Source organism: Anaerocaecibacter muris (assembly GCF_943192945.1).
Lineage (GTDB): Bacteria > Bacillota > Clostridia > Christensenellales > Pumilibacteraceae > Anaerocaecibacter > Anaerocaecibacter muris.
Genome location: NZ_CALPCE010000006.1, coordinates 1 through 56025, shown reverse-complemented (window position 1 = coordinate 56025; position 56025 = coordinate 1). Strand labels below are relative to the sequence as shown.

The window sequence follows — 56025 nt, the reverse complement described above, 5'->3', positions numbered from 1 at the left end:
TTGCGTTCTTTGTCTATATCGGTTGTCACGCCGCCGAAAATAGCGCCGCCGACCGCGCCGACCAACATTCCGACCGGACCGAAAGCCGCACCCATTACAGCACCCGCTGCCGCGCCGCCGAGAATGCCTTTCGCCATTTGTACTGACTCTTGCACTTTTTCTTGTTCTCGTGCCACGCGCTCTTGTAGTGCGCTGTCGCCCGTCGTCATGCCGATACCGCTTATCGCAAAATTTACGCTTGCCGAAACTTGCCCGAGAACTTGCTGCGACACCGTAATTACAGCTCCCGCAACCGCCAAGCCTTTTGCTCCGGCGAAGTCCTCAATAGAAGATTTTATCGCTCCGACCGGGTTGCTCAACTTTTTGACCTTGTCCTTAACTTCAGATTGAAAATCGTCCTTTTCTTCGGCATCGTCGGCGTTCCCTTTTTTGCTCGAATTCCCCGACGTTTGTTTTACTTCTATGACTAACTTTTTCATAGCCCACCCTTTGGCGCGAATACCGCCGCCATAGTGTTAAATGTAGTATTCATGCTGTTTATTGTGATTGTTTTCGGCAGCACCTTGTAAATATATACTTCTGCGGCCTCGTCCGAACCTATTGTGATGCGCATATAGATCGTTTCATTCAAATCGTTGACGGTTTGATTTTCGGCGTTGCATCGCAAGGCAATAGAGCGTAGTTTTTGGGTAAGCGGTTCGTTAAACTCGTACAGCGAGAGGCTAATGCTGTTGCTCCGCGACACGTTTATAAATCCGCTGTCCGCTTGATTTGCAAGCGGTAGCGCGATTTGGCTCGCGTTGTATACATACGTCCACGAAGTGTACGGCGCGATTAAATAGGTTTCGCCGCCGTCGAACGACATTTCTATTTTGTAATCGTCATAGCTGCTAATGCTCGGGGCAAGCTCCATTTTGACCGATATGCTCAATATTGCCGCTTCGCCGATTTCTGATGCTGATTGAATGCTTTGCGGTTGGAGAACGCCGAACTCAATCAGCATACTGCGCTTGAATTCTCCGATTTCGATCTCGCATACTTCTCCGCAGTACGCCGCGTTGCATTCGTCTATTAGCGCTTCGAGTAGTTTTATTTTAGACGTTTGCAACCATGCCGTGAGCCGCCCCTCAATCGTTAAATGGTCTATATCTCGGCTGTACAGCCTTTGCGCGTTTATAAGCTCGCACAAACAATACGCTTGGTTCAGCGATTTTTCCATACTCTCCAAATAATCGACGGCGGGCTTCACTCTTCGCTTGTATGAATAAAATTCAAAGTTAAGAGCTTGCGTTGCTGTCGCTTTTTCGCCGTCTATATCGGTGTCGAAGTCCGCCGATTTTAACACGCCTTGTATGATATCAAGCAAGACGTCGGCGGTCATTCTTATACGTTTCATTATATCTCCTTTAACTTATACCCGACGCGCCGCGCCCACGCTTTTTGCCGTTCGCGGTACGGCTTTATTGAATGGCTCGGTATGGTATTTTGGCTGTTGAATTCCGGGTTATAATTCATGTTGTCGAGTATTTCGTTTAGAAATTTGAGCTTTTTGCGCGGGTCGTCAAGCTCGGCGATTTGCGCAATACTCGCCGCGCTCGTATATACGCGCCGATTGTCGCGTATGTTTCGCAATAGGCTTGTTGAATTGTTGAACATAGCTTCTAAAACGGTCTTGCAAGCCGTTACAATACGCATAACGCTCGCGCTCGTCTTTCCGGTCACTTCTATGCCGTTTGTCGTTATAGTGCCGTTTAGAAAGCCATTTATTACGCTGCGGCAGCGTGTATATATTTTGTAGTCGCTTATTTCGCCGCGCTCTATGTCTTTGCTGTTAAGCTGCGGCACAATTCCGGCAAGCCGCTTATCGCAAAAGAAATCTTGCATACGAAAAAAATTGTTGTAACGCATTACTTGACCTTTTTAATTTCCAAGTATTGATACGTTTGCACCTTTTTGGGTGTGTATGTGTAGTCTATTTGCGTTTCGCCGTCCACCGTCCACAGCTCGCCGTCTAATACGACCATATCGCCGTTTTCAAATTTCATGAGCGAATTCGTCTTGATTGTAGCATAGCCGTTAGGTACAATAAGCCCGTCTACCGGCTGATACTCGTTTTCGTTTTTTTGCGTTGCGTCTATCCACCGAAACTTGCCAATATAAACATAACGGTTGTCTTGCACCGTTATCTTCTCGCCGTTCCTAATCTCGATCGGCATATCGTTTGTAAGCCGCTTGTACAGCTTCGCCCTTTCGTTCGGCGAGAACATAGGGTATTCATAGGTTTGTGCCATAGCTCGCTCCCTTAATATTCTGATAGCTTCATTTTCCATTCGCCGACCGCGTTCGGGTCGGTAAGGTAATTCGTTTGAAGCCAAAGAAGAACCTCGTCGTCAAGCCAAAAACCCGACGACATATCTACGTCGTTATCGCGCAGCCGTCCGCTCTCTTGGCTGACGGTCATTTTAGGCGCACGTTTCGCGTCGCCGAATTCGTTTATGTACTCGGCTTGTCTAACAAGCATACGCTCGAATTCGAGCCGCCCCTCTCGCGCGGTCTTAACGCGCCCGAATAGGCTCTTGGCGATGCGGTAGCACATAAGATTGTACTTGGTTTGTGCCATTACCCGTATATAGCTGTAAATGTGGTCGGTCGCCGTTCGTATCAGCTTTTGAATGCCGCGCTGCTCGCAGTCTATACCGTAATACTCGATCGCCGCGTCCGTCAAATAATAGCGGTGGTCCTCTTTGTCGTACCGCATTCGCTCGGTATCGCACGGGTATTGTGCGTTGCTCGGTATCGTGTCATAGAACGGTATCACGAGCTTGCTGTTGTCGTTGTCTTGGTACATGGTGTCACTCCTCGCGTGAAATAAGGCGGCTCGTACCGCCCGACCATTTCTCGTTGCTCTCGCGCCCTTTGTAGCCGGGCAGCGTTCGAACTGTAACGTCGCGTTGGCTCGAAACGTCAAGCCCTTGCTGTTGGGCGATTTCGAGCCTTTGGCTGACGTTCTTCGGTTTGATTTTCTTACCGTCGCCGCGCTCTCCGTCCGGCGTGGTAAGGTTATCGGCTTTTTGCTTCCACTTCTCTGTGTCCTCGTCGGTTGTCATTTGTACGACCGCGAGCGTGTTATAGAGCTTGTGGCTTTGGTAGTGTTCTACGGGTACAACTACGACGTCGCCGGTGCGGTATTCTTTGTCGGTTTCGTAGTCGTATAACTTACCGCTCGCGCTGCCGTGTCCGTAGCTGACCGATATAATTCTGCTCGGCATCGCGCCGCACCTCCCGTGTTAGTTTTTGTCTGCGTCGCCGTCGCTGTCGCTGTCCGCGTCGCTGCTGTCGGTGCTTATGCCGTCGAAGTGTTCGCTCCACTTGTTAGCCGCCGCCCAATTCTCGCTTTCGCTCGCCTTGCACTTGGTCTTGATTTCGTCGACGCAAGCCTTTATGTCCTCGCGCTCGGGGTTCGCTTCGGCTATGTATTCCATTTCTTCCAAAATGTATTCCAAGCTATCGCGCGCGCCCGTCGCCACCGACATAGCTCTACCGCATAGGCGGCTCATTCTATTGTCTGCGCTGTGTTCCATTATTACCTCCGAATTATGGTGTAACGAAATCAAAGGGAGCGAGTATGCCCCGCTCCCGTTGTTTCCGTCGTGTAGTTTAGCCGTTACCGCCGCCGCTCACCGGAGCTTCGACGAACTTCTTGGCGATTGCCTTTTGCGTGTTGCGAATACGCCCGCCGCAAACGGTCAGTATCGATATGAGCGTGCTATTGTGAATAATAGCGTCATACGGTACAAGCCCGATAAAGCGCGCCACGTTGATTATGCAAAGCGTCTTGTGGTCGTAGAGAATATACTCGATATTGCTCCAATCCCACAGCGCCTTTTCCTTTTCCCACGCTTCCTTTTTGACGGTGTCGGTGGGTGCGGTTTCGGGAAGTCCGACAAGCGCGCTGTTGTCTTGTCCGAGCGCGTTCGACGTAATCATGGCAATCACATTGTAAACTTTGCCGACCTAAACCTTAACGCCTTTGAAGAAGTGGTCGCAACGGTCGATGTCGGCGCGAGCGTAAACGGCGAGGACGACAGCAAATCGCACACGATCGTTGCGCTTGGCGGCTATACGAAGCAATACCACCGCGTCGTGGCGATAGCTTCCAAGAAGATAAACAGCATCGAACACCGCGACATTATCACCGAAGCCGAAGCGTGGCTGTATAGCTATTGGCTCAAATTCTACGGCAAGTTCAAAACGATACTGATAGACAAAGCCGACTACAAGCTCGTTAGCACTTGGCAAAATCATAGCCGTTGGCGCGGCAAGGTGAGCGTTCTCGGCTGCGTAAAGACCGATAAATGGCTTTGCCCCGACTTGCCGACAAGGGCTTCGATTAAGTGTCAGCTTATGATGCAAAGCAAGCAATACCCGACAAGCTGCACGCCGCCGAGTAGCTTCGCATACAGCGCGCCCTCCGCGTAGCCGCGACAGCCGAGTATCTTCGAATAGTGGTAGAAGCTCCCGACCGGGTAGCTGTTGACAAGCCGCGCCGTTTGCTCGGGTGTCTTGTGCGGGCAGTCGTCTTGTAGGTTGAAATGGTAATAGTGTTCGCTCGGGCGGTCCTCCACCATTTCGTCAAGCTCGATCTTCGGCACGGTGTCGCGGAACATAACCGTCGCGTGGTTTACAAGCTCGGTGTAGAACTCTTGCGTAGGGTTGCCGCCGTTGGTCGTGGTTATCAGCCAACCGGGATATGCCAAACGCTGAACGCGTCCGTATGCCTCGCGTATAACGTCTGGGTGTAGCGCCGACAGCTCGTCAAGCAATATGCCGCCCAAGTCAAGCGACAGTATGTTCTGATAGCTCGCTTTGTTGTCCGCTCCGGCTATGTACACTATTTTCTTGCCGTACTTGCCGTAGATGCAAAAGTGCGAACCGGCAGCGTCCTTGTTGCCGTCGCTGTACTCGCTGCACAGCCCTCTGTGTATGTTGTACAAGCTGTCGGCTTTGTCTACGAAGTTACGCTTGGCGAGTACGCTCGACACGCCTATAATCGCAAATTGGTTGACGTTTGCGGGCGCGTTCATTACTCGGTCGAAGAATGTCAAACCGCCGACGAGCGTCTTACTCGTTCCCATAGCTCCGCACAAGTGAATGACCGGTGCGTCGTCCGCGAATATCGCCCGCATTTTCTCCGTCCATATCACTTGGTCGAATGTCATTTCTTCTTCGCCCCTTTGATAGCCGCCGCCGCTCGGTCGTATGCCGCGCGCTGCTCGTCCTTAATCTCTAAATTGACGGTGGAAGCCGCCGCCTCGCCGCGTATCTCGATTAAGAGCTTGTTCGCTTGCGGGTCGCCGTTCTCGGCTTTTTTCAGTAGCTGAAGCAGTCGGAGCGTTTGGCGCGTTCGCATATCTTCGGGTATGCCGAGCGCCGCCATAATCTCGTTGTTGCCGTCCTTTACCGCGAGGCTGTCGAGCATCTCCACTATCTCGCGCGAAGTCTTGGCTTGCGCTCGCACTTCGGCACTCTTCTTCCCGCCTTTGCGTCCGTTCTTCACGGCTTCCTCACGGCTTGACGGCGGCTTTTCCTTGCCGAAGCGTTTTAGATTTTTCTCGTTTGCCATTGGTCCCTCCCATTAGAACAGCCCCCACTCGGCAAACTTTTCAAAGCCGCCGATATCGTTTATGTAGCTTCTCGCTATCTCTACGATTTCGGCGTAGGGCTTTCCGTCTATTGTTGTATCGCCTATCGCGCACGACAGCTCTACGGGTCGCCCCGTTTCTTGTGCTTTAAGGAATGCGTATATATTCACGCTGACGTCGGCTTTCGATAGGTCTTTGCCGTGTAAGCCGCCGCCCGTTACCGAATGCCCCATATCGCTGCCGAGCTTTCGGTTGGTTGCTCCCGTGTCTACGTTCAAACCGCCGAGCCAATCTCCGAGCGGGTTTACTGTGATTTTACCGCCGCTGCCTTTGGCGAGATTTTGCCGTAGCTCGTTCGTGTTCGCGTGGCTTTGGCATACGATTATTTTCTCGCCGTCCACTATGTAATTGCCGTCGCTCTGATATTCGTCGTATAAGGCTCTTGCAAGCCAAGACGCGCGGTGTTCTTCTTCCGTTAGCGGAATTCCCTTGAATATTCCGTTGTCGCCACAGCGTAGCTCACATCGCTGATTTTCGGCAAGCGCCGCGTCTTGGTTGTGTCTTACATAGTCGACCGCAATCGTTCCCGCTATTCGCCACACCGCCTTGTGTATTTCGTCCGTGCGTAGCACCACCGAGCTTTCAGCTATTATGTGGGCTTTGCCGTGTCCGATTAGGACCTCGACCGCTATCTTCGGGTTTCGGTCTTTCATGTACGCCATATCGACGAGCGCGCCCGCTATGCGGTCGGCTATCTTGTCGGGGTGGTTCGGGTTTACTTTTTCGATCATTGTATCTTAACCGCCTTTTGACCGGTCAGCTTCTCCCACCGGTCGATTATTACGTCGCAGTAGCGCGGGTCAAACTCTATCGTGGTGCATACTCTCCCGAGCTGCTCGCAAGCTATCAACACGCTTCCGCTGCCGCCGAACGGATCGAGTACGCTCTCGCCCGGTCGGGTGCTGTTTCTTATCAATCTTGCAAGCAGTTTAACGGGCTTCATTGTAGGGTGTTCGGCGTTCTGCGCGGGTTTGTCCTCGTTTATAACGGACGTGCTTTGTTTGTCCGAGAATATGTCTTGCAAGAGCTTGATTGCTTCGTCTTTCTTGAGCTTTTTTAGATTGATGCCTTTGTCCTCGTACACCGTCGCTTGTGTCCGGTCGTCAATGAAGTAATGAGCCGCGCCGTCTTTCCAACCGTACAAGCAAGGCTCGTGTTTCCATTGGTAGTCTTGCCGACCCATAACTATGGTGTTCTTATTCCATACAAGGCATTGTCTTACTTTGCCCAACTGTTCGCGCGCCGCCTTGCGGAAGTTTTCGCCCTCGATGTCGGCGTGGAATATATACCAAACGCCGCCCGGCTTTAATGCTTCGGCGGCGTTTCGGAACGCGTCACTCAAAAACTCGAAAAACGACGCGTCGTCCTTTTTGTCGTTCTCGATTTTCAGCTTGTCTTTCGTTTTGCCCTCGTAATCTACGTTATACGGCGGGTCGGTCAACAAAAGGTCAAAGAGCGCCCCCCCCCCCCCCCGAGATTTGTATAGCTCAATGCGCTTGTTGCATCTCCGCATAGCAGCGTATGCGCGCCGAGCTTATACATATCGCCGAGCTTCGCTTTCGGTTCTTCGGGTGGTTCGGGTTCGTAATTATCTTCGTAGGCTTCGCCGGGTAGCGTGGTATCGAAGCCGAAGTCGGTCATATCGAGCTGTATGTCGCTCAACTCTAACTGCAGCAGCTCGAAATCCCAATCGGCAAGCTCGGCGGTCTTATTGTCCGCAAGCCTAAACGCTTTGATTTGGTCGGGCGTTAGATCGTCCGCTATTATGCACGGTACCTCTTTAAGCCCGAGCTTCTTCGCGGCTTTGAACCGCGTGTGTCCGGCTATGATTTCGCCGTCCGTGTCTATCACGATCGGAACTTTGAAGCCGAACTCTTTTATGCTCGCCGCGACCGCGTCGACCGCTCCGTCGTTCTTGCGCGGGTTGCGCTTGTACGGCTTCAAGTCCTCTATCTTGTAGTTAATTACTTGCATAAACAAGCTCTCCCTCTACGTCCACGAAGTGTATCTCGTCGCCCTTTTCTTGCGTGCCGACACAAAACGCTCTATCGTCCACAATCAGTATGTAGGTCACGCATTCCCAATCGAGCCACGCCACCTCTTCCGTATATAGATAGTAAAGCCGTGCGTCGTCCGCTTTGTCGGGGTCTACTTCGTCGCGTATATCAAAAAGAGCAAGCTCGATTATAGCTCGCTCTTTGTCGCTGACGTCGGGTTCGGTCGGCGCGGTCTTATTCGTACAAGCAAAAAGCAGCGCCGAAAGCGCCGCTATCGCTATCACTAAAAGTATTCGCTTCACGCTTGCAAAGCTCCTTGTGAAATTTTCAACGATACTATTATATCACATAAAATCGGCTATTTACACGCAGCCTTTGTGTGTAACTCATAAAAGATTAAATTTCCGCGCCCATTTTAACGCGTACTCAAGCCAACGGTCACGCCAACGATAGAATGTCGTTTCCCATAGTCCGTCGCACAATAGCTCTTTGAGCGGTCGCCCTTTTATGTACAGCTCGACCATAACTTTATGCTCCGGCTCGAATTGAAAAGCTATAAAGGTATTGCGGACGACTGTTGCCCACGTTCGCTCCGTATCAAGCTTCAACAGCCGAAGCCCTTTGCTTTCGGTCGGATTGCTTATGTTGCCACCCCCGCCGCCTACGCCGCTATAATTGGCTGTCAGTCCCGCGTCTACTATATCGCGCACCCGGTCCTCGTATAGTGCCGCGTCCGCTTGGTAGTTTTTGAAGTGCCATTCTATTTGTTTACGAATTCGTTTCGTCAGCATCGAGTAATTCCTCCGTCAACTCTGTTATTTTGGTATTGTAGTCAAGCGATAGCAATACGCCAAGTATAGCCATAAGGCAAGCCGTTACTATGCTATCGCCCGCAAGGTGGTATTGGCTCGAGTCCGATTGGCGCTTTGCTACCGCTTCGTAATCTTCGCGCTTAACGCCCATTAAACGGAAGCACTCGCGCGGTGTTAGTTTGCGTATTCGGCAGTTAGGCTTTTGCGGTTCGGGGTAGTCGTCGTGTTCGCCTACTATCATTTCGCCCGTCTTTGCGTCCACAAAGCAGCCCAAGTCGTTATTCCATACCACGCTTTCTTCGTCGTCCGTTACAACGGGCAGTATCGCGGTTTTGAAGCCGTCCGGTCGGGTTGTGATTGTAGGGCTTACGCCGTCTTTATTGACTCGCTTGTTGTATGCGTCTATCGTGTCGCCCGGCTCGCAATCGTTCTCTTGTAGGGTTTCGATCGCTTGTTGATAAAAGCGATAATCGGAAAGCTCGATAATGCCTTGACCGTTCCTTTTTAGGTCAGCCCCGACATTTCGGGTAATCGTTCCGCATACGCTGCTATCGGCGCGTACTTGCTGATTGAAGCCGTCCCGCACGAGCGGCTCTATAATTCGGTTGTTGTGCTTCGGGCTGCTTCCGTCCGTCGTCAACGTGCCGACCGTTCCGTCTGTCCGCAAGCGCCCGTTTTGTTCGTCATACGCCATAGGCTCGACCACCACTTGTTGCACGTCGCTCGTTGTGAGTGTTTGAGCTACGCCGTGACCGACGCGTCCGCGTCGCGTTTTGCTGTTCGGAAATGCTGTATTTATACTGTCGCCATAAGTGGCTACGTCGTAGCCCTTTTTTGTGGCTTCGGGGACGATTATTTTCAATTCTTGCGCCCCCCCCCCCGCCGTGTGTATCGTGGGCGACAAGCCGTTTATTCCGTAGACACGGCGGCTTATGTCATGTAGCTTTTCCCACTTGTCGCCGGTCAGCTTTCCTATTTGTTTGCATCTTGGTTCGTGCATAATATCACCCCATTCGTTCCGTTTGTGTCAATCGTGCGGCTTATGTCCGGGAGTGGACCTCTTTGAAATGCTGCCGATTTTCCGACAGTTATTCCGAAGCTGCCCCCCCCCCCCGCGTTCCATGACCGCGTTCATTGCTTGGTTTCCGAAGCCCTTGCGGTCCCTCGCACATATCGTCGACGCGACCGTCGTCGTCCGTTCGAGCTTCGTTCCCTTGTTCGATAATAAAATTGTCGTCCGTTCTTCCTCCGGCTCGGGTGCTGATTGTTTTAGCGTACCCCCCCCCCGTCAGTCGGATCAAACTTGAAACCGTTACCTTTCGCTTGTTGCTTCGCCGTGTGCTTCTCGAACATTTCTATCTTCGCATCGGTAAGGTAATACTTTTCGTCAACGTGCCGATCGAGAAAATCTTTCAATAGATACTTTAATTCTCGCGTTTTCGGAAATGTATAGTAGTAGTCGCCGAGTATGCTTATCATAAAGCAACGGTTGCGGTTCTGCGGTATTCCGAAGTCTTTTGCATTCATTAGTCGGTGGTAATTCTTGTAACCCAACCGCTCCAAAAACTCGCGCCATTGTACAAAGTCCGCTATCGCGCCGCCGCCCACAACTTGCGGTACGTTCTCCATAAGTAGCACTTGCGGCAGCTCGTGGCACTCGCTCAAAAGCCTTTCGACCTCCCATAATAGCCCGCTGCGCGTTCCGCTGCCTTTACTCATTCCGGCGCCGTTGCCCGCCGTGCTTAAGTCTTGGCAAGGGAACGAATACGTCATTATATAAAGGAATTGGTCGGTATCGAAAATCGCCAAGTCACTTGCGGTGGCTTGCGTTATGCTGCCGATATTCCGCGTCGCTCGCATATTGTTATAAATAGAACGTGCGACCTTTTCGCTAAACCGTTTGATTTGCTCTTCGGTAGCCGGCGCGTTGTAGTCAATCGATATTTTACCGACGAGCCACGCCTTTATTTCGTCGACCGTCAATTCTTCTGAATAATCGGTGTGGTCGGCGGTGGCGTGAATGTCTTTGTATGCTTGTATAGATTTCGTCGCCCACTCGCTTATGCGGTGATGCTCGAACGGTACACCGAGATATTTCAGCGCGAGTGCTTGGCTTCCGTACCCGGCGAATAGCTCTATAAGGCGTATTGGCTTATTGTTGCGGAACGGCTGCGTACCGTCAAAAAAGCTGATTTGGTTCATAGTTTAATAAATTCCTTTCCGTAAATCTCGTTTAGTGTGTCGATGCAATGTCGCATTCCCAACCCGTCCTTTGTGGGCTTCCACAGCCCGTCGGTGTCGTATGCCCCGCCGCCCATACAGTAATCGTATTGTCGCGGGTGGGTGCGCTTTAATCGTTGGAAGCGGTTCTCGCCCTTTTCGAGATGCGCACCAAAGCCGCAAAATATACAGCCCGTCCTATCACAACCGGTAGTACAAAGTTTATCGCCGCATTCGCACAAGGTTTCTTTATATGTAAATCCGTCTTGGCTATTCTGAACGACGATATCTCCGTAAACGCTCGCGGTCGGTAGCTTGTACTTTTTTATATAAAGCAGTATGTCCTGCTCCGTCCAAAAGCTCATTGGGTTGCTTGTCGGGTGTTTCATGTTGAAACCGTTGCACCCGTTTTGTAACCACTTTTGCATTCGCAGTTTGCTTTCGCTCGCCATTTGCGCGGTCATTTGTACTTTTCCGGTTTGTTTGCAGTAGGCTCGAATTGGCGTCTTTTTCATTACGTTACAGCACTTGTTGTCGACGTTAAAATCGACGTGCAGCAGCGGCTTGTATTTCTCATAATTGAATAAACTTTTATTGCCGTTTTTGTCGACGTGCGTTCCGTCTAACTGCCGCAGTCGCTGAATGTATTTGCCACATTGTAGGGCTTTTTTTGCTTGAGCTACGCATTCCGTAACTTCCTTGCTTATAAACGGGTAGCCGTATTTTCGTATCACTTCGTCAAACCGCATCTTCGGGCGCAGTATCGTTACGTTGTCGAACCCCTTTACGAATGATTGTATTTCGGGGTATTCAAGCCCGGTGTTTACGAAAACGGCTTCGATCTCGGGGTACATTTGGCGCGTTATGTGTAATAGCACCGTGCTGTCTTTGCCGCCCGAAAACGATACAAACACGCCGCCTACGCCGTAATAATCGACCCATTCTCTTATACGTAGCCGCGTCTTTTGAATTTTCATATCAAGCGGGTACGCTTGGAATAATCGCAATTCGTCTTTCGTAGGCATCACGCGCTCTCCGTTCCGTCGTGTATATTGCCGATAACTTCAAACCATTTAATTCTCTGCTTTTCGTAGATTTCAAAGCCGATCGGACGGTACATTGCTATTCCCTCGCAGTCGGTTTCAAAACAGAACGTGCCGTTTTTGAATACAACTTTTTCTATAAGCTCGAACTCGCCCTCGTAGTGTTTACCGCTTGGGCTGCACCGCTTGTCAAGATATACCACTCGGCAAATATCGCCCTCGAATACCCTTTTGCCGTTCTTGTCTTGCAAGCCCGTATATTGCCCGACCGTTTCGGGTATAACTTCGGCTTGCAAGTGTTGGTTCGGCAAGCCCCAATCGGTCATACGCGAAAAAACGATCGTGTGATGCGTGTTCTCGGGGTGGCGGTCGCAGTCCTCTTTGAAGCAATATGTTGTATCGTCATACCGCCTATATGCTCCCTCGTACCACTTGCCATCGTCCTTGTCTTTGCCGCGAAAAATAATATCTCTCATATTATGCTCTCCCGTTCCAAAGCTCGATCGCTTTGTTTTTGGCTTCCTCGCTCGCCGTGTAAACATTCTTGTCCGCCTTACTGCTTGCCGTGCCACCTCTCGCGTGGCACTTATTACACCGAACCGTCGCGCTATGTGTTCCCGTGTCGCTCCATTGCCCGTTGTGCTTGCTTTCGATTTTCAGCGATGTGCTTCCGCAAAACGGACACGGCTTCAATTCGCACTCGCTCATTTCTTTGCCTCCAAAAGCTCGCGGTTGTCGTATATGTTGCCGATTACCTCAATAAACGCTCCGCTTTCTTCCATATCTACCCAATGCAATATATCTACTCGAGGGATTCGCATTGTTGCGAACGGCGTTTTACAAAGCGGAACTAACTGAAAGCCCCAATTATACTGTGCGTTAGGGTTGCCAAACTCAACTCGCGCATAATATGTCGCGTCAACGATTTTGTCGGTTATTTTTACAACATCGCCCTCGAAAATCTTTGTACCGTTTGTATCGCTTAAGCCCGTGTATTCGCAAACGGTTTCGCGGTCAACGTCTATACCGCTTACGCCGTCAGTATTCGTCATTTCGGTAAAGTGAGTGTCGTGGTATTCGCGGTCGCTGCTTATCAACCCATAAACCCAATCGCCGTTTTTATAGTCCGTGCGATATTGCATTCGGAGGTCGCGGTTACCTAACCTAACCTGTGTTTCCGTTTCGTTTCCAACTTGTATACAAGGTGTTTCCACACACTCGGTGTAGGTCTTGTTTTTGTCAAAACCGAGCCGCGCTCGCTCGTCAACGTATATCGTTTCTTTGAAGCGGTCTTTTTGAATAATGTTGTGTACTCGCCAATGCCGAATTACCGTTATGCCGTCCTCGAACACGATCACGAAGCGCTTTACGATTAGTAGCTTGAAGTCATCCTCGCTCGCACCTATCATAGAGCGCACGCGCTTTGCGTTTCCAAGGAAGCCCTCGTCGTCCGCTCGCATTGAAAGGTGGAAGTATAGTGCTTGTGCCGAAAGCGGCATATCGAGAAACGCATCGCTGTCGATTATTGATTTTGCGAACATTCGCCTTTCTGCCATTACTCGATCCCTCCGTTAAAACGGTAAGTCGTCGTTGTCTACGGGCTGCATATCGTTTCGCGGCGGTTCGGGGTAATCGTTATCGTTTCGCGGTGCTGTGTTGCTTTTAGGCGTAAGAAATTCCACCTCGTCGGCTACAACGTCGAATGACGTCCTTTTTATGCCGTCGCGGTCCTCGTACTGCCTACGCTGCACCGAGCCGTTAATTCCGACCTTGCTTCCCTTGAATAGGTACTTCGCACACCTATCGGCGAGCTGTCGCCAAGTGATAACGTCGAAGTAGTCCGCTACGCGCTCGCCCGCCGAATTCGTAAACGGTCGGTTGACTGCGATTTGAAAGCGGGTAAACTGTACGCCACCGTTCGTCGTGCTTGTTTCGGGGTCTTTTGTGAGATTTCCTATCAAAATAATTTTGTTCATGATTGCTCCTTTTTGTAAATTCTGTCGGCGTCCGAAAAGTCCGGATACCATAAGTCAAGGTGTTCTTTTACGCGCTTAAGCAAGCTGTCGCGCGCCGTCGTGTTGTCCATTAGATCGTGGCATGGGCGGCATAGCGTAACGATATTTTGCTCTATACCAAGCCCGCCCTTACTTCGCGGTATGTAATGCGCTTCGGGCAAGCCGGGCTTGCCGCAAAGCACGCATTGTCCGCGATCGCGTTTGTATACTACGTCTTTGGTCGCTTTGCTTATTGCACACGCCTTTGTTCGCTCGTTCACGGTTGGGCCTCCCAAGTGGCGATTAGGTTCGCCAACTCTTCGGGCGTTCTCGTTTCGATACCAAGCTCTTTGGCTTCGTACACGACGCCGTCTATAAGCCGTTTCATTTCCGTTTTGTCGAGCGTGTGCGTGTGTTTATAAAGCACGTATTGGCTGTAAGGCTTTCCGTTTTTCGCGGTGAAATCGGCGATCCATTTTGCGTATTTGTGGTACTTTGCTATGTCCGCGCTTTTAGGTAAAGCCGCAATTACAACGTCGCCACCCTCCGTCGCTATCGTGCCGTATTCAAGCACCATTTGTACTTTTGCTTCGTCCGCACCGAGCTGCATCGCTTCGGCTATCTTATCAACCAAAACGTGGAAGTACGCGTTTGCGTTCAAGCTCCGCTTTTCTTTGTACCACTCAACAGCCACCGTGAGCCGTTCTTTGCCGTTTGCAAGCCCCGTGCGTATCGTTGCGGCTGCTTGCTTGGCGGGGTACGCTTCGTCCTTTGCGACGCGTAACGAAAGCACAAGCGAGCCGTCCGCGTCCGTCAAGCAGTTTTCGAACGTACAGTTAAATTTGCCGATTTCCTTTGCCAACTTACGCCTCCCGAATTGTTATCTTGACCGTGCCTTTTACTTGCGATATAGTCGTGTATTTTTCCGCAATTTCGCGGTGTTCTGCTCTTAAACGCTTGCCGTCGATGCCTTGCTTTACATACGGATCAACTCGTGTAATTTGCATCGATTTGTCGAGCGTTTCCCACGTCTTAATGCCTTGCGCGGTCATAAATTCGTAAAGTTTCTGACGGTAACCGTCCGATACTTCTTTCGCTTTCTTTTGCACTGCTTCCGCTATTTTAAGCTCGCGTTCCGCTGCTTCCACGCACGCTATTAGGTCGCCCTCGACCACAAGACCCGGTTCGTGATAAATCTCACCGTTGCGCTCACATTCGAGCAGTTTGTCAATTTCGGCGTCGGGTATGCGCTCGATTTCGATAATCTTTGACGCTTCTTCTCGCAAGTGGAATATGAACATTCTGTCGAACTTTACGCCCGCAAGCCGTTCGTACAGCGAGAGCTGCCAAGCGCAAGAACGCACGTCCACTCTTTGCGTGGTTTTAATGTCGACAAGCGTCGAGCCGCAAATGCTCGTGCCGATTAGGTCAGCCGTTCCCGCTATGATATACTTGTCGATTTCGGTGTCGGGTATGTCGCCGCTCGGTAATACGATTTCGCTTTCTTGGGGCGCGAATTGTATCTCGTCCACAAGGTCGAGATAGCCCATAAATTCGGGCGTAAATCCGACCGCTCCGTTCTTGATATACTCTTCGATTTCGCTGTGAACAGCTGTACCCTTTTTCGCGGCTTTTTCCAAAACGTCCGGGTTTACCGCTGAATAATCGGTAGACAGCCCGTGTTTCTTCAAAAGGCGCGTAACGCTTATAAGCCGTTTATCGCCGAGCCAATAGGTATGCTGTTCTTCGTTGAATACTACTCTCATTGTGCATTTCCCTCCGTATTTTCGATTTGCTGTTGTGCTGCTTGTTGTGCTGCTTGTTGTGCTGCTTTCTTCGCTTCCACTTTTGCGATAGCGGCTTTTTGCATCGCGATAGCTTCCGCGACCTCTTCTTTGCTGATTTCGTCGACGCTCTTTTTGAAATGCGCGGCGATATTGTTTAAGTCCATTTTAAGGGCTTGAACCTCTTTCAGCTGCTCGGGCGTAGGCTTCTCAAACGGCTTGTCCGCTTTTTGCTTGCCGCTGCCGTTCTCGCTGTTGCCGGTGCCGCCGTCCAATATATCGCTCTCCGCGATATCGAACATAGCCATATACAAATAACGGCGCTGATACGTTTCGACCGCTCCGAGATTTTGCATATCGTTGCAGCCCGTCACTTTCACTTCGCGCATCGGGCTTGTGATCGTGAATGTTTGCTCGCTGTCGAAGTCGTATGCCGTAAGCGTCGCTTCGGTGGCTGTGAAATTGACAATCGCCGTAAATCTCTCGGCGAGCATTAGCTCGTTGAGCTGCGGGGTAAAGTCAGCTAACTCAAGGTACGGCTTGCTTTCGCGTCCGTTCATTTTGCCGCTTTTTTTAACTTCCGTTTTTTGCAGCCCCACGCGAACGCATTGTATCTTTTCGAACAGCGTTTTTTTGCGCGGCGGCTGTGCTTTTGCGTCCGACTTTTCGGTCGCCGGTTTCTTGGTGGCGGTGGGTTTCTTTACCTCTTCCGCAGCTTGCTTTTCTTTTTCCATGTGCTTGTCCTCCTATTTGACAAATGGGTTTACTTGTGATAGAATGACACCGGGTCGGCATTGTGATATACCTTGTTTCGGCTGCTCCGTGTGCCTTGTTGCGTAAGGCTGCGGGGCTTTTTTGTTTGCCGTTTCGTATTGGCTTTTGAGCTGCATCACGCAATAGATCACCCATTCGTTAATGCTTTTGAACCCGCATTGCTGCAGCACTTCTCTCGTCAATACCTTGCGGCAGTCGTTGTTGAGCCGTACCGTCATTTTGTATTCGGTCGTTTCTCTGATTGCCTTTGCCCCGCCGGTCGCTTCCGTCGCGGTGTTCACGCTCGGTATAAGTCGGACCTCTTCGGGGGTGTAAATGTCGGTCGGCAAGCATTGTAACGCTTCGGTTATGCGCTCGAAGTCGCCCGGTATCGGTAAAGCCCGATAATTCTCGAACCGCGAGTACATTGTTGCGTCGATGCTCGCCGCATCTGCCACTTGCTTGGCTTGCAAGCCTTTTCTTTCGCGTAGCTCTCTATATTTCGGCATAATCACCTCCCTCGTAATTTTTTTGCTACGCTTTTGCCAAGCCGTCGATAATGAGCTTTCTTACGATTGCGCTCACGCTCGTTTGCTCTTGCTTGGCGCGCTCGCTCAACTTGTCGAACGTGTCTTTCGGAACGCACAGCGTAAAGCGCTTCTCTTTGCTCAACGTGCTTCCCTTGCCCATAAATAGCTTTACCTCCTTGTAGTATTCGGGTTGCCCCGAACGCCGCGCCGAGCGCGGTCGTTTCGTCTTAATTTTCAAAGACTCGTCAGCGGGGTTATTCGAGTACAAACTCAACCGTGTACTCTTTGTAATTCTCAACTATGTATTTTTTGGTATCGTCCACCATTTCGTTCCGACCGAGCGCCATTCTCACAATGTCCTTTATGCGGTGGCATATTTCGCCGCGATCGTTTTTGATTAAAGCTGTTATGTGTTTTTGTTTGCGGTGCATCTTCATATCGTCTATCCCCCCCCCAATTAACTGCCGTAAACCATTCGATACGCCTCTTCGGGGTCAACGTGTTCTTCTTCGGTTAAGTATCGATAATAGTTTTCATTATAAGCTGCCGCTTCGTCAGCGTTTGCTCTCGCGTCATCGTAATCGTCATTTGTGTACCAAGACATTTGTGTACCCTCCAAAAATAAAAATAGGCTCGTAGCATTTGCTACGAACCTATCAAAAAAGGCTTGTAACGAATGTTACAAACCTATTCTAAATCAACATTTTTGCACCGTACCGCATTTTTAATCTGCTTTTAATTATGTGTTAAGACAGAATACGCACCGTGAAAACTGCGCAAAACGCGCTCGGGCGCACGTCGCCGCCTCGTTCAACCTACGCCCGCAACAAAAAACCGACCGTAAAAACGGAATAAATTATATAATGCGTTCCCACTTAATGCTTTCCGATCGGCTTTTGTTAATGTAAAATTGTTTGACGCACTCGATTGCCTGTTCCAACGTTATAATGTAATGCGCTTCGGTGGCTCGCAGTTTTTTGAAACGCCCCGCCAAAAATTTAACGGACTTATCGTATTTGCCGCGCGAAAACCACGACGGGAAATAGAAGTTGTCGTTATAATACATATCGGCTTTAACATCGTCGTCCGCGTCGTCGTCTGCGCAGTCGTCAAATTCTTCGATACATTCGCCGACTGCGCCGTCATACATGACAAAAGCCAAATCGCCGTTTATTTTAATTTGCATTTGAGGATATTTCTTATTGTTTAACACGATATTCGCAAATCCTTTCCCCGCGCTTTCCCTTATAAGTTTTTCCGCGTCCTCAAAGCTGTCGCAATCTACAACGTTCCCGTGTTTAGTATCGCCGTAAAAAACATTGAGTTTCATAAGTTTTAACCTCATAAATATTATTTTAATTGCACGATATGCAAAAAGAGCGCAAGACGCGCCCTTTCAAGCAGATGGTGGAGATGACCGGAATCGAACCGGTTTCCGACGCGGGTTTGCGGGGACTTCTACAAGTTTAGTTTATCGCTCGGTGTCCGCGCGCAAACCGCGATATACAGAGGTTTGTGCGCGCAAGGTCTTGTTACTCGGTTCGGTTCGACCGCAACCGCGCCGAGGAGCCTACCGTTGAATTACGCTCGCCGCACCGCCGATAGGTAGCGGGGACGAACGCCGCAACTAAATTAAGCTGCGAATGCCATTGCCGGAGCCGCGACGGGAGCCGCGAACTTCATGACTTTGGCGTTTTCGTTTTTGTTGGCAATTATAGCCTTTTGCGTTTTTTAGGTAGACGACCCTACCACTTGCTTTCCGTCGCTACGCCGCGCCGTCGAAGCCTGTACATCCCCATGTACTTTTATTATACACCGTTTTAATCGGATTTGCAACCGTTTGCGCCTTTTGCTTTTTTTCGACCGTTCGCGCCGCGCTCTCGACGCTTTTCGACTTATTTCGACAACCCCCTCACCTCTCCCGAATATTTGCGCAAACTTTTATCACCTTTTTCGACCGTTTGTTCAATCTTTTCTGTCGTTCCGTCGCCGCCTTGTCTACAACATGACAATACCGCTCAACAGTCTTGCCGTTAGCGCCGCCATTGTTTTGGCGGGGGTTTGGCAGTCGTTTTTCATCCACTCGCGCATGATCGACGCTATGCCTGCGGCGGCGAATTTCAAATAGTAATCGCCAAGCATGGGGTCGAACGACGCGGAATTGTGCAATGTTTCCGCCAGCTCGATTTCGACGAACTCCCTTATTTTTTCGGTGATAAACACGTACAAGTCGGGGTCGAAAAATATCAAAGCGAACTCGCGCGTGCACAGTATATAGTCGTACCAATACTGATATATTTTGCGCGCGCCCGACGTCTTAAAGTCGTACTTTTGCATAAACTCGTAAAACACCTGATCGACCAGTCGCTCGACTACCGACGTTTTGGAATCGAAATTCCTATAAAACGTTTTGCGCGCAACGCCCGCTTTTGCGCAAATATCCGTCACCGATATATGCGCGTACGATCGTGTTTCCAAAAGCTCGAACACGGCGGTCGTTATCAAATCCATAGACCGCGCTCTGCCCGCGTTGATTTTGTGTTCGTTCGCGTTCACTTTGCCCCTCCTCCGACGGGCAACACATCGCCCGCCTTATAGCGCCGAATTAAGATTTTGCAATTCGGTTTATATCGAATACAATCAAACATTGTCGCGCCGAGTTTTACCGACAGCACACTCGACAGTCGCATTTTATCTTTACTAATCAAGTGATATTATCACACCAGCCCCGCGTTGCGCAACGTCTTAACAAGTTCGCGCGGGTCGTCGATTATATAGTCGGGATTGAGCGCCGCGAGCGCGGTTCTGTCGCGAAACCCCCAAGAAACAGCCACAACGGGCATGCCGCAATTCTTTGCCGTAGCAATATCGGTTTCGCCGTCGCCGACGTACACCGCGCGCGACTTGTCCGCGTGCAACTCCTCCAACGCCATACAAACCCCGTCGGGCGCGGGTTTGGGACGCACACCCTCGCGCGCGCCGACGACAACATCCACGCTCCCGAAAAACCTGCGTTTAAGAATTTGCGCCGCGCCGTCGTACTTATTCGTTACAATCGCGGATTTAAGTCCGCACGCCGCGACCGCTTGCAACATTTCCGCAACGCCGTCGTAAGGCTTTGTCATATCCGCATTGTGCTTGTCGTAATATTCGGTGAACACCGCAAGACAGGCGTGCGCGAGCGACCTGTCGTCAAACGCGTCCGCCTCGGTCGGGTCTGCGCCCGTCTGCGAAAAATACAGCGCGCGATCAATCAGTTTAGGCACGCCGTTGCCGACATACCGCCTTACCCGTTCTATCGCGAGCGGCGCAAAGCCGAACGCGCCGAGCGCATGATTAACCGCCGCCGTCAAGTCGTCGAGCGTATTCAATAGCGTTCCGTCCAAGTCGAAAATGACCGTGTCAATCTTACACATTATATTCCCGTCGCCGCTCATATTCAGTCCGCCAAAGCCAAAATTTCCGCCGCGTGCGCCGCCGCGCCGCCGTCCGCCCACAGCCCGCGAATACCGAACCGCTCCGCGCCGCGCACGTCGTTTTGCATGTCGTCGCCTATCATAACCGCGTCGCGCTTGTCCAAATCGAACTTATCGAACAGCATTTCGTAAAACGCGGGATCGGGCTTTCTGCACCCGCAGTCCGAACTCAACAGCACGCCGTCCAGCTTGTCCGCCAGCCCGACTTCGGCTATTTCGCCGACGGTGAACGCCGCTTGCGCGTTGCTCAAAAGATAGACCTTTGCGCCGCGCGCGTGCAGACCGTCCAACAACTCCGTCGTACCGTCGAACAGTCGTAACCGCTCTATCGATCCTTTGCGCATAAGGCGCAGGGCGTGCGCCGCGTCCTCGCGCGACAGCTTGCCGCCCACGCTCCGCGCAATGCTCTCGAACTGCGTAACGCAGTCACATTCGGGATACAAAAACTTGTGCTCCGCCGCCTCGCGTTCGTTAAACAACTTCCAATATCTGTCGAATTCGGCGCACAACCGTTTCCAGTCGGTCTTTATGCGCTTGGTCGCAAAAAACTCAACGACGGGCGTCCACGCTTTTTCGCAATGCTCGTCCGTGCGAGTATCGATCAGTGTATTGTAAAGGTCGAATATAAAAGTTTTCATGCCACTATTATATACTCTTTGTAACATTTTTGCAATAGGTTCTTTAATTTTTGTCAAATTCCCGCGTTAATCAACATAATTTAATACCGCCGACGGCGGCTTGCAACGGCTGAATTTCGCACTTTTTCTACTGCGCTTGACAAATTGCGCATTGTGATATATAATGTAAATTAGCTGTTAACTAATCACACAGCTAAACGACATCTATATAAAACATTTAAATAAATAAGGAGAAAGAAAAATGTATTGCACTAAATGCGGCGCGCAAGTGCGTGACGGCGACAAATTTTGTCCGTCGTGTGGCGCGGCTTTAAATTCGTCGCCCGCCTATATCGACCCGTTCGAGCCTCAAACGAATTACAATCCGCCGCCCGTTCAGCAACCGCAAAACCAATGGCAACAGACCGCGCCGACGGAAGAAAATTCCATGGCGATAATCGGATTTATATTTGCGTTCATATTCCCGATAGTCGGTTTAATTCTTTCTATTATGGGACTTAAAAAACGTCAGTACCACGGCTTGGCTGTCGCGGGCGTGGTTATAAGCATCATATCGATTATTATTTACGTTATTGCTGTTATAGTAATAATTGCGACATGGGATCCATACGTATATTATCCGTATTATTAAGCATAATCGGTTAAACAAATAACTCCGTCGGCATCTCTTTCGACGGAGTTTTTTTATGCTTTAAGTTTGAGCGAATTTAAATACGCTTTTGATTCGGGCGACACTCTGTAACTCTCGCGCGCTTTTTGTATTGCCTTATTGTGCACGAAGCGCGGGAACACGGGCGTTTGAAAAAGCGGCAAAGTTTTATCGTAAAACTTAACAAGGCACTCGGCGAGCAACCATGCCGCCGCCATATCGACGTAATAGTCGCCGTACCGCACCGCTTTTAGCGTATTTATGACGAAATCGATACGGTCGGCTGTCAAACAGTCGAACAGGAAAATTATGTATGACCGCACTTCATACTGACCATTGCAATCGAGCAGATACGCAAAGTCGCGCAAAAACTCGTCCTTATCGACCCAGTTTAAACTCGGGATAACGCAGTCGGGGTGCGCCCACGACCCGAACAGCGGAATAATGCGTTTAAGATAATCGCGCGTTTGGGCATAGTCGCCCTTGCCCGCGCAAACAATGCCGCACAGCATTATATCCTCATACGTCTTGTCCGGGTCGGCGAAAAATCCGTTCATAACGTCGTTGCGCTTATCGGCGGGAACAGACTTTGCCAATTTTCTGATTAGCGGAATACGCACGCCGATAGTGCGTTGTTCGCTGTTTACTATTTTAGCATTGAATTCGTTATACTGTTCGTCCGAAGCGGCGTAAAGCTCGGCTTTGAGTTTTAGATAATATTCGTTCATCATAATTTCTCCGTCGTCTTATCATGTTATCGCGCGCGGTGATTTTCGGCGCGAATCGGCTTATGCTTTTTTAAAAAGATTTACGGGCATTATGTTGCGCCTGCCGACGAACACAAGCAAAAAAAACGGAATTTTGCTTAAAGCGTTATCGGGGCAAGTAAACCTCAATCCGTCCGTCCTGTCGAACACGCGTTTGGTCTTTGCCGCGCTCACCGCCGCAAGAACGGCGAATAACGGGATTGTAACGACAATGACGACCGCAGCGATACACACGTCATACACGCGCCGCGCGCCCTCGTCGTACAGATACAGCGTAAGCCCTATTACGACCGCCGCGACGACCAATATCCTCAACCACAAATTTTCCATAACGTTCTCCGCCCGCCGCGGTTATTCTTCCTCTGCCTCGCCGACGGTTATTTTGACTTCCGCCACGCGTTTGGGCGTGGAACGGGTTACGGTGATATGCAGGTTGTGATAATCGAAACTCTCGCCCGCGACGGGGATTTTTTCCATTTGCTCCGTGACCCAGCCGCCGACCGACGCGGACTCGAATTCCTCTTTTACATCCGAACCGATATAGTCGAACACGTCCAACAGCGGCGCGTTGCCCTTGACGACAAACACGTTGTCGTCGGTCTTTTTGATAAACTCCTCGACCTCGTCGTGCTCGTCGTAAATTTCGCCGACAAGCTCTTCGAGTATGTCCTCCATGGTTATAATGCCGCTCGTGCCGCCGTACTCGTCCACGACGACCGCCATGTGGATTTTGCCCTTTTGCATCATGCGCAACGCCGCCGATATTTTCATGTTTTCGGACAGACACACGGTGTTCTGTATGCACGAACGGAAGTTATCCGCGCCGTCGAGCGTGGCTATAAGAAAATCCTTTTCGTGCACAATGCCGACAATCGTGTCGATAGTGCCGCTGTACACGGGCATGCGCGAATAGCTGTTTTCGCGGAACTTTTTGGCAACGACGTCCATGCCGTCCTCGTCCGACACCGCCACCACGCCCACGCGGTGGATCATGATGTCGCCGACGTCCATATCCTCGAACTCAATCGCCGAACGGATAAGTTCGGACTCGTGCTCGTCGATACCGCCCTCGCTGTGCGCCGCCTCGACGTAGGTCAACAGTTCGTCTTCCGTAATGCCCGGGGTCTTTTTGAACTTGAAGATTTTAAGCAACAGTTTTTTCCACTGCGAAAAAATCCACGTGAGCGGAAAGAAAATAACTTCCAAGCCCCAGAGCAAGCCGCTGAACATGCGCGCAAAGCCTTCGGGGTGTTCCTTCGCTATGGTTTTGGGCGTGATTTCGCCGAAAATCAAAACGGCAAGCGTCATTACCACCGTCGAAACGGTGACGCCTTTCGATCCGCCTATAAGTCCCACAAAGAATATAGTCGCAAGCGACGACGCTACGATGTTGACGATGTTGTTGCCGATAAGAATAGTCGTTATCAGCTTGTCGTAACCGTCAACCATCTTGCCGACGCGTTTAGCCCATTTTACTCCGTCGGCTTCGAGCGTGTGAAGCCGAACCCTGTTTACGCTCGTGAAAGCTGTTTCCGACGACGAAAAGAACGCCGAAAGAATTACAAGTACGATTAAAGCCGCTAATATACCTATTTGAGATGGGTCCATGAGGGACTGATTGTTTTCTCCTGAATATTTATTTTTTATCCGTTTATCGCAACGCACGCCGCAGGTATGTAAATATGTAAAGCGTTCGTTTTCCGATAAATGCGCGAGCGTTACGGGGATGTTTACCCGTTTCCGCCGCTTATTGATGATAATTATAACACGGCGATGCGCGTTTGTCAAGACTTTACGCATGCTCTCAATCTATGCACTGCGGCGTGTTTAGGTCGCCCCCCCCCCCCTGATTTTCGCGCTGTTCAGCTCGAACCAGAAAACGGAGCCTTTACCCTGCTCGGACAGCACGCCGAATTGAGCGTCGTGCGCGGCGAGTATGTTTTTGCATATCGACAGACCGAGTCCCGACCCGACGGCGGCGCGCGCCGCGTGCGCGGTGCGGTAATACCTGTCCCAAACCGCATCGATCTCTTGCGGGCTTATGCCCTTGCCGTGATCTTCCACTTCGACGCGCACTTTGTTTTGCGCGTCCGTAACGCGCACGATAATAGTCTTATCGTCGCCGCAATAGTTAATTGCGTTAATGATAAGGTTATACAAAACTTGTTCTATACGCGGTTTGTCGCAGTTGACAATGGCTTTTCTATCGATCTCGCTCAAAAACTTTATACCGTCGCGTTCGCTGTAAATATCGAATTGCATCAGTACGGAACGCGCTATCTGCGAAATGTCGCACGGCTCGAACTTAAACTCGACAACGCCCGATTGAAGTTTGGAATAGTTGAGCATGTCGGCGGTAAGCGCGTCAAGCCGCTCGGTTTCGGAAATTATTACGCCCGCGGTTTTTTTGCGCTTGTCATCGTCAACAGGCATGTCGCGCAACATTTCGGCATACGCGCGGATCATGGTAAGCGGCGTTCTTATATCGTGCGAAACGTTGGCTATAATGTCGCGTTGCAGTTTTTCGGACTTTTCGTACTTGTCCGTCGCGGCATTGAGCGCGGTTGCCAAGCTCTCGAACTCCTCGTACCCGCTTCCCGAAAACATGACGTTTATTTCGCCGTCGGCGAGGCGCTTGGCTTTTTGCGAAAAATCTTTTAGCTGTTTTGTTTGGAACCGCGACACGAAATAGGAAAACACGCACGTAAACACAAGCACGATAAACGTGCACAGGATTAGCATGTACAGTATTTTATTTGTTTGCGGATTGATCACGTCGTAATGCTTTAAAACAAGCATGTACATTATTCCGCCGCTTCCGTCGGCATGTTTTACCTCGTGCCGACTGCCGAAGCATAGGAACACGCCGAGCGAAGTATCCACCTTTTGCGCTTTGCTGTTTTTGGCGAACGTCGCGTTAAAATTGACCGCAATCATAACGGCGTCGAAAACGTCGCTCGATTCGTCGACACCGTTTCCCATGTTGTCCACCGTGATTTCGACTTCCGCATCGCCGTTCTCGTTGAGCGTGAACACCGTAACCGTTACCGAATTGTCGCGCGCGATCTCGGGCAATCGATGCTTGTAAAACAACTGCATGCCGTTGCTGTCCGACTGTTTGGGAAACGCCGACGCGGCTATATGCCCCACGTCCTCTATATCGTGTTTGAGTATAGTGTCGTAAAACCCGTACAGCATGATAAAAAACGCTATCCACAGCACGGCGAGCAGAATAAGCGAAAAAACTATATAGTTAAGGGTCGTGCGGCGCGAAACCGTGTTGATTATTCTTCGGCGCGGTTTTCGGGGCTTGTTACCGCACGCCGCGTCCGCGCTTTGACATGCGGCAACGCCGCTGTCGGCGCAGTCCGAAACGTCCGCGCTTTGCGTTTGTTCCGCAATCGCGGCTTGTCCGTCCGTCGCTGTGTCGCACGCGGTCGAATCGCAGTCGCTATTATCGTTTCGCTCCGAGTTTTTCATGATACATATTAAGTATATCAAATCCGCGCGCGGCTTGTCAACAGTACGGCGTAAAGCCGCGCGACAGCTTGCGCTCGCTGATTTTTTCGCAAAAAAACAGAGCCTGTCGAACAAGCTCTGTTGCGTTTGACTATATATTATCAGTTGCGATTGCCGTTGCGCATAGCGGCGCGCTGTGCTTTATGCGCCTTTCTGCATTCGGGGCAACGCGTCGGTTCGTGCTCGAAGCCTTTTTCGGCATAAAACTCTTGTTCGCCAGCGGTGAACGTAAATTCCTTGCCGCAATCTCTGCACGTCAATACCTTGTCTGTCATAGAGAGCTCACTCCTTTAAAGATTCAACTTTCAAAAACGACAGACAAATGAATTAGGCAACGAGATATGGGGATTATAGACCACAATCGTTTTGTATGCTATTTTCAAAACTTGTACGTATATGATAACACAATAACACGCGCTTGTCAACAGTATTTTCACAATTCACACGCCGCCAAATTCGCTACATTTTGCGCCGAATTTATCTTGCCGCGCATGCCGTGCGCATATCTATAACTCACTCTTGCCCGTCCGCTTCGTCCGCGCCGCCGCCGTCCTCGCTACGCGAAGAACACCGCGCGGGCATGCCCGAACACTGCGCGCAACACCCGCCGCAATGCGATTTATCGGTTTTGCCGTCGCGCTCGGCGCAGTCGCAACAATCGCAACAGCCCTTGCCCTTTACCTTATTATATATAACCGCGGCAACGGCGACCGCAAACGCCGCGCAAAGCGCGACAAGCAAAGCTATTTCCCAACCGCTCACTTCGTTTCGCCTCCGTCGTTTTTAACTTTGCGCCGAGGCAGTTTTATCTTGCCTTTATTGAACAACGCTATTATCGTCACAGCGGCAGCGACGGCGGCGAGCCAAATAAACAGCGTCCACCACCACGCGCCTACGGTGTACACAGCCGCGCTCACCGTGTAGCTCGTGACTATCCAAAACAGCAACGTCATGCGGAACGTGCCCTTTTTAAGCTCGGCTTTTGCCGTTGCGCACGCCGCAAAGCAAGGCACGGTAAGCATGTTGAACGCGATAAAAGCTATCAGCGCGGGCGCGGAAATTCCCGTCGCGGTTATCATTGCAACGGCGGAAGTTATGCCCTCCTCGTCGCCGAGTAACATGTCGCCCGTCGCACCGCCTACGTTCGCGCCCAACGCGATAAGGCACGCGCCCAGCGTTCCGAACGTCGCTATTACGTTTTCTTTGGCGATAAGCCCCGTGAGCGCCGCCACCGCGAACACCCAGCCGTATTCGCCTATCTGCGAGCCGAAGCCGAGCGGCGTAAACAGCGGTTGAACAAGTTTGCCTATCGACGCCAAAATCGACTCGTTCATTTTTTCGTCGGGCAGGTATTGCCACGCGAAGTCGATGTGCGACAACAGCCAAATTACGACCGTCGAAACGAATATGACGGTAAACGCTTTTTTAATAAAGTGCTTTGCCTTATCCCAAAGGTGGAGCATGAGGCTTTTGAACCTCGGACGGCGGTATGCGGGCAATTCCATTATGAACGGCGGAATACTGCCGTGCATGGTCGTGTGCCGCATTAACAGCACCGAAACGATCGCCACGCACACGCCCAAAAGGTACATGCCGTAAGTGATAAACTCCGCGTTGCCCACTCCGAAATATTGACTTATTCCGCCCGCTATAGCCGTGAGTATGGGTAACTTCGCGCCGCACGAAAAGAAGGGGATTACGCGTATCGTCGCAATGCGTTCGTTCTCGTCGGACAGCGTGCGCGTGTTTATCATGGCGGGCACACTGCACCCGAATCCCATGATCATGGGCATGAACGACCGCCCCGACAGTCCGAACCGCCTGAAAATTCTGTCGAGTACAAACGCTATGCGCGCCATATACCCGGTGTCTTCGAGGACGGAAAACCACATAAACAACATAAGTATTTGCGGCAGAAAACCGAGCACGGCAAACAGTCCGCCCAGCACGCCGTCCGCGACCAACCCCGACAGCCATTGCGCGCCTATCGCGCCGCCAATTGCGTCCTGAATCGTAGAGAACAACGTGTCGAACATGTTAAACAGAATTACACCCGGCGAGAACACCGCGCCGTCATAGAATATTCCGACAAAAGTTTGCAGCCCCTCGTTCAGCCCCAGTTTGGACACGGCGGGCAGTCCGCCGCCCAAACTCGCCCACGCGCCTATGTACAAAAAATCCTCGGCAAACGTCACGTGGAACACGGCAAACAATATTACCGCAAAAATGGGCAACGCCCAAATTCGGTGCGTTAACACCCTGTCTATTTTGTCCGAGCGCGAAAACTTTTCCTTTTTTCCGCGCGTGCGCGCGACGGCGAGCTTTGCCACTATGTACTTATATCGCTCGTCCACGACAGCCGCCTCGGTGTCCTCGCCCGCGCCTATCTTTTGCGCAGCCTCTTTCGCGCCCGCGCGCGCAAGCTCCGTTTCGTCGTTTTCAAGTAGCTTGACCGCGTGGAACAGCGGGGATTTTACGCCCTCGCTTTTGTAGAATTCGAGCGCGACGTCCAGCTTGTCGGACAATGCTTTGCCGAGCACCGTAACGCCCGACCGCTCGCGCGGCGCGGACAGCGCGCGCTCCATCATTTTGTCCACGCCCGCGCCTTTAAGCGCGCTTATCGGCACGACAGGCACGCCCAGTTCGGACTCCAACTTACCCGCGTCTATTACGTCGCCGTCGCGCTCGACCACGTCCGTCATGTTAAGCGCGACAAGCACGGGCACGTCCGCTTCGAGTACCTGCGTCGTAAGATATAAGTTGCGTTCCAAATTGGTCGCGTCCACAATATTGATTACCAGATCGGGTTGCCCGTCTATCATAAAATTGCGCGATACCACCTCCTCGGGCGTATACGGCGAAAGCGAATACACCCCCGGGAGATCGACTATTTCGACTTTTTCGGCGGCGCGACTTTTGGTCTTGTACACGCCCTCGCGCTTTTCGACCGTCACCCCCGGCCAGTTGCCCACGTGCGCGGTGCTACCCGTCAACCTGTTAAACAGCGTGGTCTTGCCGCAGTTGGGATTTCCTATCAACGCTATTTTCATTGCTTGCTCCTTTTGATTTTTTAGTCTTGCGGCTTACCGATCACCGCTCGTTTACAGTCATAACGACGCACTCCGCCTCGCTCTTGCGCAATGTCAGTTCGTATCCGCGGACGTTGACTTCTATCGGGTCGCCGAGCGGCGCGACCTTGCGCATGACTATATGCGCCGACGGCGTTATGCCCATGTCGAACAGCCGCCGACGAATTCGCCCCTCGCCCGCAACCGATTTAACGTCGCCTTCGTCGCCCGCTTTAAACTCGGACAGCTTTTTATCCATATGCTTGCCTCCCTGAATATTTATTGCAAACCGCGCGGTTCGCACCCGCTAATTTCAGTTAGCAACAGCTAACCGCACGGCAAATAAAAACGCCCGAAAAAGCGCGCCCGTTATTACAGGGCGAACGCGGGGCGTTTGGTAACGGTGATAGTGCGCGCAAGCTCGTCGTTGACGGCGATACGCGCGTCGTGCACGCGAACAATCATATTGCCCTCGGCAAAGGACAGCGGCGTAAGCTCCGCGCCCGTAGTAATTCCGAGGTCCTGCAAGCGGCGACGGATACTTCCGTCCGCACTCACTCTTACGACCAACACGGATTCGCCCATTGCGGCTTGTGTCAAAGACATAATTACACGCTCCTCATACAGTGTATTTATCGGTTGTTCGCAATATGCAACTTTGGTTAGCAATGAGCAACCGACGCGTTTATTATAGATCTTACTTCTACGCTTTGTCAAGCGAATAGACAAAGATTTTTAAAAAACAATCAAGCAAAAAAACGCCGCACCGAAAAACCGCGCGCACGGTATAGCGCAACGCGGTTTAATAGTTATATTAGGTATCGTCGGACGATTATAAGCAACTGTCAATCGCTATAAGTTACTGCGCCGTTTCGCCCTCGGACTGTTCGTATTCCCGCAATTCCTTTTTATAACGCCGCACTATGAGCACAGCCGTGCGCGCAGTCATGGCGGCAAAGTAAACAAGCGCGCCGACAAGCGAAACCGCCATGCCGACCAGGAAGAAGCCCGAAAACAACGCGACTGTCGCGGACATGAACGCGGCGACATGCGAATACGATCCGACCGCTTTTGCGCTGTCCGAAAACGTGCGGCAAAGCTCGATATTAAGCCGACGGCACACTATCCAACAGATAACGATATTAAGTACAATGACAAGTTCCGCCAACAGTACGGTTAAAATCCAGTCCGCAAAATCGGAAAATATTCGCGCGGTCATGCCGACGAAGTAGCCGTTTTTTATAAACCCGTCCACTTGCGACTGCTTCGCCGCGCGCGACAGAGTTGCGCTCGATTCCACTACGGTATTACCGTCGTAATAAAACCCTATCGTCACGCGCTTGCCGACGTTTGTGACAAACGCGACGGTCGTCATGTCGCCGAATATACACAGGTATTTTTCGCTGTCCGCGACAAACGCGTAGTAGTAGCCGCCCAGCGTGGGAACTTGCTCGCCCGTCGCGCTTTTAATGCCGGGATAGTAATGCTCGACGTACAACGCCCACAGCGCGTTGCGGTAATCGTCAACCGCCGCCGAGCCTTTGCTTTCCTCTATTTTCGCAAGCTCGTCTTTGGCTTTGTCCGTCGCCTTTAAAAATTCAAGATATTCGTCGGCTTGCGCTTGGTCAATCGTTTTGGGCTTGCCGCCGTATCTAACCGCAAACTTATACTGTTTTTTGTCCGCATCCGACAACTCGCGGTACGCCTTGTAGGTTATTTCCGAGCCGTCGCTTTTGCTTACGCAGTACGCGGTAAAATCGTCGTATGCGGACGACGGCGCGGGATCGACAATCAGACCGTAACCGTTTGCGCCGTACTTTTCTTTATCCGCCGCGTTCGCATAGGTGTTGACCGCAACCCGTTCCCCGCCGACGGTGACGACCGCCGCGCCCGTACCGTCGGCGCGCAACGCAATATCGCCGTCTATACACGCGCGGTAAGCAAATTCGCGGAACTGCGCCGCGCTTTTATAGTCCGCGCCGAACAGATAATATCGCCCGACAAACGCGCCGACAAACAGCAAAACCGCGGCAAGCATGCTCGTGATAAGCAGATTGCCTATGCCGTACTCGGTGCTTTCGGCGACGTACTTGTCCGAAAACATCGACAGAAAAAAGCGTTTCAATCGATTTTTCATTGCCGTCCTTATTGTCTTTTGCTATTATCGCGTAGCGGGTGGCGGGTGGTCGCCTTGCCCGACGTCTTTCCGTCACGCAACGGTGATAACGCCGTTTTTAATTATTATAGTCGCTTCCAGTCGAATATCGCGCGACGACGACCCTATAAGTATGCGGAACGCGCCGTCGTTTACGCGCCAACCGTCGTCCGCCGTCGAGTAGTACGAAAACGCGCGACTGTCGAGCTTGATTTCGATTGTTGACGTTTCGCCCGATTTTATTTCCGTTTTTACAAATCCTTTAAGCTCTTTGACGGGGCGGTACACTACGGGCGTAAGCTCGGAAACATACAACTGCGCGACTTCCTTGCCGTCCGTGCCCGACGCATTTTTAACGGAAAACCGCACCGTCGCGTTAAGTCCTTTCGCCTCGATTTTCAGTCCCGAATACTCGAAACTCGAATACGACAGCCCGTGCCCGAACGGGAACGCTATGTTCTGCGGACGGCGGTCGTAATATCTGTAACCCACGTCCAAACCCTCCGCATAGCGCGTAACCGCACAGTCGATATATCCGTCGGCGACGGGAGTAGCTTCGAACCCGACGGGCAACGTTTCGGACAGCTTGCCGCTGGGATTGATATTGCCGCACAGCACGTCGCACAATGCGTCAATGCCGCGCTCGCCGCAAAATCCTACATACACAATGGCTTTTACCTTGTCCGCCCACGCGCTGACGTCTATAGCCGAACCCGCGAACAGCGCGACGACCGTATCGGGATTGACCGCCGCAAGATCGAGAATAGCGCGTTCCTGCGCAACGGGTAGCTTCATTGTAGGGCGGTCAAACGATTCGTACTCGAACGGCGCGCCCGTGCCGACGCAAATAACGCTCGCGTCCGCAATCGCGGCGTTAATTTTGCCAACGTTCGGCTTTGCCGCAAACGCCGCGCCGCTGTTGGAACCGAGAACCTTGTCGTAATGGAACATCGTTTCAAAGCTGACCTCGCCGCCCAGCCGAGCTTTCAACAGCTCCGCCAAGTCCGCCTTTTCGGACAGCGAAACGACGTGCGAGCTTCCGTCGCCCGCTATCATCTTGCGCTCGGGTTTTGCATAGCACCCGCTCACCGCGACCCGCGCGCCGCGTTTTAACGGCAGCAGTCCGTCCTCGTTTTTCAAAAGCACAATGCTTTCCGCCGCGACCTGACGCGCGACGTCCAAACGCTCGTCTACGGTGCGCTTGACGCCCTTGCCCTTTTGCATGTCCTTACAGCGATACGCAAGATTGACGACGCGCGCCGCGCAAGCGTCAATTTGTTCGTCGGATATTGCGCCCGCGTCGTAATCGCTTAACAGTTTTTCATAGTTGTCGCCGTTGTACGGGAATTCTATATCGCAACCCGCTATGGCGGAGGTCGCCCTGTCGCGCACAGCTTCCCAGTCCGAATACATGACGCCGTCAAACCCGAACTCGTCGCGCAAAACGTCGAAGCCCTTTTTGTACTCGCTGGCATACTTGCCGTTAATGCGGTTGTATGCGCTCATCATGGACACGGGCTTGGCTTTACAACCCAGTTCAAACGGCACGTAATATATTTCGCGCAAGGTGCGCTCGTCCACTTCGCTCGACTGCTCGAAACGGTTGTATTCGAGGTTGTTGCAACAAAAATGTTTTAGGCACGCGCCTATGCCGCGCGACTGCACGCCCGCTATGTAACTGCGCGCCATTTCGCCCGCGAGCAACGGGTCTTCCGAAAAATACTCGAAGTTGCGCCCGTTAAGCGGGTGACGTTTTACGTTAGCCGCAGGACCGAGCAAAATATCCGCCTGCCGTTCGTAACAGTCGTCGGCAAGACACTCGCCGACAAGCCGCGCACAATCGACGTTCCACGTGTTGGCGAGCGACTGCGCCGACGGGTACGCGATTGACGGCAATGTCGTCATTTCGCCCTTGTCGTTTTTTACTTCCTTGCGCACGCCGACAGGTCCGTCAGTCACCGCGACGACGGGGATTTTGCCGTCGCAAGAATACGTATACCACAGTCCGTCGGCGCAAATCAAGCGCATTTTTTCGCGCGCGGACAAGTCTTTAATCGTTTTTTTCATGTTCCGTCCTTTTGCTGTTTTGAGTATAACTATACTTAATAATTATACCTGCCGCGCCGTCGATAGTCAATACACGCCGCGCTACCAAAATTCTGTAATTTGCGCGCCTATGAGTTCCACATATTAAAACCGAAAACCGCGCCGTTACGCGCGGCGCGGGTGCTTACCAAAACAATAAAATGAAATTCGGTCAGTCAACCAGCTTTACGTCGAACATCTTTTTGACTTTTTCTTCCGAATCTATTTCGCCTTGAATTTTTTGTATAAGCATGGAGCACGAATAATTGACAATCGCGTCGAGGTCGTATTCGACGCTCTTGATTTTTCTGATAAGCGGATAATACTTGTGCAGATTGTCGTACCCGCACACAACCACTTTATCGGCAAGCCCGTGTTCTTCGAGGTACAGCAACAGCAACAGTCCGAACGAATCGGAAAAACAGAAAACAAAATCTATGCCGTCCGCGGCTATCTTTTCGCAGGCGAGGTGTCCCATTTCCTTGGGGTCCTCGCACGGCATAAAGTCGAAACTCTTGCCCGCGCGACTTAACGCCTCGGCAAACCCGCGCATACGCCTGTCGCTCGTTTCGGACACGCTGTCCGACGCGAACAGCGCGTTTTTAAACCCGCCGCGCAAAAAGAATTCGCCCACAAGCTCACCGCCCGCGCGGTCGTCGGTGTACACGCAGTCCACGCCGTCAATATCGACGTTTATGCCCACAAGCACGAACGGAATTTTCTTTTCGCGCAAGAACGCCGCCGCTTCCTCGGTCGGCTCGACAAACGACACTATTCCGCAATACTTATTGACCATAAGCGACTTTACGTCGTTCAAGTTCATTAAAAACTCGTCGCAAAAAAACAGTTGACTCTGATACGACGTTTTTTTGATAGCGGTAAAAACCTTGTAGCACGCTACCGAAAAATAGGGGTTGTGAAAACTGTTGAAAACTACCGCAATGGTGTTGGTCTTGCGGCTTTTAAAGTTGACCGCCAAAATATTGGGGATATACCCGAGCTCGTCCGCTTTTTGCTTAACGCGGCGTTTTGTTTCGTCCGAAATATCGTTGCAGTTACGCAACGCCTTTGACACCGCCATTTTAGTAATGCCGAGTTCGTCCGCTATATCCTGATATGTAATAAATTTGGATTCGCCGTTGTCCGCCATATTTAGCTCCGATAGTATGCAGATATGTATTATAATATACGGTTTACACTATAATAACATATCTTAACTACATTTTCAACAGATTTACCCCCCCCCCCCCCCATTTTAAAAATTTTTTACGTTTTAATACTCGAACTCGTCCATTTGCACGCGTTCCAAGCCCGCAGGCTCGTTGGGCGCGTGATAAACAAGATAGTTTTTTCCACCGTCGCACAGCACCATGCCGTGCCCGCCGTTGTTTTTGTTTATAGGCTTTTCGGCATGCGTCCACGGTCCGAACAGCGATTTGCTTTCGCACAGCCCCATAGCGTAACCGCTTTCGGCAAAGCTCGACCACAGCATTTTATACCCGTCCTCGCCCTTTAATATAAACGGTCCGTCGGTGATGTAGCTGTTGCCCGTGAGCGGACGCGTCCACGGCGCGGACGACGCAGAAAACAGTTTAATCGGTTCGCCCGCCGCGCGTTTAAGATCGGGCGTGAGTTGCATGATGTACATTTCGCCGTCCGTTATTTCCAGCCACTCGCGGCAAAACACTATATACGGCACGCCGTTTTCCACGTACAGCGTGCCGTCGAGGCACTCCCAGCCCTGCGGCGTTACGGGCGCGTCGGTGAGCGGCGTGAACTCGCCGTCCGGTCTGTCGGATACGAAAATCTGCGTTCCGCGCGGCGACTTGTCGCTTTTGAGCGACGCGAATAAGTAATATTTACCGTTGTACGCGTGCAGTTCGGGCGCCCAAAAATCCTTGGTAGCCCAAAACCCGTCGCCCGCTTTGAACACGGTAACAGGGTCGAGAAAAGTCCGCATGTCCGAGCTTTTGTAGCACACAAACCCGTCGCCGTCTTTGCTCGCCGCATATAAGTAATACGTTCCGTTTTCCGAATAGACAAACGGATCGCGCACGTTTAAATCTTTAAGCCGTATCATGTTGCCTCACTTTTCGCGTTAAAAAGTCACGTTTTGTTTAAGCAGTTCGACGTATACTTTGTAGCCGTCCGCGGACGGGTGAATATTGTCGGCGCTTACGTATTTGTTGGGGTTGGAGTTGAAAACCGACGGCGAGTCGAGGTAAGTAAACAGCGCGTCGTCCGTGCGGTATTCCGCTTTTATCTTTTCGGTGACGGCAAGGCTGTAATGATTTTTGCCGCCGGCGCTGCCGTTTCGGTTTTCTATGCCGAAGTAATAAACGGGCGTATCGGGAAACTCATCCCGCACCATGTCGAGAAACGTTGTAATCTTTTTATAGTACCCGTCAACAGTCAGATTTATCGACGTATCGTTGATGTCGTTCGTGCCGATATGAATAACTATATTCTTGGGCGCAAACGCCGTTATAAGCCGAGTTTTGGCAATGTACCAATCGCTCGTCTGCGATCCCGAAATGCCGACCGAAAAACAGCCCTGTCCTTTAAAATCCTCGTAGAACGTCGTCCAGCAATTACGCTCGTCAAAAAAGCTGTCGCCCACGAACAGCGTGGGATTTTTAACGCTGTTCGCATAGTTTTTATAGTCCTCCTCGCGCGTGAGCACGACGGGATTGTATTTGTACGCGACCGCCTCGTGAATAGTGACCTCGAACTTGACCTCTTGCCCGTTGAGCGTTTGCGCGTATACTTCGGTCGATCCCGCCTTTAACCCGTTGACGTAGCCGTTTTGAATTTCGCACACGCTTTTGTCTATTATATCGAAGTACAGATCAAGCCCGTCGGCGGGTTTACCGTCCATTTTTGTTTCGATTTTTACGGGGCTGTATCCGAAATACTGAAACACGTCGGAAACGGTGAGCACGCCTTCCGTCGTGCCTGCGGGCGGATCGTCGGGCTTGCCGTTGTCGCCCGTCTTGCCGCCGCACGCGGCGAGCGTAATCACAGAAAACGCGCACAGCGCAGCCAGCATTGCCGATAAAGTTTTTTTCATGTCAACACTCCTCCAATATAATAAGATAGGTCGTAAATTCGTCCAGCCATACGGACAGGTTTATGCCGACCTGCATATAATACGCGCCGTCGTACACCCTGCCGTCGAGCGTGTTTTTGTACCGCTTGCGCTCGTCCAGTCCCGCGAGCTTGATAAACCTGTAACGGTTGTTTTCTTTTAACAGATTGGCAAACAGCACGACCGCTTTGCTCTTGTCCTTGGACACGCTCATCATCGCGGCATAATTGCCCTCGAACGGCGAACACAGTCTGTAAAAATCGCCGTTGGCTATAACGTCGTTGTGGTACTCTTTGTATATTCGGTTTATTTCCAGCACCTCGGCGATTTGCCCGTCGTCGAGCGTGCAAGGATTCATTTCTATGCCGTAAGTTCCGAACAGCGCGATACGCCCTTTGTCCGTGTACGACATGATTTTGTTTTTGGAAATGTGCGCGCCCATGCACGACGGCGGATAGCCGTAAGACGTGCCGTACTGTATAAACAGGCGTTGCACGGGATCGGTTTCGTCGCTCGTCCAAATCTGCGGGCAGTAGTACAGCATGCCCAGATCGAACCTGCCGCCGCCCGACGCGCAACCCTCGAACAATATATCGGGATATTTGCCTTGCAGTCTGTCGAGAAGTTTGTACGTGCCGAGAATAATTTTGTGGTACGTTTCGCCGTAAGCGGTCGCGCCCGCAATCTCGCCTATGTTGCGGTTGTGATCCCACTTGACGTAATCTATTTCGTACTCGTCGAGTATGCCCGACATCATGTCGAACAGCACGTCGATAACGTCGTCGCGCGAGGTGTCTATAACAAGCTGATGCCGCGACAGCGTGCGCTCTTTATCCCTGTCGCCCAAAGCGAAATCGGCGTGCCGCCTGTAAAGATCGCTGTCGGGGTTTATCATTTCCGGCTCGAACCATATGCCGAACTTCATGCCGAGCGCGTGGCACTTGTCGATGATACGGCGCAGATCGATTTTACGCGCGTTCACATACCAATCGCCCAAAGACGCTTGGTCGGTGTCGCGCTTGCCGAACCACCCGTCGTCCAGCACAAACAGTTCCGCTCCCGTCTTTTTCGCGCTGTCGATATATTCGAGTATGGATTGAGTGTCGAAGTCCAGATAACACCCCTCCCACGAATTGAACAGCACAGGGCGCGCCGCCTTTGCGTTTTTGTACGTGATAATGTTGTCGCGCACGAAGTCGTGCATTGCGTGGGATATGCCGTCCAGCCCGCCGTCCGAATAGACCGTTACGCCCTCGGGCGCCTCGAACTCGGCGCGCGGCGGCAACAAATAATCAAAGTCCTCGTCGTTAATGCCCATCAACACGCGCGTCCTGCGCCATTTGTCCACGTAAGCCGACAGCGTGAAATTGCCGCTGTACACAAGCGAAAACGCAAACGCCTCGCCCGCGCGTTCGGTCGTGTGCCTGTCGCACAGTATGCCGAACGGGTTGTGCTCGTGCGAGCTTCTGCCGAAGTTGGACGATATTTCGACGCGCCCGTTGATAAGCGGCGCGCGTTCCAAAAACCGTTCCAAGCACCAATCGCCGTAAAAGTGAATAAAGTCGTCGCCGCTTTGGGGCAAGTCCAGTTCCGTCGAGTACGCGCGCTTTAAAACAATGTCGGTCGCGCCGACGTTTTGAACAAGCGAGTTGCGCAACAGCACGTCGGAGTTTTTTATAACCGTGTACGACAGTATGAGCCGCGCGCCGCCAAAGCGATCGTCGAGCGTAAGTTCCAACGTCTGCGCCTCGTCCGCGTGCGCGCACGGCATGGTTTTAAGTTTGGGTTTGCCGTCGTAAATTCGGTGCGACTTATAAATAAATTCGGTCGCAGTCGCACCGTTCTTTTCTATCACGAACGCCGCGCCCGACTTATCCATAAGCCCGTGCGACGCGACTTCCGCAAGCGATTTATCGTTGTAGTAATTGTCCGAATAGTTGCGCTCCGCGCTGTCGCAATCGAGATAGGTATGCGACCACTCGAAGCCCAAATCGGTTGCCGACCGCGCGTCGAAAACGCCGAGCCGCTTGCCGAAATAAAGGTGCTGTAAAACGCCCTTGTCGGTAATGCGAAACATGTAAGTATAACTCTTGCCGTTTAGCGCGAATATTTTAAGTTTTCGGTCGTATCGTATCATTTTAATATTGTAAAAAGCAGAGCGATACGGAATTTGTAATATAGCCGCTCTGCCGCCGCGCGCGACGGCAGAGCAATCTATACTACCATATTTTTCCGTATGGAGGGGGCTGATTGATTAAACGCGATTAAGCAACTGTGATATTGCTGATAACGGCGTTGCAGTTTTGTGCGCCGAAGCACATAAAGTAGTCGCTGGTCTGATAGCTTTCGTCCCACGCCCAAGTGGCAAAGAATTCGCCGAACGTCATTTTAAAACCGGCAGTAGTTCTTTCCACTTTAACCGTGTATTTGGTATTGACGGTCAAGGCTTCGGGGAACGTAAAGCCCTCGCCGGGTAAGACAGCTATATCGCTACCCTGATTGCCGTCAATACCCCAACCCGTCATGCCGAACGCGTTTTGCTTAACCAAGAACGACCGCGCCTGCTTGACATTATTCCAGCATTTAAGGTACATGCCGACGAGCGCGTTTTCGTTTATGGTCTTGAACTCGATGTCGAACGTGACGGTTGTGTCTTTGCCCTTTTCGATCTTCGCCTTATCGCCGATGGAAATTGCGGAGTTGTCCTTGATGTTATCGAACGGCCAAGATCCGTTGTTGTTTTTAAACTCGATCGTGCCCGCGGCTTCGTCTATCGCAACGTTGTTGGGATAAAGCGCGAAGTATTTGCGGTTGGTTTCCGCGGCGGCGAGCTTATCGTCGATATAGGACTGTTCCGCCGTGGCAAACATTGCCGTCACTATCGCTTCCGCAACGTTTACGCGAATAGCGGGCGAAGTATCCTTGCCGTCGAATTTGGTATCGACGTCCTCGTACCACGTCAATTTGTCGTTGACAAAGTAGTAGAAGCAGTTGCCGTTGCGCAACAAACCGAGTTTTATATTATTGTTGTCAAGGCTTGTAAGCGCAGAGCTGTTCCACATCTGCGAACGGTCGGTCGTGTCGCCCCAATCCTGTATACCCTCTTTCATTACGATAGGACGGTTGGTTGTGTTTTGTACCGATAGAAGCATGCCGCGCACGGACGAAGTCGCGTCTATATTGAGCAACGATATACCCGTCCACACGTCGCCTTCCGCGGCGGTGATTTTAAACGTCGCTTCGGCATAGTATTTTTGACCTATAACGTTTTTGAATACCGCGATTTGATCCGCATTGCCTTTGGCGGTGATACTCGCATCGCTCTTGGGGAGGTTGGTGTAATCCCAGTGTCCGTCGTCACGCGAGAGATCGATAACAACGTCGTTGACTTTAAGCGTAATCGTGTCGGTGAGGTTGCGCGCTTCGCACGTCGCGGTGATTGTAACCGTGCCCACGCCGACCGCCGTAATCACGCCGTCGCTGCTCACCGTCGCAATCTTTTCGTCCGAGGACGAATAAGTTATCGTGTGGTCGCACGGATAAGAGAATTGAGTGTCGAGCGTGAGTTTGCCCGTGAGCCACATTTCGGTTTCGGTGTTTTTGATTTCCATGGACAGCGGCGGAACAATGTTAAACTGTTTGGTCGCCGTGACCGTGTTATCTTCCTTGCACGTGACGGTTATAATAACCGCGCCCTCTTTTACGGGCGTGATCACGCCGTCGTTGCCCACCGTCGCAATCTTTTCGTCGGAGGACGAATAGGACACGGTATGGCTGTCTTGGTCGAACGAGAAGCGGTGCGTGACCTTTAAGGTCGTGCCCGTTTCAATATAGGTTTGAGTATTGGTTATCTGAACGCGAAGCGTCGTATACACGGCGAGCGTGATTTGCGCTTTTACGTTTTCGTTGACCGAGTCATGAACGGTAATCGTGACGTTGCCGTCCGATACGGGCGTAACCACGCCGTCGGCGGACACCGTAGCAACCGCATTGTCGGACGACTTAAACACAAACGTATGCGCCGAGGGTTTGGACAGTTCGTATTTTATTTGCAGTCTGTCGGTCGGCCACAGCTCGGTTTCGGTGTTGGTTATGGTAACGACGGGAGGCTCGACAACCGTGATTGTTTTGCACGCCTTGACGACGTATTCGCCCGCCGTGACGGTTGCGGTTATAACGACTTTGCCCGCGCCTTTGGCGGTGACTTTGCCGTCGGCGGCGATCGCAGCGACGCTGTCGTCGCTCGAAGCGAACGTCGCGTTCGCGCCCGAACAGACAAGACCGAGCACATCGCCGATTTCCAGTTCGTCCTTATCGCCCGTGAGCGTTATTGCCGCGGGGAAGGTCGAGGCATCCGCGCCCGAATCGAACGTGAAGTTCGTCACCTTAAAGGTGGTGTACTCGCCCGCTACCCAAATAAGGTACGACCCGATATAGTTGACCGTCGCGCCCGTGCCGCCGTCGTTGTTGATTACGAACGGCTGTTCCACGCCGTCTATAAACAGGCGGAACGTCGAAGTTTGCGTCGCTTCGTCTATGGTGCGCGTAATTCTTACCTTGTGTTTTTCTTGCTCGCCGAGCGTGACGGGCGCGGTTTCGCTCCAACCGCGCAGTTTGCTGGACTCCATGCCCTCGGGGTAGTTCCACGCAAAGAATCTGCCCACGGGCGACGTGCCGTTAGCCGCTATCTGATTGGACGGACCGAAGCCCATCGTTTCCACACTGTCCGCCGTGTCGTAACGCGACAGGTTGACCGTAACGCCTTTAAACCGTTGCGCGCCCGTGCCGAAGTTTATGTCGGACATTTCAAACTCGATAGAGAAGTCGCGCATGACCATGGCTTTGTCGCCTATGGAGCGCACTTCGCGATCTTTTGCAAAGCCCATTTCATCGAACGAGAATTTTGCGTCGTTGACATAGGTAACGCCGTCGCGCGCCCAGAACGATTTGGAGCACTCCTCGCTTTCGAGCTTTTCGTTCAACAGCGTTTCGTCGGTCACGAGCGAGAAGTCCGTAACTTTGACGGGCATGTCGTAAGTGACGACCGTCGGATACGTCGCCTTGCCGTCGTACTTCAACGTGTAGTCGAAGTAGAACAGCGCGCCGTTAAGGAAGTAATAGTAATCGTTGCCGTCGCGCAGCATGCCGATTGTTACCGCATCGCCCTGCTTGATAGCGTCCAGCCCGCGACCGCCCCACGTCTGCGAACGCGTGGTAAGCGCGCCCCACGAAATAGGTTCGTCGCGCACGATAACTTTGTTAAAGTTGTTGGAGGTTTGTTTGGAGCTGTGCGGGGAGAACGTAAAGAAGCGCATATCGCTGTCCGAAAGTCCCGTGCCCAGACCAAAGCCTTGCCAATCCCAAGTATGTTCGGTTTCTTCCCACGCGGTGAAAGTAACTTCGGTATAGAACCGCGTGCCCGTAAAGCCCGCGAAGTACGCGGGGCGGAAACCTTTGGAATCGTCCGCGTTGTCCGCTTTAATCTGGATATACGGCTCGGTATCGGAGTCCTGCATGGACATGTCCCAAGTTTCCGCGCTCTTGCTCGCAATGAACACGCCTTTGCGAACGGTATAAGTAACGCTGTCCGTCTTTGTCGCGTCGGCTTTGGACGTGGCGGTGACGGTGACTGTGCCTTTGGACTTGAACGTAACAAGCCCGCTGTCGGACACTTCCGCAACGTCGGTCGCGGACGAAGTCCACTCGACGGCTTCGCTCGCTTCCGCAGGCTCGACCGCGATTGCAAGCTGTTCGGTTTCGCCCACCCAGCCCGTAAGGTCTTGCGCCGCGCCCGATATGGCAATGCTTGTCGGCGCGACGGCGGGTTCGACGGTTATCTTGATAGTCGCCGTGCAGTTGGGGTCGATATTGAGCGTCGCTTTAATCGTAGCTTCGCCCGCGCTCACGCCCGTAACGACGCCGCGGTCTGTGACCGTTGCGATATTCTCGTTGAGAGACGACCACGTAACGTCTTTTTGGCTTGTGCCCACTACCGTGGTGCGGAGAGTGACCGTTTTGGACACTTTGATTGTTGTAGAGCCGACTGCCGTTATAGACACCGTGTAGTCGCTTGTTGCGGGCGGTTTTTGCTGTCCACCACCCTTGTCCCCGCACGCCGCCGCAAAACATGCGACGAACAGCGCCGTAAGAACCAAAACTATGGCTCTGATTTTTTTCCTCATTTTGACCTCCTTATTATTTGCCGGATTGCTTATCATCCGGTGATGTACCGTTGTCGCGCGCGTCCGCGCTATACAGAATATTGCGCTCGCTCACTTCGTCGAACAAGTGAATATGCGCAAGATCCAACTTTACGTCGAGCGGCTTGTGCGGCTCGATCGCGGTCTGCGATTTTATTACGAGCGAACCTATCGCGCCGCGCGCGTACACTATAAACTCCGAACCCAAAATTTCGACGATGTCCGAATTGACCTTTACGGTGTCCTTGCCGCTCTTTTCGGTTATAACTATGTTTTCGGGGCGCACGCCCAGCTTCATGGGGTGCTTGCCGCCAAGCGCCGCTTCGTACTTTTGAAGCATGTCTTTTAGCTTGACGATATAATCGTCCTTGCTCTCTGTCGGCGTTTTTTTCTTTTTGACAAACTTGTTTTTGATCCGTTCCAAAAATCCGACCTTGCGCGGCTTTTCGACCGCCGCCGCTTTTTTGTCCTGCTCGCCCTTGTACGCGCCGAGCGGCAACACGTAATTTTTGAGTTCCGCAAGGCTCGCTTCGTCCGCGCGGGCGATAAGCTCCGCCACCTCGCGTTTGCGCTCGCTCATAAACTCGTCGTGAGCGCGCTTGTACTCTTTGGGCAAAGTCACCGTCAGCCCGTCGGCGAGCGTGACGACGCCGTTGTCGTATTCGCAATCGAGCACGTTCATGGGCGGCGTGCCTATAAACGTAGCGACAAACAGCGTCGCGGGATTGCGGTAAATTTCGAGCGGCGATCCCGCTTGCTGTACAAACCCCTTGTTCATGACGACTATTTTGTTAGCCATGGTCATGGCTTCGGTCTGATCGTGCGTGACGTAAATGGTCGTCGCGCCCACTTCCTCGTGTATGCGCACTATTTCGCTGCGCATTTGAACGCGCAGTTTTGCGTCGAGGTTGGACAGCGGTTCGTCCATTAAGAACAGCTTGGCTTTTCTTACTATCGCCCTGCCCAGCGCGACGCGTTGCATTTGTCCGCCCGACAGCTGTTTGGGCTTGCGGTCGAGGTACGGTCCCAAATCGAGTATGTCCGCCGCCTCGAACACACGTTTTTCGATTTCCTTTTTGTCGGTCTTGCGGATTTTAAGCCCGAACGCGATATTGTCGTAAACGTTGAGTTGCGGATACAGCGCGTAATTTTGAAACACCATAGCTATATCCCTGTCCTTGCTCGGCAAGTAGTTGGACAGCACGCCGTCTATATACAGCTTGCCCGCCGTAATTTCTTCCAGCCCCGCTATCATGCGGAGCGTAGTGGACTTGCCGCACCCGCTCGGTCCGACAAGCGCGACAAAATCGTGCTTGTTTACTTCGAGATTAAAGTCGAACACCGCCTGAACGTTGTTTTGATAAACCTTGTCGATATTGCGCAGGCTGATAAAACTGCCAACGCTCTCGTCCGTTATTTTGCCGCCGTTCTCTTTGTACAGTCGGCGCGCGTCCGCCACGGACATTGCGTCGGCGGGCGCGGAATTATTTTCGGACGCGCCTTGTTGCGCGGTTTCCGTCGCGGATTGTGCCCGTATGTCCGCGCGCGTTTGCGCTTGTTCCTGTTCCGCCGCGGGCGCGGTTTCCGTTTCCGTACCGTTCGGCGTTACGCTTGCCGCGTCGGGCGTTACCGCTTTGTTTTCGGGTTCGGTTGTTTGTGTTTTTCTCATAAATCCTCCGCGCTACCTTTTAATGCCCGTGTTCGCCACGCCCTCGATTATTTTGGACTGCGCGACAAGATACACGATAAATATGGGAATCATTGCTATGACCGCGCTTGCAAACGCCAAGGTCATGGACTCGGCGGACTCGGCGTTGTCCGAAATTACTTTCAGTCCGTAAGCGAGCGTCCACGTCGTGCGCGGCGCGCCGCCTATAATAAGTTGTGCCCACTGCACGTCGTTCCATGCGCCCATAAACCCGAACAGCCCCTGCACGAACAGCGCGGACTTGCCGAGCGGCAACACCACTTTGAAAAATATACTCAAATTGCTCGCGCCGTCCATAGACGCGTTTTCGATGAGGTCTTTGGGTATGCCTATAAAAAACTGTCGTATAAGATACACGCCGTACACGCCGCCGAGCGACGGGGCGATAAGTCCGACCAGCGATTTGTAAAACCCGAGCATGTTCATGTTTATAAGCTGCGGCGCGGTGGACACAATCCCGGGTATAACCATTGTGCCGATAAGAAAATAGAATATTTTGTTGCTGTACTTAAAGTCCAAAAACACAAACGCGTATGCCGCGAACGCCGCTATTATCAAATACAACAGCGTGCCGCCGAGCGCGACTATGAGCGAGTTGAACAGCCAGTTCCAAATGGGAAAATACTCGTTGGCGTTGGTGCTTACGTACTTCGTGCGCGAAAATAACTCTCTGTACCCGTCCCATGTAAACGCCGAAAACGACGTCGGGAATATGGACGAAGCGTTGCCGGACAGGTCGTTGTACGTGCGCACCGACCCGAACACGCCGTATATAAGCGGCAACAGAAACAGCAGACTGATTGCGAGCAGAACGACGAACGCGATAATTTTACCGAGATTCTTTCCAATCCAAGAACGCCCTGACATGTTTATCGCCTCCTTTTCGTTCTTTCGTGACGGTCATTTGCACCGCCGTGATAGCCGCGATTATCGCGCCTAAAATTATGCCCATAGCCGCCGCGTAGCCGTAAGGCTTACTGCCGCCTATCAGCATATTCTGTATTCGGAACACCGCGGTCATAACTGCGTCCTGATCGGGCGTGTTGGACAGCAAGATGTAATTTTGTCCGTAGAGATTCATGTACCCGCACAGCGACGTGAATATGCACATGATTAGTTGCGGCTTGATGGCGGGGAGCGTGACGTACCTGAATTTTTCCCAGCGCGACGCGCCGTCCATGCCCGAAGCCTCGTACAAGCCTTTATCGACGTTTTCCAACCCCGCGCACAGGATAATAAAATTGCCGCCTATTCCGCCCCAAATGCAGAACAGCCCGACCATAAACCATGCCGTGCCCGTATTGCCGAACCAATCGACGGAGATATTGAAAAACGAATTTATAAACCCGTTGTGGTATGAGAACATGCGTAGCAGTATCAAGCCCGTGGACGTCAACGGGAAAATCCCCGGCAGATATATGCACGCCCTGAAAATCTTGTAGCACGGCGGCTTGATGTTTATAAGCAGAGCAAGCCCGAGCGGAATAAGTATGCACAGAGGCACGATTATAAGCGCGAACCGTATCGTATACCACACGCTCGACCAAAAGTCTTTTATCATCACCCTGTTGGTGAACACGGTTTTAAAGTTGTCAAACCACACGAATTCGGACGGGAACATTGATTTTCCGTCGAACTTGGACATAGACATGACAACGCCCAAAACAAGCGGAAAAACAAAAAACAGACAAAAGCAAAAGAAGTACGGTCCGAAGAAGAACAACAGCGATCCCGTTTTACGAATTTTGCTATTCCGTTTTTCCCTGTTGAAGGCATAGCCTTCCAAAGTGACCTTTTTCATAACGGCGTACTCTCCCGCAGTACGTTGCGGGCTTGTCGGGACGGGAACGGTTGCGCCCGTCCCGACTGCCCGTCGGTTTCGGTTTAGGTTTACGCGTACAAATCGATATAATCGACGCAGTCTTCGTACTCTTCGTTCATAATGCTCTTTACGGACGAATTTTTGAACTGCGTGGACATGGCTTTTTGCACGCAGTGCTTAAAGTACATATCGACGTAAGAATAATGTTGGGTCGGTTGGATTACGATATAGTCGTCGCAACTTCCCCAGTTTTTGATATAAGCGTCGTAAGCGGGGTCGCTGCGGTATTCGCTCGAATTTTCCACCGATTTGAGCGACGGCAAGTGTCCGCGTTTCGCCCACTCGACCGACGAATTGTTTACCATCCAGTCGGCAAACACCATCGCCGCGCACTGTTTGGTTCTGGACGTGACGGTGGACATAAGCATAAACGCGTGCCCCTCGCCTTTTACCTTGGACGCGTATTCTTTGGACGAATCCTTGGCAAACAGGTTGCTCATGGACATGGTTTGTATGTTGGACGATCCGCCGTCCGCCGCCATAAGACTTTCGTACTCGGCGAGGTCGCGGGGATATTCCCACGGTCCGAGCAGTTTGAATATCGCGTCGCCGCGGCGCAACGGCGTGTTGCCCACGTCGTATTCCGATCCGTAAGCCTTGGTCAACGGGTACTTGTTTTCCGAGGTTTCGGACGGCATGACAAAGTCTTTGAGCACCTGCAATCCGTTGGCGACTTCGTTGGTGTTCCACCCCGGCTTGCCGTCGGACGCGACAAACTGTCCGCCGTTCTGCGCCGCCGCGGTGTAGCCCAAAAATTCGTGCACCCACATATCGCCGTAAGCTATGGGGAACGGATTATCCCAGCCCGTCGTGGGCGCTTTGCGCCAGTCGGTAGCCTTGTAGCCCGCGCTGTTTTCGCCGCGCACCCACAAATTGCCCGCTTTTGCAAGGTCGATAGCCGATTCGCACACTTCCACAAGTTCTTGATAGTTAGTCGGAACGTCCAGTCCGTTCTTTTCGAGAATATCGGCGCGGTACACCACCATTGCCGAGTGAACGTCCTGCGGCAAGCCGTAAATATGCCCGTCTACCGTCGTCGCATCGAGCAACGATTCGACATAGTCGGTCCTGTCGATTACAAGCGACGCTTTGTCCATGTACGGCTCTATGGGCAACAGCCAGTCTTTTTCGACATACTCCGCCGCGCGACTGCCGTGCGAAAAGAACAGGTCGGGCGCACTGCCTCTGTCAAACTGCATGGTCGTATCCAGCAACGGTTCCAGTTCGTAACGGCTGATGTGCTCGGTAGTAACCTTGATCATGCCGTTGTAAGTTTCGTTGAACCGCGCGATAATGTCGTCCTGCGTTTTCGCGTCGTCGCCGGTAGTGACCGACCACATTTTAAGCTGAACGTTTTCGTACACGATTTGATTGTTGGGGTCGAATTTCAAGTCGCCGTCGTCCACCGGCCCGACGGGTCGGCGTCCGTCGTCGCCGCCGCCTCCGCAGCCTATCGCCACCGCCGAAAGAACTCCCGCCATTGCGCAACAAAGCGCTCTTTTGAATTTCATAAACTTACCTCCTGTTCCGAAATTCGTTTACCGATTTTGTATTGATTTTTTGGTGATTTTTGAGATGTTTTTCCGCCCAACCGCCGATTTTTCGACAATTTTCGCAACGGAACAATAGGCTTATCATTGCCTTTTGCGACGAAGTAGCCGATAGTATTAGCGTCTGCCTATGCGCGCGGTCTTATGTAATACTCCGCGCCGCGGCGTTATTTCTTGTAGACCTTGGGTCCGAGCTTTTCGGTTAGCGACGGAACCTTGCCCTCCACGTATGGCATGCCCGTGTTTTCGTCCCACAAGAGCTTATCTATAAACAGCGAGCGTTCGTCCGAATTTTCGCCCAAGCCGTAAAACCCGTGATACACAAGCCACCAATCTCCGTTTAAGTCCCGAATAACCGCATTGTGTCCCGTGCCCGCAACGGTTTCGCTCGGTCCGACTACCAAATCGCCGTTACTCTCTGTCGCAAGCTCCTTGCCCGCGCTGTCGAGGTACGGTCCGAACAGACTTTCGGACTTGCCCACCTTTACGTTATAAGTGGAGTTCATGCCGTCAAGACAGGTACCCTGCGACCCGAAAAAGTAATAATAGCCGTCGCGCTTGATGATGTACGACCCCTCGTAATTGATGTCGATATTCATACCGCCGCCGCCCGTGTTGTCGGCTATTATATAAGTCAAATGATTTTTAAGCTCGCTCCCCGCGTAAAACGGTTCTATGCCGTCGTCGGTGAGCTGTATGCAGGCAATGCCGAAAAACGATCCCCAAACCATATAAACTTTATCGTCGTCTATAAGCACTTTGGGATCTATGCCGTTGCGCACGCCCGAATCCTTTTGATCCACTACCTTGCCGTAATGCGTCCACGGCCCGTTGGGCGAATCGCCGACAGCCACGCCGATCCCCGGGTTTTGATCGCCCCACGACGACAGTGAATAATAATAATTGTACTTGTCGCCTATTTTGACAATGGACGGCGCCCATACGCCCGCGTCCTTCGCGCCCCAGTTGCCCGCGTCGGGGTGTCCGTCGAATACGCTGCCGCACCACGTCCACTCCGTCATGTTCGAGCTTTTAAAAATAGGTCCGCGGTCGAACATCATGCCTTTTTCGCCCATTTCGCACAGGCAGTTGGTCGGGTACATGTAAAAGAACCCGTCGTCGCCCAAAATTATGTCGGGGTCGGCGGTCGTTACAAAATACTCCGTTCCGTCCTGTTTGAGGATTTTAAGCGGGTTGGTATAATTTTTTTGTTCGTACTCGACGACGGGCGGATTGGGATCGATAGGTTCGATCGGTTTTTCTCCGTTGTCCGGCTTTACGTCCGAGCAACCCGTTATTGCAAACGTTGCGGACATTGCGGCTAACAGCCATGCGGCTTTTTTCATAACGTGTAAATTCTCCTTGTAAAGGGTTGCAAAGCGCAAAGCGTTTGCCGTTTGAGCCGTGAAACAGGTCGGTCACAACGACCCGCCGCCGTCTTACTGTTCGAGCGCGTTTATATACGGTCCGTGTTTGATTTCGTGGTTGGACGCATGTTTGTCCTCCACTTCGGGCAGACCGTTTTCGCCCCATATCAGCTTGTCGAGGTACAGCACGCGCCACTCTTTGTTTTTGTCCGCTTGCGTGTCGTACCCGTGGTAAAGCATCCAAATATCTCCTATATCGTCCTCTATAAGGCACATGTGCCCGACGCCCATCGCGCCCGCCATGGACGGCGCAACCACATAGTCGCCGCGGTTGGGTCCGAACATGTCGCGCCCCTTGGAATCCTTGTACGGCCCCGTTATGCTGTCGGAAGTAGCCACAACAACGCGGTATGTGGATTTTAACCCGCTCAACGTCGTGCCCGTCGAAAGAAAAAGATAATACTTGCCGTCGCGTTCGAGAATTATGGAAGCCTCGTAATTCTCCATCGCGTAAGTTTCAAACCCGGCAAGCGCAACTTTGTTCTCGCGCTGATTGTCAAGCCCGCCTTTGAGCGACAGCCCGTCGGCTTCCAGCTCCACAAGCGTTATAAGCCCGCCGTAAGAACCGAACACCATATACAGCTTGCCGTTGTCGTAAAGCACGTGCGGGTCAATCGAATTGACAACGCCTATTTCGCCCGAATTAAACAGCTTGCCGTAATGCGTCCACGGTCCGTAAGGCGTTTGCGACCGCGCCACGCCTATGCCTATTTCGGGGTTGTCGTAATTGCCGCCCGAATAAGAATAGTAGTAATTGTAGTAGTCGCCCACTTTCAACACGGTCGGCGCCCATACCCCCGCGCCCTCCGCGCCCCAGTCGGGCGTGTAGCTTTGGAATACGTCCGCTTTGTATGTCCAGTTGACGCAATCGTCGGACACGAATATAGGACCGCGTTTAAACGTCGGCGCAAGCGCGCTGTCGTCAGTGTACGTTTCGGTCTGCGTGCAATACATGTAAAACTTGCCGTCGTCGCCCCTTATCGCATAAGGATCGGCGGTGTATAACGGCTTTTTCTCCCCGTTGTGCAACGGGTAAATAGGATTCATATAATCGTTGTTTACGGCAACTTTGGGCGGGTCGGGCGGAACGTCGGGTTTCCCGCTGTTCGGCTTTTCGCCGCACGCACAAAAAGCAAGACAGCCGCCTATCGCAACGACTACCGCCGACAATATTCCCGCAACGCTTTTCGGCGTGCATTTTTTGTCAGTCTTCATCATTACCTCCGTTGTACGAACGCCGTAAAAACTTACTTTACCCGTAAAGTAAGCATATATTACCATACTTTACGGGTAAAGTCAATAGGTTTTTTGAAAATTTTAGGAAAATTTGCAAGAATTTCGGCTAAACAATCGCCCGCCGCACAAGCTGTCGAAACAGACAATCGAGCATAGTATGCGCTTAATCGATTAAGCAAATTCAAGCGGCGGCACGCGACGAACTGACGCTCGAAAACGCGAAACGAACAAACGGACGGCACGCGAAATATCAATAAAAAAGCGCGGACGGCTTATAAAAGCCATGCCGCGCGCCGCGCAAACACTGTGCAAAAAGTATGGGAAAAATAAAAACGAAAAAATTTAAAAAATTTTCAAAAAACATCGCCAAAACGCATGACTTAAAACGTCTATATATACGGAGGGGGAAATTTACTTATGATTACGGGAGTTTTTTTCTATGACTGATTCCAATGACTTCGTCAAAATCGTGCGCTTCGCTCAAGCTATTTTACAGCGTTGCTCCGTTCCCACCAACCTCGACGGCTTTACTTACATTTCAGAAGCCGTTGCTTTTCAGCTCTTATACAATCCAAAACGCTGGCATATCCTGTACGACTTGGTTGCCGAAAAGCACGACATTCCTCGCCACTGCGTCAATCGCGCTATCAATTACTTGATTCACACCCATTGCGAGGACGTCAAAGTCAACTTCGGCTTGACCGACAAAACCATGTCGCCCTCCGGCATTATTTCTTCCATTGCTCTCTACATAGAGCACAACTATTTAAATCCAGTCGACATTTCGCTCGACTCCGACACTGACGTTGACGTCGCCGCCGATGTCGCCGCGACAAAAGACGACGCGTCATTAAACTAATATCTGTTTATGTCATACCGTCACTATTCAAATCACTTATATGAGTTTGCGGAAATAATGTTGTTCGCGCTCGACGTGCGCCTCACCTACAAGGCTTTCTTTTCCTTGCGGAAGCCGTCGCGATCCGCGCCAAGGACGAGTGTTCGAGGCTTCAAACAATTTATTCCCGCATCGCCGCTACTTACGGCATTTCAAGAAAAACCGTTAGCAGCGCAATGTCCTATGCCATTTTCTACTCGCCCGATGTGCTTTGCGCCACCTTGCGCACCACTCGCGGCGAACTGTTTATCGGCAAGGTCATTTCGTCCCTTGCCCTCTTTATAAACTGTTTCGTGCTCGATCCAACTAAACCGACATAAAACAATATATGCAAACAGCTATTTTTTAATAACTTCTATCGACAGCCGAGTAATGCCGTCTTTACCCGTTTGACCTGTTCCGACGATATACATACCGTCCTCTATTTCCAACAAAATTTCGCCGTTCGCAATAACATTCTCGATCTTGCCGTCTATTTCTATATGCAATAAAGTATTGTCGCTTTCGTCGGCGATGGTCACGGCACCTTCATTATAGTCTGCGGTTATAAAAAACTGCATGCTTTCATGACGCAATACCGTCATATCGTCGTTTATCTTGACTGCCAAAATTTTTTCTTCGGCGCGTTTGGCGTAAATCTCGCCCGCGATTTCTATTCCATTATCGGTTATCTTTACGGACTGACCGTTCAACGTCCATTGCCCGTCAATGTATTTCAATTCTTGATGTTCGTAATTGACCGAAGTCCTTTCGCTTGATATTTCTATCAAATTTTTCGCGTTGTAATATGTGCCGTAAATGTTTTCGACTATTTCCAGCGTTACGGAAATAATCTGCGGCAAGTACCCGTCCTTAATCACGACCGCTTCTACTACATACTTCCCAACTTCTTTATAATGCGGCGTATCGTCGGTATATTCGTCCTGAATATTATACAAAAGTTGCGCGCCGTCGGAACAAACGTCGTGATACTCGCCGTCGTACACAACAAGGCTGTATTTATCCGACTCGTTATTTTCCTCGCGCTCGGTTAAAACTATATCCGTATCTTGACTAATCGTCATCACAACATTACAAGTCGAATAATCGGCAAGCGCAAACCCTTCCGCAAAGTTTACGTTCGGCTCGGTCGTTATTATTTTGCCCAAGCTCGATATTTCCGCGCCGCCGTCTTTAAACTCTATTTTCACTTCCGCGCCCGTTTTGTTTCCCTTAAAGTACGCCGCACGACCGTTGACGTTCAGCCTGTATATCTTTTCGCTTTCCGCCAACTTTTCATATTGCTTTCCGTCGAGCGTCAAGGTGTTGCCCTCGACCTTGAATTCCGTTTCCCCAATCATGCCCGCGCCGGAAATTCCGTAAGTCATATTCAGTTCCGCACCGTCAATAATAGCCGACCTCACGGTCAATATTATCCCGCCGTTTTCGGAATTGACGTATTCGCCCTGAATTTTCGGCAGTATCGTAAGTTTGCACTCGTCTTTATATTCGCCATACGCCCGCGACACAGTGTAATAAATTATGTACTCGCCGACCGCGCTTTCACCCGCGCTCGAATATGTAATTTCGTCGCCGACCTCCGTACCTTTGACGGTTATTCCGTGTTTGTTCCCGTCGTAAATGAACGTCGCGTCGGCGGCGCTTATTCCGCTCAATACCGCTTTCGTAATGAGTACAACAGCACTCCCCTCGTAAGTCTTATACCCGCTTCTCTCCACTCTGAAATAAACTTTGTATTCGTCAGGCAAAGTGAACTGCATGTTCTCCGTGCTCCATGTTACCTTGTCCAAAGAGTAATAAATGACGTCGCCGCTTTGCGTATTGAGCACCTGTATGCCGTGCGCCGCGCCGTCGTACTGCGTTTCCACGCCCTCCGCATAAATGCCCGTTATTTCAGGCGGAGCGACGGTTTTATCGTCATCACTGCATGCGACCGCCGCCAAACCCAAAACAAAAATCAAAACCAATTTCAATAAAACCGACACGGTCTTTTTCATTAGCAGTAACCTCTCAATGTATTTTTAATATTATACTTAATTATAACGCTCGCCGTCAATAAATTTAAATGCTTTTTGTATTTTTTTGTTTTCGATATTAAATAAATTAAAATAAACGAAATAAAAAAGCAAAAACATACGCCGCAATAAAACAAATGCAAATCGAGCAACCGCATAAAATTGCTTGACAACTATAAAATATCGTGATAAAATTAAATACGCGCTGTGGGTGACGAGCGTCGTTATTCGCAGTGTCAATGGGTTTCAAGCGAACCCGACGGGCAATTAACTCAGCGGGAGAGTGCTACCTTCACATGGTAGAAGTCGAGGGTTCGAACCCCCCATTGCCCACCAAATGGGTGCAACGGCGTTCCCCCAAACAGCCCGACAACCCACTATGGGGATATAGCTCAGTTGGTAGAGCGATGCGTTCGCAACGCATAGGTCATGGGTTCGAGTCCCACTATCTCCACCAAAACGGAACCTTATAAAACTATAAGGTTCCGTTTTAATATAAAATGATTCGAGGATAAAATGTCGGAATATTCGTTAGAAGATAAATACGATTTAATCAAGAAAGCTGTCGTCAAATGCGATTGCGAAAAGAATCCCGTCGCTATCGCGTTGAAAATCATGCAAAACGACTTTGTTAATATTCACGGTCCCGAACATCATTTTCTTGACGGCGCAGCGTTTTTAACCGCGTTCAAAAATGCGGGCGGGTCTATCGATCTCGATCGCTGTTTGGACGAGCTTGCAAAACGCACGATTAAAATGCCCGGCGCAATGTGCGGGTATTGGGGCGTTTGCGGCTCCGTCGCGTCCATCGGTGCGGCATTATCCATTATTCACGGCACAAGCCCGTTAAGCGACGACGAATATTATAAACATAATATGGAATATACTGCCGCAGTATTAGCGGACATGAGCAAACTCGGCGGCGCGCGGTGTTGCAAGCGCAACGCGTTTCTTTCGCTTACCCATGCGGTAAAGTTTGTAAAAGAAAAATATAACATACAAATGGAAATAGATAATATTATTTGCGAATTTTCACAAAAAAATAAACAGTGTTTGGGTAATAAGTGTCCATTCCATTTTGCAAATTAAGATATTATTGGGGCTGCTCTTTGATATTATAAGTTTCAAAGACCGATTTGAGCGTTTCGAGTCCCGAAATATTTACCATATTTATAAAATTAACTCTCCCGAAAATTCCGCAGTCGGCGGGCGCAGAAAAATATAACGTTACGGTAGCAATCCCGTTTTTTTCATTAGCAATCGAGTAACCTGCGATTTCCGACCACTCCGCGAAAAAGTATGAATCTTGATTATTTGTGCCCGTAAAATAAAATCCGTCACTCGCCGCCGCAAAAATCAGGTTGGACACGCTCCATTTGAGTCCGGTAAATTTTGCCACAACAAGCACGACTATGGTAGCAAATATAACCACAGCCGCAACTATCATCATAATTAAAGTAAGCGTTTTATGCCCGTTGGAATTGCAAATTATGGCGCCCGCAATGGACGGTATAAGTAGTATAAGACATATCAACAGCAAAATTAACTTTTTATGCCCGTTCGACTTGCTGTGCCAAAGAGTTTGACTTAAATCCATGTTTCTTCTCCTATTCGTTTTATCGATTATTTAATTATTATATTATCAAGCGCAAAAACGTTTGTCAAGCAAAAATCTATTTGTTCATTAGAATACTTACCAATCTTGTATATGTACAAAATAAGTTTGAAAATTTAACTATTTGTGATATAATTGTTATATGAATTGGTTTAACTATTATGGACTTATTATAATGGCTATTATAATGATACCGAACATAATTTACGCCTTTTTACATAAAAACAATTCGGCGGGTGCGTTTAATAACAAAGCTGTTATAATTGCCGAACAGATAGGCAGATACGGTTGCTTTGTTTTTATGATTTTCAATATCCCCTACACTTACTTTGGTTTTTGGTTCGATTATGCGCTTATCGTTTATCTGTCCGTGAACGGCGCACTGTGTCTTGTCTATTTAATGTTTTGGACTATCTGTCGAAACAACAACGGCAAATTAAAGGCGTTGTCGCTTTCAATCCTGCCGTCGTGTATTTTTCTGTTTAGCGGTATCGTTTTAGCAAATATTCCGCTCGCTGTTTTTGCGGTTGTTTTTGCCGTGAACCATATTTTAATAAGCTATAAAAACTCGCTATCGAAAGTTATGCATTCGATAATTGCAGTAGCTTAATGGATATAACATACAATGGCAATTTAGCCAACTGGTGTAAGATTGACGGGCTGTATGATTTAATGAGTTGCGGCAAATCGAACTACACGCTTTATATTAACGGCATCGAAATAACGGGCAAACTTACTATTCCCGACAGCGTTACAAGTATCGAAAATTATGCGTTCTACAAGTGCAGCGGCTTAACGAGCGTAACCATTCCCAACAGTGTTACAATTATTGGAAGTTACGCATTCTACAAGTGCAGTAGTTTAACAAGCATTACGATAGGAGAAAATGTTACAATTATCGAAAGTGATGCATTCAGCGGGTGTAGTAGCTTAACGAGCATTACTATCTCCGACAGTGTTACAATTATCGAAAGTGATGCATTTAGCGGGTGTAGTAGCTTAACGAGCATTACTATCCCCGACGGTGTTACAAGTATCGAAAGTGATGCATTTAGCGAGTGTAGTAGCTTAACGAGCATTACGATACCTGACAGCGTTACAAGTATTGGACGTTACGCATTCTACAAGTGCAGTAGTTTAACGAGCATTACGATACCTGACAGCGTTACAAGTATTGGACGTTACGCATTCTACAAGTGCAGTAGTTTAACGAG

At 51.0% G+C, this 56025-nt stretch carries 63 protein-coding genes, 2 tRNA genes, 1 other RNA gene and 1 pseudogene (1 of these 67 only partly in view); 8 read left to right on the top strand and 59 right to left on the bottom strand.

What is annotated here, in order from left to right; translation table 11 throughout:
- The 8 genes from NFR57_RS06730 to NFR57_RS06695 all read right to left on the bottom strand — a co-directional run.
- Positions 1-479: the 5' portion of a hypothetical protein gene (locus NFR57_RS06730; protein WP_251183075.1), read on the bottom strand. It extends 118 nt beyond the left edge of the window; the window shows 479 of its 597 coding nt (coding positions 1-479); the start codon lies at positions 477-479; its stop codon lies off the left edge, out of view.
- Entirely contained in the window at positions 476-1396 is a 921-nt protein-coding gene (locus tag NFR57_RS06725) for a hypothetical protein (protein ID WP_251183074.1), read from the bottom strand. Before NFR57_RS06725 ends, NFR57_RS06730 begins: the two co-directional genes overlap by 4 nt.
- Positions 1396-1884, bottom strand: coding sequence for a hypothetical protein (locus tag NFR57_RS06720; protein ID WP_251183073.1), 489 nt, complete (start codon positions 1882-1884; stop codon positions 1396-1398). Before NFR57_RS06720 ends, NFR57_RS06725 begins: the two co-directional genes overlap by 1 nt.
- Before the next feature lie 23 nt (positions 1885-1907).
- Entirely contained in the window at positions 1908-2291 is a 384-nt protein-coding gene (locus tag NFR57_RS06715) for a hypothetical protein (RefSeq protein WP_251183072.1), read from the bottom strand.
- Positions 2292-2302: 11 nt separating this feature from the next.
- Complete coding sequence (locus NFR57_RS06710; RefSeq protein WP_251183071.1) at positions 2303-2848, bottom strand: hypothetical protein; 546 nt, start codon at positions 2846-2848, stop codon at positions 2303-2305.
- Between the two features lie 4 nt (positions 2849-2852).
- Entirely contained in the window at positions 2853-3269 is a 417-nt protein-coding gene (locus NFR57_RS06705) for a hypothetical protein (protein ID WP_251183070.1), read from the bottom strand.
- An 18-nt stretch (positions 3270-3287) separates the two neighbouring features.
- Positions 3288-3581, bottom strand: coding sequence for a hypothetical protein (locus tag NFR57_RS06700; protein ID WP_251183069.1), 294 nt, complete (start codon positions 3579-3581; stop codon positions 3288-3290).
- A gap of 76 nt (positions 3582-3657) precedes the next feature.
- The gene (locus NFR57_RS06695; protein ID WP_251183068.1) at positions 3658-3987 is read right to left on the bottom strand and encodes a hypothetical protein; all 330 of its coding nucleotides are present in this window, start codon (positions 3985-3987) and stop codon (positions 3658-3660) included.
- Between NFR57_RS06695 and NFR57_RS06690 the strand changes: the two genes are divergently transcribed.
- A complete protein-coding gene (locus NFR57_RS06690) occupies positions 3961-4479 on the top strand; it encodes a hypothetical protein (protein WP_251183067.1) in 519 nt (172 codons plus the stop codon). The genes NFR57_RS06695 and NFR57_RS06690 overlap by 27 nt on opposite strands.
- On the opposite strand, the gene NFR57_RS06685 is transcribed toward NFR57_RS06690, so the two are convergent.
- The 27 genes from NFR57_RS06685 to NFR57_RS06555 form a co-directional block, all read right to left on the bottom strand.
- Positions 4398-5219 carry a hypothetical protein gene (locus NFR57_RS06685; RefSeq protein WP_251183066.1) on the bottom strand — a complete coding sequence of 274 codons (822 nt, stop codon included), beginning with the start codon at positions 5217-5219 and terminating at the stop codon, positions 4398-4400. The genes NFR57_RS06690 and NFR57_RS06685 overlap by 82 nt on opposite strands.
- On the bottom strand, positions 5216-5623 hold the full coding sequence (locus NFR57_RS06680; protein WP_251183065.1) for a hypothetical protein: 408 nt from the start codon (positions 5621-5623) through the stop codon (positions 5216-5218). The genes NFR57_RS06685 and NFR57_RS06680 overlap by 4 nt, the downstream gene beginning before the upstream one ends.
- Before the next feature lie 12 nt (positions 5624-5635).
- On the bottom strand, positions 5636-6433 hold the full coding sequence (locus NFR57_RS06675; protein ID WP_251183064.1) for an S-adenosylmethionine synthetase N-terminal domain-containing protein: 798 nt from the start codon (positions 6431-6433) through the stop codon (positions 5636-5638).
- Positions 6430-7146, bottom strand: a complete 717-nt coding sequence (locus NFR57_RS06670) for a DNA-methyltransferase (protein WP_251183063.1) — start codon at positions 7144-7146, stop codon at positions 6430-6432. Before NFR57_RS06670 ends, NFR57_RS06675 begins: the two co-directional genes overlap by 4 nt.
- A complete protein-coding gene (locus tag NFR57_RS06665; RefSeq protein WP_251183062.1) occupies positions 7140-7676 on the bottom strand; it encodes a ParB N-terminal domain-containing protein in 537 nt (178 codons plus the stop codon). Before NFR57_RS06665 ends, NFR57_RS06670 begins: the two co-directional genes overlap by 7 nt.
- Entirely contained in the window at positions 7663-8001 is a 339-nt protein-coding gene (locus NFR57_RS06660; RefSeq protein ID WP_251183061.1) for a hypothetical protein, read from the bottom strand. The genes NFR57_RS06665 and NFR57_RS06660 overlap by 14 nt, the downstream gene beginning before the upstream one ends.
- 84 nt (positions 8002-8085) lie before the next feature.
- On the bottom strand, positions 8086-8490 hold the full coding sequence (locus NFR57_RS06655; RefSeq protein ID WP_251183060.1) for a hypothetical protein: 405 nt from the start codon (positions 8488-8490) through the stop codon (positions 8086-8088).
- Entirely contained in the window at positions 8468-9511 is a 1044-nt protein-coding gene (locus NFR57_RS06650; protein ID WP_251183059.1) for a DNA cytosine methyltransferase, read from the bottom strand. Before NFR57_RS06650 ends, NFR57_RS06655 begins: the two co-directional genes overlap by 23 nt.
- 269 nt (positions 9512-9780) lie before the next feature.
- The gene (locus NFR57_RS06645) at positions 9781-10713 is read right to left on the bottom strand and encodes a DNA cytosine methyltransferase (RefSeq protein WP_251183058.1); all 933 of its coding nucleotides are present in this window, start codon (positions 10711-10713) and stop codon (positions 9781-9783) included.
- The gene (locus NFR57_RS06640) at positions 10710-11756 is read right to left on the bottom strand and encodes a phosphoadenosine phosphosulfate reductase family protein (RefSeq protein WP_251183057.1); all 1047 of its coding nucleotides are present in this window, start codon (positions 11754-11756) and stop codon (positions 10710-10712) included. The genes NFR57_RS06645 and NFR57_RS06640 overlap by 4 nt, the downstream gene beginning before the upstream one ends.
- Positions 11756-12250 (bottom strand): YopX family protein, encoded by a 495-nt coding sequence (locus NFR57_RS06635; RefSeq protein WP_251183056.1) that lies wholly within the window; start codon positions 12248-12250, stop codon positions 11756-11758. The genes NFR57_RS06640 and NFR57_RS06635 overlap by 1 nt, the downstream gene beginning before the upstream one ends.
- Before the next feature lies 1 nt (position 12251).
- Positions 12252-12482: a Lar family restriction alleviation protein gene (locus NFR57_RS06630; protein WP_251183055.1), complete on the bottom strand. Its 231-nt coding sequence runs from the start codon at positions 12480-12482 to the stop codon at positions 12252-12254.
- On the bottom strand, positions 12479-13330 hold the full coding sequence (locus NFR57_RS06625; protein ID WP_251183054.1) for a YopX family protein: 852 nt from the start codon (positions 13328-13330) through the stop codon (positions 12479-12481). The genes NFR57_RS06630 and NFR57_RS06625 overlap by 4 nt, the downstream gene beginning before the upstream one ends.
- 15 nt (positions 13331-13345) lie before the next feature.
- Positions 13346-13750, bottom strand: a complete 405-nt coding sequence (locus tag NFR57_RS06620) for a single-stranded DNA-binding protein (protein WP_251183053.1) — start codon at positions 13748-13750, stop codon at positions 13346-13348.
- Entirely contained in the window at positions 13747-14049 is a 303-nt protein-coding gene (locus NFR57_RS06615; RefSeq protein ID WP_251183052.1) for an HNH endonuclease, read from the bottom strand. Before NFR57_RS06615 ends, NFR57_RS06620 begins: the two co-directional genes overlap by 4 nt.
- The gene (locus NFR57_RS06610) at positions 14046-14630 is read right to left on the bottom strand and encodes a hypothetical protein (protein ID WP_251183051.1); all 585 of its coding nucleotides are present in this window, start codon (positions 14628-14630) and stop codon (positions 14046-14048) included. The genes NFR57_RS06615 and NFR57_RS06610 overlap by 4 nt, the downstream gene beginning before the upstream one ends.
- Position 14631: 1 nt before the next feature.
- Positions 14632-15534 carry a hypothetical protein gene (locus NFR57_RS06605; protein WP_251183050.1) on the bottom strand — a complete coding sequence of 301 codons (903 nt, stop codon included), beginning with the start codon at positions 15532-15534 and terminating at the stop codon, positions 14632-14634.
- Complete coding sequence (locus NFR57_RS06600; protein WP_251183049.1) at positions 15531-16286, bottom strand: ERF family protein; 756 nt, start codon at positions 16284-16286, stop codon at positions 15531-15533. Before NFR57_RS06600 ends, NFR57_RS06605 begins: the two co-directional genes overlap by 4 nt.
- A 12-nt stretch (positions 16287-16298) precedes the next feature.
- Positions 16299-16814: a helix-turn-helix domain-containing protein gene (locus tag NFR57_RS06595; RefSeq protein ID WP_251183048.1), complete on the bottom strand. Its 516-nt coding sequence runs from the start codon at positions 16812-16814 to the stop codon at positions 16299-16301.
- Positions 16815-16839: 25 nt separating this feature from the next.
- Entirely contained in the window at positions 16840-16995 is a 156-nt protein-coding gene (locus tag NFR57_RS06590; protein ID WP_251183047.1) for a ribbon-helix-helix protein, CopG family, read from the bottom strand.
- Positions 16996-17089: 94 nt separating this feature from the next.
- On the bottom strand, positions 17090-17272 hold the full coding sequence (locus NFR57_RS06585) for a hypothetical protein (RefSeq protein WP_251183046.1): 183 nt from the start codon (positions 17270-17272) through the stop codon (positions 17090-17092).
- A 20-nt stretch (positions 17273-17292) separates the two neighbouring features.
- Positions 17293-17439 (bottom strand): hypothetical protein, encoded by a 147-nt coding sequence (locus tag NFR57_RS06580; RefSeq protein ID WP_251183045.1) that lies wholly within the window; start codon positions 17437-17439, stop codon positions 17293-17295.
- A 252-nt stretch (positions 17440-17691) separates the two neighbouring features.
- Positions 17692-18180 (bottom strand): hypothetical protein, encoded by a 489-nt coding sequence (locus NFR57_RS06575; RefSeq protein ID WP_251183044.1) that lies wholly within the window; start codon positions 18178-18180, stop codon positions 17692-17694.
- Between the two features lie 60 nt (positions 18181-18240).
- Positions 18241-18632: a transfer-messenger RNA gene (ssrA, locus tag NFR57_RS06570) on the bottom strand.
- 201 nt (positions 18633-18833) lie between these two features.
- Complete coding sequence (locus tag NFR57_RS06565; protein ID WP_251183043.1) at positions 18834-19391, bottom strand: TetR/AcrR family transcriptional regulator; 558 nt, start codon at positions 19389-19391, stop codon at positions 18834-18836.
- 161 nt (positions 19392-19552) lie between these two features.
- Positions 19553-20272, bottom strand: coding sequence for an HAD family hydrolase (locus NFR57_RS06560; protein ID WP_251183042.1), 720 nt, complete (start codon positions 20270-20272; stop codon positions 19553-19555).
- Positions 20273-20274: 2 nt separating this feature from the next.
- Positions 20275-20949 (bottom strand): HAD family hydrolase, encoded by a 675-nt coding sequence (locus NFR57_RS06555; protein WP_251183041.1) that lies wholly within the window; start codon positions 20947-20949, stop codon positions 20275-20277.
- 241 nt (positions 20950-21190) lie between these two features.
- Here NFR57_RS06555 and NFR57_RS06550 point away from each other — a divergent pair, with 241 nt between their 5' ends.
- Positions 21191-21580: a zinc ribbon domain-containing protein gene (locus NFR57_RS06550; protein ID WP_251183040.1), complete on the top strand. Its 390-nt coding sequence runs from the start codon at positions 21191-21193 to the stop codon at positions 21578-21580.
- 53 nt (positions 21581-21633) lie between these two features.
- Here NFR57_RS06550 and NFR57_RS06545 read toward each other — a convergent pair whose 3' ends face one another.
- The 22 genes and pseudogenes from NFR57_RS06545 to NFR57_RS06440 form a co-directional block, all read right to left on the bottom strand.
- A complete protein-coding gene (locus NFR57_RS06545) occupies positions 21634-22329 on the bottom strand; it encodes a DNA alkylation repair protein (RefSeq protein WP_251183039.1) in 696 nt (231 codons plus the stop codon).
- Positions 22330-22386: 57 nt separating this feature from the next.
- Positions 22387-22695 carry a hypothetical protein gene (locus NFR57_RS06540; RefSeq protein ID WP_251183038.1) on the bottom strand — a complete coding sequence of 103 codons (309 nt, stop codon included), beginning with the start codon at positions 22693-22695 and terminating at the stop codon, positions 22387-22389.
- Between the two features lie 21 nt (positions 22696-22716).
- Complete coding sequence (locus NFR57_RS06535; RefSeq protein ID WP_251183037.1) at positions 22717-23973, bottom strand: HlyC/CorC family transporter; 1257 nt, start codon at positions 23971-23973, stop codon at positions 22717-22719.
- Between the two features lie 219 nt (positions 23974-24192).
- Positions 24193-25845, bottom strand: coding sequence for a sensor histidine kinase (locus tag NFR57_RS06530; RefSeq protein ID WP_251183036.1), 1653 nt, complete (start codon positions 25843-25845; stop codon positions 24193-24195).
- A gap of 140 nt (positions 25846-25985) precedes the next feature.
- Positions 25986-26159 (bottom strand): zinc-ribbon domain-containing protein, encoded by a 174-nt coding sequence (locus NFR57_RS06525; protein WP_251183035.1) that lies wholly within the window; start codon positions 26157-26159, stop codon positions 25986-25988.
- A gap of 238 nt (positions 26160-26397) precedes the next feature.
- The gene (locus NFR57_RS06520; RefSeq protein ID WP_251183034.1) at positions 26398-26646 is read right to left on the bottom strand and encodes a hypothetical protein; all 249 of its coding nucleotides are present in this window, start codon (positions 26644-26646) and stop codon (positions 26398-26400) included.
- Positions 26643-28934: a ferrous iron transporter B gene (gene feoB / locus NFR57_RS06515; RefSeq protein WP_251183033.1), complete on the bottom strand. Its 2292-nt coding sequence runs from the start codon at positions 28932-28934 to the stop codon at positions 26643-26645. The genes NFR57_RS06520 and feoB overlap by 4 nt, the downstream gene beginning before the upstream one ends.
- A 40-nt stretch (positions 28935-28974) precedes the next feature.
- Positions 28975-29211, bottom strand: a complete 237-nt coding sequence (locus NFR57_RS06510; protein ID WP_251183032.1) for a FeoA family protein — start codon at positions 29209-29211, stop codon at positions 28975-28977.
- A gap of 113 nt (positions 29212-29324) precedes the next feature.
- Entirely contained in the window at positions 29325-29558 is a 234-nt protein-coding gene (locus NFR57_RS06505; RefSeq protein WP_251183031.1) for a FeoA family protein, read from the bottom strand.
- A gap of 253 nt (positions 29559-29811) precedes the next feature.
- On the bottom strand, positions 29812-31089 hold the full coding sequence (locus tag NFR57_RS06500; RefSeq protein WP_251183030.1) for a hypothetical protein: 1278 nt from the start codon (positions 31087-31089) through the stop codon (positions 29812-29814).
- Between the two features lie 72 nt (positions 31090-31161).
- The gene (locus NFR57_RS06495; protein WP_251183029.1) at positions 31162-33174 is read right to left on the bottom strand and encodes a beta-glucosidase; all 2013 of its coding nucleotides are present in this window, start codon (positions 33172-33174) and stop codon (positions 31162-31164) included.
- 190 nt (positions 33175-33364) lie between these two features.
- Complete coding sequence (locus tag NFR57_RS06490) at positions 33365-34342, bottom strand: LacI family DNA-binding transcriptional regulator (RefSeq protein WP_251183028.1); 978 nt, start codon at positions 34340-34342, stop codon at positions 33365-33367.
- Positions 34343-34465: 123 nt separating this feature from the next.
- The gene (locus NFR57_RS06485) at positions 34466-35272 is read right to left on the bottom strand and encodes a glycoside hydrolase family 43 protein (protein WP_251183027.1); all 807 of its coding nucleotides are present in this window, start codon (positions 35270-35272) and stop codon (positions 34466-34468) included.
- Between the two features lie 18 nt (positions 35273-35290).
- A complete protein-coding gene (locus tag NFR57_RS06480) occupies positions 35291-36262 on the bottom strand; it encodes an SGNH/GDSL hydrolase family protein (RefSeq protein WP_251183026.1) in 972 nt (323 codons plus the stop codon).
- Between the two features lies 1 nt (position 36263).
- On the bottom strand, positions 36264-38417 hold the full coding sequence (locus tag NFR57_RS06475; RefSeq protein WP_251183025.1) for an alpha-galactosidase: 2154 nt from the start codon (positions 38415-38417) through the stop codon (positions 36264-36266).
- Positions 38418-38544: 127 nt separating this feature from the next.
- The gene (locus NFR57_RS06470; protein ID WP_251183024.1) at positions 38545-42462 is read right to left on the bottom strand and encodes an Ig-like domain-containing protein; all 3918 of its coding nucleotides are present in this window, start codon (positions 42460-42462) and stop codon (positions 38545-38547) included.
- A 649-nt stretch (positions 42463-43111) separates the two neighbouring features.
- Positions 43112-43870: pseudogene (locus NFR57_RS06465) on the bottom strand (ABC transporter ATP-binding protein); the annotation flags it as partial.
- A gap of 291 nt (positions 43871-44161) precedes the next feature.
- On the bottom strand, positions 44162-45055 hold the full coding sequence (locus tag NFR57_RS06460; protein WP_251183023.1) for a carbohydrate ABC transporter permease: 894 nt from the start codon (positions 45053-45055) through the stop codon (positions 44162-44164).
- Positions 45018-45989: a carbohydrate ABC transporter permease gene (locus tag NFR57_RS06455; RefSeq protein ID WP_251183022.1), complete on the bottom strand. Its 972-nt coding sequence runs from the start codon at positions 45987-45989 to the stop codon at positions 45018-45020. The genes NFR57_RS06460 and NFR57_RS06455 overlap by 38 nt, the downstream gene beginning before the upstream one ends.
- An 89-nt stretch (positions 45990-46078) precedes the next feature.
- A complete protein-coding gene (locus tag NFR57_RS06450; RefSeq protein WP_251183021.1) occupies positions 46079-47581 on the bottom strand; it encodes an ABC transporter substrate-binding protein in 1503 nt (500 codons plus the stop codon).
- 206 nt (positions 47582-47787) lie between these two features.
- A complete protein-coding gene (locus NFR57_RS06445) occupies positions 47788-48966 on the bottom strand; it encodes a family 43 glycosylhydrolase (RefSeq protein ID WP_251183020.1) in 1179 nt (392 codons plus the stop codon).
- Between the two features lie 93 nt (positions 48967-49059).
- Entirely contained in the window at positions 49060-50265 is a 1206-nt protein-coding gene (locus NFR57_RS06440; RefSeq protein WP_251183019.1) for a family 43 glycosylhydrolase, read from the bottom strand.
- 457 nt (positions 50266-50722) lie between these two features.
- Here NFR57_RS06440 and NFR57_RS06435 point away from each other — a divergent pair, with 457 nt between their 5' ends.
- Complete coding sequence (locus tag NFR57_RS06435; protein ID WP_251183018.1) at positions 50723-51142, top strand: sporulation initiation factor Spo0A C-terminal domain-containing protein; 420 nt, start codon at positions 50723-50725, stop codon at positions 51140-51142.
- A gap of 377 nt (positions 51143-51519) precedes the next feature.
- Here NFR57_RS06435 and NFR57_RS06430 read toward each other — a convergent pair whose 3' ends face one another.
- Positions 51520-53178 carry a hypothetical protein gene (locus tag NFR57_RS06430; RefSeq protein ID WP_251183017.1) on the bottom strand — a complete coding sequence of 553 codons (1659 nt, stop codon included), beginning with the start codon at positions 53176-53178 and terminating at the stop codon, positions 51520-51522.
- Between the two features lie 279 nt (positions 53179-53457).
- On the opposite strand from NFR57_RS06430, the gene NFR57_RS06425 reads away from it, so the two are divergent.
- The 3 genes from NFR57_RS06425 (at position 53458) to NFR57_RS06415 (ending at position 54285) form a co-directional block, all read left to right on the top strand.
- Positions 53458-53532: transfer RNA gene (locus NFR57_RS06425), tRNA-Val, on the top strand.
- 45 nt (positions 53533-53577) lie between these two features.
- Positions 53578-53653, top strand: a tRNA-Ala gene (locus tag NFR57_RS06420).
- Between the two features lie 59 nt (positions 53654-53712).
- Positions 53713-54285: a DUF5714 domain-containing protein gene (locus tag NFR57_RS06415; protein ID WP_251183016.1), complete on the top strand. Its 573-nt coding sequence runs from the start codon at positions 53713-53715 to the stop codon at positions 54283-54285.
- A 4-nt stretch (positions 54286-54289) separates the two neighbouring features.
- On the opposite strand, the gene NFR57_RS06410 is transcribed toward NFR57_RS06415, so the two are convergent.
- Positions 54290-54793 carry a hypothetical protein gene (locus NFR57_RS06410; RefSeq protein ID WP_251183015.1) on the bottom strand — a complete coding sequence of 168 codons (504 nt, stop codon included), beginning with the start codon at positions 54791-54793 and terminating at the stop codon, positions 54290-54292.
- Positions 54794-54953: 160 nt separating this feature from the next.
- Between NFR57_RS06410 and NFR57_RS06405 the strand changes: the two genes are divergently transcribed.
- Positions 54954-55421 (top strand): hypothetical protein, encoded by a 468-nt coding sequence (locus NFR57_RS06405; RefSeq protein ID WP_251183014.1) that lies wholly within the window; start codon positions 54954-54956, stop codon positions 55419-55421.
- On the top strand, positions 55421-56025 hold a 605-nt coding region (locus NFR57_RS06400), incomplete at its 3' end, for a leucine-rich repeat domain-containing protein (protein WP_251183013.1). The genes NFR57_RS06405 and NFR57_RS06400, both read left to right, overlap by 1 nt.

Coding starts and splice junctions, on each gene's coding strand:
- NFR57_RS06725 (WP_251183074.1), bottom strand. CDS start 1,396: ATGAAACGTATAAGAATGACCGCCGACGTCTTGCTTGATATCATACAA.
- NFR57_RS06720 (WP_251183073.1), bottom strand. CDS start 1,884: ATGCAAGATTTCTTTTGCGATAAGCGGCTTGCCGGAATTGTGCCGCAG.
- NFR57_RS06715 (WP_251183072.1), bottom strand. CDS start 2,291: ATGGCACAAACCTATGAATACCCTATGTTCTCGCCGAACGAAAGGGCG.
- NFR57_RS06710 (WP_251183071.1), bottom strand. CDS start 2,848: ATGTACCAAGACAACGACAACAGCAAGCTCGTGATACCGTTCTATGAC.
- NFR57_RS06705 (WP_251183070.1), bottom strand. CDS start 3,269: ATGCCGAGCAGAATTATATCGGTCAGCTACGGACACGGCAGCGCGAGC.
- NFR57_RS06700 (WP_251183069.1), bottom strand. CDS start 3,581: ATGGAACACAGCGCAGACAATAGAATGAGCCGCCTATGCGGTAGAGCT.
- NFR57_RS06695 (WP_251183068.1), bottom strand. CDS start 3,987: ATGATTACGTCGAACGCGCTCGGACAAGACAACAGCGCGCTTGTCGGA.
- NFR57_RS06685 (WP_251183066.1), bottom strand. CDS start 5,219: ATGACATTCGACCAAGTGATATGGACGGAGAAAATGCGGGCGATATTC.
- NFR57_RS06680 (WP_251183065.1), bottom strand. CDS start 5,623: ATGGCAAACGAGAAAAATCTAAAACGCTTCGGCAAGGAAAAGCCGCCG.
- NFR57_RS06675 (WP_251183064.1), bottom strand. CDS start 6,433: ATGATCGAAAAAGTAAACCCGAACCACCCCGACAAGATAGCCGACCGC.
- NFR57_RS06665 (WP_251183062.1), bottom strand. CDS start 7,676: ATGCAAGTAATTAACTACAAGATAGAGGACTTGAAGCCGTACAAGCGC.
- NFR57_RS06655 (WP_251183060.1), bottom strand. CDS start 8,490: ATGCTGACGAAACGAATTCGTAAACAAATAGAATGGCACTTCAAAAAC.
- NFR57_RS06650 (WP_251183059.1), bottom strand. CDS start 9,511: ATGCACGAACCAAGATGCAAACAAATAGGAAAGCTGACCGGCGACAAG.
- NFR57_RS06645 (WP_251183058.1), bottom strand. CDS start 10,713: ATGAACCAAATCAGCTTTTTTGACGGTACGCAGCCGTTCCGCAACAAT.
- NFR57_RS06640 (WP_251183057.1), bottom strand. CDS start 11,756: ATGCCTACGAAAGACGAATTGCGATTATTCCAAGCGTACCCGCTTGAT.
- NFR57_RS06635 (WP_251183056.1), bottom strand. CDS start 12,250: ATGAGAGATATTATTTTTCGCGGCAAAGACAAGGACGATGGCAAGTGG.
- NFR57_RS06630 (WP_251183055.1), bottom strand. CDS start 12,482: ATGAGCGAGTGCGAATTGAAGCCGTGTCCGTTTTGCGGAAGCACATCG.
- NFR57_RS06625 (WP_251183054.1), bottom strand. CDS start 13,330: ATGGCAGAAAGGCGAATGTTCGCAAAATCAATAATCGACAGCGATGCG.
- NFR57_RS06620 (WP_251183053.1), bottom strand. CDS start 13,750: ATGAACAAAATTATTTTGATAGGAAATCTCACAAAAGACCCCGAAACA.
- NFR57_RS06605 (WP_251183050.1), bottom strand. CDS start 15,534: ATGAGAGTAGTATTCAACGAAGAACAGCATACCTATTGGCTCGGCGAT.
- NFR57_RS06600 (WP_251183049.1), bottom strand. CDS start 16,286: ATGGAAAAAGAAAAGCAAGCTGCGGAAGAGGTAAAGAAACCCACCGCC.
- NFR57_RS06595 (WP_251183048.1), bottom strand. CDS start 16,814: ATGCCGAAATATAGAGAGCTACGCGAAAGAAAAGGCTTGCAAGCCAAG.
- NFR57_RS06590 (WP_251183047.1), bottom strand. CDS start 16,995: ATGGGCAAGGGAAGCACGTTGAGCAAAGAGAAGCGCTTTACGCTGTGC.
- NFR57_RS06585 (WP_251183046.1), bottom strand. CDS start 17,272: ATGAAGATGCACCGCAAACAAAAACACATAACAGCTTTAATCAAAAAC.
- NFR57_RS06580 (WP_251183045.1), bottom strand. CDS start 17,439: ATGTCTTGGTACACAAATGACGATTACGATGACGCGAGAGCAAACGCT.
- NFR57_RS06575 (WP_251183044.1), bottom strand. CDS start 18,180: ATGAGGTTAAAACTTATGAAACTCAATGTTTTTTACGGCGATACTAAA.
- NFR57_RS06560 (WP_251183042.1), bottom strand. CDS start 20,272: ATGAGCGGCGACGGGAATATAATGTGTAAGATTGACACGGTCATTTTC.
- NFR57_RS06555 (WP_251183041.1), bottom strand. CDS start 20,949: ATGAAAACTTTTATATTCGACCTTTACAATACACTGATCGATACTCGC.
- NFR57_RS06550 (WP_251183040.1), top strand. CDS start 21,191: ATGTATTGCACTAAATGCGGCGCGCAAGTGCGTGACGGCGACAAATTT.
- NFR57_RS06545 (WP_251183039.1), bottom strand. CDS start 22,329: ATGATGAACGAATATTATCTAAAACTCAAAGCCGAGCTTTACGCCGCT.
- NFR57_RS06540 (WP_251183038.1), bottom strand. CDS start 22,695: ATGGAAAATTTGTGGTTGAGGATATTGGTCGTCGCGGCGGTCGTAATA.
- NFR57_RS06535 (WP_251183037.1), bottom strand. CDS start 23,973: ATGGACCCATCTCAAATAGGTATATTAGCGGCTTTAATCGTACTTGTA.
- NFR57_RS06530 (WP_251183036.1), bottom strand. CDS start 25,845: ATGAAAAACTCGGAGCGAAACGATAATAGCGACTGCGATTCGACCGCG.
- NFR57_RS06525 (WP_251183035.1), bottom strand. CDS start 26,159: ATGACAGACAAGGTATTGACGTGCAGAGATTGCGGCAAGGAATTTACG.
- feoB (WP_251183033.1), bottom strand. CDS start 28,934: ATGAAAATAGCGTTGATAGGAAATCCCAACTGCGGCAAGACCACGCTG.
- NFR57_RS06510 (WP_251183032.1), bottom strand. CDS start 29,211: ATGGATAAAAAGCTGTCCGAGTTTAAAGCGGGCGACGAAGGCGACGTT.
- NFR57_RS06505 (WP_251183031.1), bottom strand. CDS start 29,558: ATGTCTTTGACACAAGCCGCAATGGGCGAATCCGTGTTGGTCGTAAGA.
- NFR57_RS06500 (WP_251183030.1), bottom strand. CDS start 31,089: ATGAAAAATCGATTGAAACGCTTTTTTCTGTCGATGTTTTCGGACAAG.
- NFR57_RS06495 (WP_251183029.1), bottom strand. CDS start 33,174: ATGAAAAAAACGATTAAAGACTTGTCCGCGCGCGAAAAAATGCGCTTG.
- NFR57_RS06490 (WP_251183028.1), bottom strand. CDS start 34,342: ATGGCGGACAACGGCGAATCCAAATTTATTACATATCAGGATATAGCG.
- NFR57_RS06485 (WP_251183027.1), bottom strand. CDS start 35,272: ATGATACGGCTTAAAGATTTAAACGTGCGCGATCCGTTTGTCTATTCG.
- NFR57_RS06480 (WP_251183026.1), bottom strand. CDS start 36,262: ATGAAAAAAACTTTATCGGCAATGCTGGCTGCGCTGTGCGCGTTTTCT.
- NFR57_RS06475 (WP_251183025.1), bottom strand. CDS start 38,417: ATGATACGATACGACCGAAAACTTAAAATATTCGCGCTAAACGGCAAG.
- NFR57_RS06470 (WP_251183024.1), bottom strand. CDS start 42,462: ATGAGGAAAAAAATCAGAGCCATAGTTTTGGTTCTTACGGCGCTGTTC.
- NFR57_RS06460 (WP_251183023.1), bottom strand. CDS start 45,055: ATGTCAGGGCGTTCTTGGATTGGAAAGAATCTCGGTAAAATTATCGCG.
- NFR57_RS06455 (WP_251183022.1), bottom strand. CDS start 45,989: ATGAAAAAGGTCACTTTGGAAGGCTATGCCTTCAACAGGGAAAAACGG.
- NFR57_RS06450 (WP_251183021.1), bottom strand. CDS start 47,581: ATGAAATTCAAAAGAGCGCTTTGTTGCGCAATGGCGGGAGTTCTTTCG.
- NFR57_RS06445 (WP_251183020.1), bottom strand. CDS start 48,966: ATGAAAAAAGCCGCATGGCTGTTAGCCGCAATGTCCGCAACGTTTGCA.
- NFR57_RS06440 (WP_251183019.1), bottom strand. CDS start 50,265: ATGATGAAGACTGACAAAAAATGCACGCCGAAAAGCGTTGCGGGAATA.
- NFR57_RS06435 (WP_251183018.1), top strand. CDS start 50,723: ATGACTGATTCCAATGACTTCGTCAAAATCGTGCGCTTCGCTCAAGCT.
- NFR57_RS06430 (WP_251183017.1), bottom strand. CDS start 53,178: ATGAAAAAGACCGTGTCGGTTTTATTGAAATTGGTTTTGATTTTTGTT.
- NFR57_RS06415 (WP_251183016.1), top strand. CDS start 53,713: ATGTCGGAATATTCGTTAGAAGATAAATACGATTTAATCAAGAAAGCT.
- NFR57_RS06410 (WP_251183015.1), bottom strand. CDS start 54,793: ATGGATTTAAGTCAAACTCTTTGGCACAGCAAGTCGAACGGGCATAAA.
- NFR57_RS06405 (WP_251183014.1), top strand. CDS start 54,954: ATGAATTGGTTTAACTATTATGGACTTATTATAATGGCTATTATAATG.